The organism is Chryseobacterium sp. PMSZPI, from assembly GCF_002835665.1.
Taxonomy (GTDB): Bacteria; Bacteroidota; Bacteroidia; order Flavobacteriales; family Weeksellaceae; genus Chryseobacterium.
The window spans coordinates 1-48,959 of sequence record NZ_PIZV01000044.1; the positions used below are offsets into that span (position 1 = coordinate 1).

General features: G+C 34.3%; 35 protein-coding genes and 1 tRNA gene. 29 read left to right on the top strand and 7 right to left on the bottom strand.

What is annotated here, in order from left to right; translation table 11 throughout:
- Nucleotides 1-339: 339 nt before the first annotated feature.
- Both CW752_RS08940 and ccoN read right to left on the bottom strand, forming a co-directional pair.
- The gene (locus CW752_RS08940; RefSeq protein ID WP_101239382.1) at nucleotides 340-1,227 is read right to left on the bottom strand and encodes a cbb3-type cytochrome c oxidase N-terminal domain-containing protein; all 888 of its coding nucleotides are present in this window, start codon (nucleotides 1,225-1,227) and stop codon (nucleotides 340-342) included.
- A gap of 22 nt (nucleotides 1,228-1,249) precedes the next feature.
- Nucleotides 1,250-3,529, bottom strand: coding sequence for a cytochrome-c oxidase, cbb3-type subunit I (gene ccoN / locus CW752_RS08945; RefSeq protein ID WP_101239383.1), 2,280 nt, complete (start codon nucleotides 3,527-3,529; stop codon nucleotides 1,250-1,252).
- Nucleotides 3,530-3,714: 185 nt separating this feature from the next.
- Here ccoN and CW752_RS08950 point away from each other — a divergent pair, with 185 nt between their 5' ends.
- The 12 genes from CW752_RS08950 (at nucleotide 3,715) to CW752_RS09005 (ending at nucleotide 17,222) form a co-directional block, all read left to right on the top strand.
- Complete coding sequence (locus CW752_RS08950; RefSeq protein WP_101239384.1) at nucleotides 3,715-4,011, top strand: helix-turn-helix domain-containing protein; 297 nt, start codon at nucleotides 3,715-3,717, stop codon at nucleotides 4,009-4,011.
- Between the two features lie 279 nt (nucleotides 4,012-4,290).
- Entirely contained in the window at nucleotides 4,291-7,251 is a 2,961-nt protein-coding gene (locus CW752_RS08955; RefSeq protein WP_101239385.1) for a sensor histidine kinase, read from the top strand.
- Nucleotides 7,248-7,862 (top strand): response regulator transcription factor, encoded by a 615-nt coding sequence (locus tag CW752_RS08960; protein WP_101239386.1) that lies wholly within the window; start codon nucleotides 7,248-7,250, stop codon nucleotides 7,860-7,862. Before CW752_RS08955 ends, CW752_RS08960 begins: the two co-directional genes overlap by 4 nt.
- Nucleotides 7,863-8,050: 188 nt before the next feature.
- Entirely contained in the window at nucleotides 8,051-8,986 is a 936-nt protein-coding gene (locus CW752_RS08965; protein WP_101239387.1) for a hypothetical protein, read from the top strand.
- A 74-nt stretch (nucleotides 8,987-9,060) separates the two neighbouring features.
- On the top strand, nucleotides 9,061-9,885 hold the full coding sequence (locus CW752_RS08970; protein ID WP_101239388.1) for a hypothetical protein: 825 nt from the start codon (nucleotides 9,061-9,063) through the stop codon (nucleotides 9,883-9,885).
- Nucleotides 9,886-10,206: 321 nt separating this feature from the next.
- Entirely contained in the window at nucleotides 10,207-11,625 is a 1,419-nt protein-coding gene (locus CW752_RS08975; RefSeq protein WP_101239389.1) for an amino acid permease, read from the top strand.
- Nucleotides 11,626-11,707: 82 nt separating this feature from the next.
- Entirely contained in the window at nucleotides 11,708-12,670 is a 963-nt protein-coding gene (locus tag CW752_RS08980) for a DUF2268 domain-containing putative Zn-dependent protease (protein WP_101239390.1), read from the top strand.
- Nucleotides 12,671-12,821: 151 nt separating this feature from the next.
- The gene (locus CW752_RS08985; RefSeq protein WP_101239391.1) at nucleotides 12,822-13,610 is read left to right on the top strand and encodes a GyrI-like domain-containing protein; all 789 of its coding nucleotides are present in this window, start codon (nucleotides 12,822-12,824) and stop codon (nucleotides 13,608-13,610) included.
- 102 nt (nucleotides 13,611-13,712) lie between these two features.
- On the top strand, nucleotides 13,713-14,324 hold the full coding sequence (locus CW752_RS08990; RefSeq protein WP_133121678.1) for a hypothetical protein: 612 nt from the start codon (nucleotides 13,713-13,715) through the stop codon (nucleotides 14,322-14,324).
- 5 nt (nucleotides 14,325-14,329) lie between these two features.
- Nucleotides 14,330-15,424, top strand: coding sequence for an agmatine/peptidylarginine deiminase (locus CW752_RS08995; protein WP_101239393.1), 1,095 nt, complete (start codon nucleotides 14,330-14,332; stop codon nucleotides 15,422-15,424).
- A gap of 308 nt (nucleotides 15,425-15,732) precedes the next feature.
- Nucleotides 15,733-16,365 carry an HdeD family acid-resistance protein gene (locus CW752_RS09000; RefSeq protein ID WP_101239394.1) on the top strand — a complete coding sequence of 211 codons (633 nt, stop codon included), beginning with the start codon at nucleotides 15,733-15,735 and terminating at the stop codon, nucleotides 16,363-16,365.
- A gap of 407 nt (nucleotides 16,366-16,772) precedes the next feature.
- Nucleotides 16,773-17,222 carry a steryl acetyl hydrolase gene (locus tag CW752_RS09005; protein ID WP_101239412.1) on the top strand — a complete coding sequence of 150 codons (450 nt, stop codon included), beginning with the start codon at nucleotides 16,773-16,775 and terminating at the stop codon, nucleotides 17,220-17,222.
- 5 nt (nucleotides 17,223-17,227) lie between these two features.
- Here CW752_RS09005 and CW752_RS09010 read toward each other — a convergent pair whose 3' ends face one another.
- Nucleotides 17,228-18,649: a tetratricopeptide repeat protein gene (locus tag CW752_RS09010; RefSeq protein WP_101239395.1), complete on the bottom strand. Its 1,422-nt coding sequence runs from the start codon at nucleotides 18,647-18,649 to the stop codon at nucleotides 17,228-17,230.
- Nucleotides 18,650-19,262: 613 nt separating this feature from the next.
- Here CW752_RS09010 and CW752_RS09015 point away from each other — a divergent pair.
- The 8 genes from CW752_RS09015 to CW752_RS09050 all read left to right on the top strand — a co-directional run bounded on the left by CW752_RS09015 (nucleotide 19,263) and on the right by CW752_RS09050 (nucleotide 33,372).
- On the top strand, nucleotides 19,263-21,209 hold the full coding sequence (locus tag CW752_RS09015; protein ID WP_101239396.1) for a hypothetical protein: 1,947 nt from the start codon (nucleotides 19,263-19,265) through the stop codon (nucleotides 21,207-21,209).
- 207 nt (nucleotides 21,210-21,416) lie between these two features.
- Complete coding sequence (locus CW752_RS09020; protein WP_101239397.1) at nucleotides 21,417-21,971, top strand: hypothetical protein; 555 nt, start codon at nucleotides 21,417-21,419, stop codon at nucleotides 21,969-21,971.
- Between the two features lie 249 nt (nucleotides 21,972-22,220).
- Nucleotides 22,221-23,363 (top strand): hypothetical protein, encoded by a 1,143-nt coding sequence (locus CW752_RS09025; protein ID WP_101239398.1) that lies wholly within the window; start codon nucleotides 22,221-22,223, stop codon nucleotides 23,361-23,363.
- Between the two features lie 206 nt (nucleotides 23,364-23,569).
- Nucleotides 23,570-24,505, top strand: coding sequence for a hypothetical protein (locus CW752_RS09030; protein ID WP_228401688.1), 936 nt, complete (start codon nucleotides 23,570-23,572; stop codon nucleotides 24,503-24,505).
- A gap of 239 nt (nucleotides 24,506-24,744) precedes the next feature.
- Nucleotides 24,745-25,572 (top strand): cell wall anchor protein, encoded by an 828-nt coding sequence (locus CW752_RS09035; RefSeq protein ID WP_101239399.1) that lies wholly within the window; start codon nucleotides 24,745-24,747, stop codon nucleotides 25,570-25,572.
- Between the two features lie 4 nt (nucleotides 25,573-25,576).
- Nucleotides 25,577-26,062 carry a hypothetical protein gene (locus CW752_RS09040; protein WP_101239400.1) on the top strand — a complete coding sequence of 162 codons (486 nt, stop codon included), beginning with the start codon at nucleotides 25,577-25,579 and terminating at the stop codon, nucleotides 26,060-26,062.
- A gap of 129 nt (nucleotides 26,063-26,191) precedes the next feature.
- The gene (locus tag CW752_RS09045) at nucleotides 26,192-32,932 is read left to right on the top strand and encodes an RHS repeat-associated core domain-containing protein (protein ID WP_101239401.1); all 6,741 of its coding nucleotides are present in this window, start codon (nucleotides 26,192-26,194) and stop codon (nucleotides 32,930-32,932) included.
- Between the two features lie 239 nt (nucleotides 32,933-33,171).
- Nucleotides 33,172-33,372 carry a hypothetical protein gene (locus CW752_RS09050; protein ID WP_101239402.1) on the top strand — a complete coding sequence of 67 codons (201 nt, stop codon included), beginning with the start codon at nucleotides 33,172-33,174 and terminating at the stop codon, nucleotides 33,370-33,372.
- Between the two features lie 518 nt (nucleotides 33,373-33,890).
- On the opposite strand, the gene CW752_RS09055 is transcribed toward CW752_RS09050, so the two are convergent.
- Nucleotides 33,891-33,961: transfer RNA gene (locus CW752_RS09055), tRNA-Gln, on the bottom strand.
- A 100-nt stretch (nucleotides 33,962-34,061) separates the two neighbouring features.
- Here CW752_RS09055 and CW752_RS09060 point away from each other — a divergent pair.
- The 6 genes from CW752_RS09060 (at nucleotide 34,062) to CW752_RS09085 (ending at nucleotide 38,791) form a co-directional block, all read left to right on the top strand.
- Complete coding sequence (locus CW752_RS09060; protein WP_101239403.1) at nucleotides 34,062-35,090, top strand: AMP-binding protein; 1,029 nt, start codon at nucleotides 34,062-34,064, stop codon at nucleotides 35,088-35,090.
- A 37-nt stretch (nucleotides 35,091-35,127) separates the two neighbouring features.
- A complete protein-coding gene (gene arfB, locus CW752_RS09065) occupies nucleotides 35,128-35,520 on the top strand; it encodes an alternative ribosome rescue aminoacyl-tRNA hydrolase ArfB (RefSeq protein WP_101239404.1) in 393 nt (130 codons plus the stop codon).
- A 45-nt stretch (nucleotides 35,521-35,565) separates the two neighbouring features.
- Nucleotides 35,566-36,210 carry a hypothetical protein gene (locus CW752_RS09070; protein ID WP_101239405.1) on the top strand — a complete coding sequence of 215 codons (645 nt, stop codon included), beginning with the start codon at nucleotides 35,566-35,568 and terminating at the stop codon, nucleotides 36,208-36,210.
- A gap of 295 nt (nucleotides 36,211-36,505) precedes the next feature.
- Nucleotides 36,506-36,886 carry a GreA/GreB family elongation factor gene (locus tag CW752_RS09075; protein WP_101239406.1) on the top strand — a complete coding sequence of 127 codons (381 nt, stop codon included), beginning with the start codon at nucleotides 36,506-36,508 and terminating at the stop codon, nucleotides 36,884-36,886.
- 276 nt (nucleotides 36,887-37,162) lie between these two features.
- The gene (locus tag CW752_RS09080; protein ID WP_050022155.1) at nucleotides 37,163-38,137 is read left to right on the top strand and encodes a deoxyhypusine synthase family protein; all 975 of its coding nucleotides are present in this window, start codon (nucleotides 37,163-37,165) and stop codon (nucleotides 38,135-38,137) included.
- Between the two features lie 357 nt (nucleotides 38,138-38,494).
- Entirely contained in the window at nucleotides 38,495-38,791 is a 297-nt protein-coding gene (locus CW752_RS09085) for an MGMT family protein (RefSeq protein WP_101239407.1), read from the top strand.
- A gap of 70 nt (nucleotides 38,792-38,861) precedes the next feature.
- Here CW752_RS09085 and CW752_RS09090 read toward each other — a convergent pair whose 3' ends face one another.
- Entirely contained in the window at nucleotides 38,862-39,260 is a 399-nt protein-coding gene (locus tag CW752_RS09090; RefSeq protein ID WP_317044728.1) for a helix-turn-helix transcriptional regulator, read from the bottom strand.
- A gap of 356 nt (nucleotides 39,261-39,616) precedes the next feature.
- The gene (gene htpG, locus CW752_RS09095; protein ID WP_101239408.1) at nucleotides 39,617-41,509 is read right to left on the bottom strand and encodes a molecular chaperone HtpG; all 1,893 of its coding nucleotides are present in this window, start codon (nucleotides 41,507-41,509) and stop codon (nucleotides 39,617-39,619) included.
- Nucleotides 41,510-41,661: 152 nt separating this feature from the next.
- On the opposite strand from htpG, the gene CW752_RS09100 reads away from it, so the two are divergent.
- The gene (locus tag CW752_RS09100; protein WP_101239409.1) at nucleotides 41,662-44,559 is read left to right on the top strand and encodes an alpha/beta hydrolase family protein; all 2,898 of its coding nucleotides are present in this window, start codon (nucleotides 41,662-41,664) and stop codon (nucleotides 44,557-44,559) included.
- A 94-nt stretch (nucleotides 44,560-44,653) separates the two neighbouring features.
- Entirely contained in the window at nucleotides 44,654-46,159 is a 1,506-nt protein-coding gene (locus CW752_RS09105) for a hypothetical protein (protein ID WP_133121679.1), read from the top strand.
- Between the two features lie 610 nt (nucleotides 46,160-46,769).
- Here the strand turns inward: CW752_RS09105 and recA are convergent.
- The gene (recA, locus tag CW752_RS09110; RefSeq protein ID WP_066697225.1) at nucleotides 46,770-47,771 is read right to left on the bottom strand and encodes a recombinase RecA; all 1,002 of its coding nucleotides are present in this window, start codon (nucleotides 47,769-47,771) and stop codon (nucleotides 46,770-46,772) included.
- 328 nt (nucleotides 47,772-48,099) lie between these two features.
- Here recA and CW752_RS09115 point away from each other — a divergent pair.
- The coding region (locus CW752_RS09115; protein ID WP_101239411.1) for a hypothetical protein at nucleotides 48,100-48,959 on the top strand (860 nt) is incomplete at its 3' end.

Consider the following 48,959-nt stretch of genomic DNA (forward strand, 5'->3'; position numbering starts at 1 on the left):
GTTTAGGCTATATTGATTATTTTTAACCACTTAAGTTTTTTAGAGCCAAACTTTATGTATAATAAGTACATCTTTTGTGAAAATCTTTGATTTTCATCTTATGTAAACTTTTCTGTGGAATCATTTTAAACTTACTTAAGTGAACTCAAGTGTTTTAAAATGAACGTTTTTGTGACTTTTGTGGTTTTGTAGAGCTTAAACAATTTATTTTTTTTAAAATGCCCCCTTTATATCATTTTTAGTGTTGAAAAGGTTAGTTAGCAAAAATGAAAATTCAAATGTTAGTGTAGTTGTAAAGGGGGCATGGCATGGGTTTATATCATTAAGGTAATAAATTTTTTAGTTGTTTCCGTTCTCCCATTTTACTTCTTCCCCTTGTGGAGCAGCACCGCCTTGGGCTACTGTAATAGGAGAAGATTCCTGGTTGATATGATAAATATAAGCAGCGATTTTTTCTGCATCTCTTCCTGTGATGGTTCCTTCTTTGATGAAAGGTCTCATGGTAGGATTGTTTGGAGAACCGTTTTCAAGCATCCAGAATACATTTTTAAATAAACTTTTTTCTTTGATGTTGATCCAGTGGGTATCAGTAAGATTAGGCCCAATACCTCCTTTTCCTCCGTCTCCATGGCAGGTTACACAATTGGTTTTGAATAATTCCTGACCTTCTGCGATATTATCTGCACTGTATTTTGCGGTTTCGAGATTGATTTGAGGAGCACTTTTTTCATATTCTTCAATGGAAGCCAACATGGTTTTTGCCTCTTTGGTATATTCTACATCCGGATGGGCATAATCTGTGAATGAAAAAGCAGTTAAATACACAACACAGAAAATACATCCGAACCAAAACAGGCCAATCCACCATTTTGGAAGAGAGTTGTCAAGCTCCGTGATCCCATCAAAACCATGGTCAATAAGAATATCTTTTTCTTCTGTCACAGACTGTTTTTTGAAAGCGGAGTTCCAAAGTTTCTGATAATAAGGAATACTCTTTTCTACCAGATATTTTTTCTTTTCTTCTTCGGACAATTTGCTGAAACTTTCATTTTCAATCAAATCTCCGATAGAGTTCATGATCATCAGAAGAATAATTGCGATCAGGATCAACGCCCAGAAAAAAGGAGAAGTAAAATAACCTGAATCACTGGCAAACATTTCAAAGGCCATGATCGTTAAGCCGATCGTTACTGCGATATATATTGAAATTGGGGTTCTCGTTTTCATTGTAATACAATTTTATGATTACTTAGTCTACACTTGCTGTTTGGACCTGAGTGGTTTTGATGTCTGTACCTAGTCTTTGCAGGTAAGCAATCATCGCTACAATTTCTCTTTGTTCAAGAGGAACATAAGCCGATCCTTTTGCAGTTTTTTCTTTTGTCATCTGATCTTTTACATCATTAGCTTCTGAATAAATTCTTTGTACAATGGCTTTCGATTGATTATCCGCCCATTGGTTGGCAGAATCGATCTGTGCTTTTGTGTAGGGTACATCGAAAGAATTTTTCATCAACTTCATTTTGTCCACCATCTGACTGCGGTCTAGTTTATTGGTAATTAACCAAGGGAAACGTGGCATGATAGAACCTGCAGAAGTAATTCTTGGGTTATACATATGTTTGAAGTGCCATGAATCCGGGTTTCTACCTCCTTCTCTATGTAGATCCGGTCCGGTTCTTTTAGATCCCCATAAAAATGGTCTGTCATAAATAAACTCTCCGGCTTTCGAATACTGTCCGTTTTTTCCTTCAAACCTTACGACTTCATCACGGAAAGGTCTGATCATTTGTGAGTGGCAGGCATTACATCCTTCACGAATATATAAATCTCTTCCTTCCAGTTCTAATGGAGTATATGGTTTTACAGCGGTAATGGTTGGAACACTTTGTTTCAGGGATAATGTAGGGACAATTTCCACCAGGCCACCAATGGCTACTGTAATAAAAGCTAATATAGAGAGTAGGGTTGGCGTTCTTTCCAGCCAAAGGTGTACTCCTTCCCCTTGTTTTCTTGCACTACCAATGTTGGCCAATGCAGGTGCTTCTGCAGGAACTTTTTTCTGGAATGATCCGGCTTTGATGGTTTTAATCACATTAATCACCATTAAAATAGCTCCTGAGAGATAAAGGATACCTCCTAAGAATCTCATTTTGAAATAAGGAATAATCGCTGTAACGGTGTCTAGCCAGTTTTTCCATAACAATGTTCCATCAGGGTTGAATTGTTTCCACATCAATCCTTGTGTAAATCCTGAAATATACATCGGAACAGCATAGAAGATGATTCCTAAGGTACCTAACCAGAAGTGCCAGTTGGCCATTTTTTTAGACCAAAGTTTCGTTCTCCACATGATCGGAACCAGGTAATAGATGACTCCGAATGCCATGAAACCATTCCATCCAAGAGCGCCTAAGTGTACGTGTCCAATTACCCAGTCGGTATAATGTCCAATTTTATTTAAAGATTTCGTAGCTAATAAAGGGCCTTCGAAAGTAGCCATACCATAGCATGTAACGGCAACTACAAAGAATTTAAGAATAGGATTTTCTCTTACTTTATCCCAAGCTCCTCTCAAAGTAAGAAGACCGTTTAGCATACCTCCCCAAGATGGAGCAATAAGCATGATGGAGAATCCTGTTCCTACCGCCTGAGCCCAAGCAGGCAATGCTGTATATTGCAGGTGGTGAGGACCGGCCCAAAGATATACGAAGATCAACGACCAGAAATGGATGATAGATAATTTGTATGAAAATACCGGACGTTGCGCCGCTTTAGGCATAAAGTAATACATAAGGCCTAATACAGGGGTCGTCAATACGAACGCTACTGCATTGTGTCCGTACCACCATTGTACCAATGCGTCTTTTACACCTGCATATACAGAATAAGATTTCCAGCTTGTGAAAGATAAAGGAACTTCAAGATTGTTGAAGATGTGAAGCATCGCTACCGCAATCCATGTGGCCATATAGAACCAAATGGCAACATATAAATGTCGTACTCTTCTTTTGGCAATAGTTCCGAACATATTGATTCCGAATACAATCCATGAGAATGCAATTAAGATATCAATAGGCCATTCGTGCTCCGCATATTCTTTAGAAGTATTGATACCCATTAAGAAAGTAATCACTACGCTAATGATCATCAGCTGCCAAGACCAGAAATGAATCCAGGATAAAGTATCACTGTACATTCTCGTTTTTAATAATCTTTGCATACTGTAATAAGCACCGCAGAAAAAGGAATTACAGACAAAAGCAAAAATTACGGCACTCGTGTGAAGCATTCTGATCCTTCCGAAACCCATCGCTCCCTGAGTGTTGATTAATCCCTGGATATTACCCGATGCTAAACTCTTAATAGTCGTATCATCCGTACCGAATAAAAATTCAGGTAATTCAGGATAAAAAAGCATCAATGCGGCAGTAAGCCCCAGCAGAAATCCGACAAGTCCGAATACGATAGTAGCATAGAGGAATGCCCTGACAATATTATTGTCATAATTAAATTTTTGCGTCTCCATAAATTCCAATAGTGTTTACCGAAGTGATATTTTCTCTAAGAAACAAGCTTATTTTTGGCCTTTTTCTTAATTGAAAATAAATATCATGTAACGTGTATAATGTTTTGCCAAAGGTATTTATTAACTTTGTTGGAGGCTAATAGATAATCTTCTAAAGTATACCGAAAACTACTAAAACAAAAACGATGAAAGTATGTGGGCAAAATATCAGAAAAATCCGTAGGAGTAAAGATCTTACGCAGGAATATATGGCTTTCGAAATGGGAATCTCCCAAAAAGCATATTCCGATATTGAGAACTCTAAGGTAAAAATCAACCTGGAGATACTGACTAAAATCTCAGATATTTTGGAAATAAAACCCTCGGATATCTGTAGTATTTCGCATAAATGCGGAACAGATGACGGATATGAAGATAAATATCAGGGACTTTTGGATTATATGAAAAAGAACAAAATTGCTATTCCCAAAGAATACCTCTAGCTATTTTAAATTCTATTAATAAACATAAAAATGACCTCCTCATGAGACTGAGAGAGGTCATTATTTTTTGTTAGTCTGTGAAACTTGTGTTTCTAGTAATAAGCCTGATAACAAGGCGATGAAAGGGAACAAGTTTTGGTATACCCAAATTTATTATAATAGATAAATGATTCATAAATAATTATGTAGAAATAAATTCACGTGCTTGTGGATAAATATTTACAAGAATTTTAATTTTCTATAATATATTTGTTATAAATATAATGTCGGTCCAACTGAATGAAGCTTCTGTCCTTTATTTTACTGTTGTGCTTTTTATCCAGCTACGGACAAAGCTATACTACCCAATGGTATAACATGGATAATGGGCTGCCTCAAAATAGTATCAAAGATATTGTAAAAGACCAGTATGGGTTCATATGGTTGTCTATGGAGGGACGCATTTTGCGTTATGATGGAAGCAATTTTGTACAATACAAAGATTTTAAACTTAAAAATCTGAGTTTTGGTGATTTTTATGGAAACATAAAAAAAGACAGTATATCGGTTTTCAATAATTCTGAAAAAAGTACCCTTCTGATTTCTCAAAGACAGCCTCATGTCATCCCTTCGAATATATTGAATTCCGGGAGTCTGGGAAATCATAAAGTTTATAAACAGCTTGTTAAAAATAATATCACTGTCAGATATGTTCCTTTTATAGATTCTTATTTTATTAAAACAGATACAGGAGCTTATTATTTTGAAAATAACCGTATTATTTATGCTGATCAAAAGACGAAGAAAAATATAAAAATAGATCTGGAGTTTTCACATAACAGACTCAAACGACTATTTGTTCATGGTGAATATGTTTTCATTGCAGATACGGAAAACAGAAAAATTCTTCAATTGTATCATGGAAAATATTCTTATGTGAATGCTCCGGCCATGTATAACGATTCGGAAACAAAAATGTATTGGCAACAGATCACAGGACAAGTTTTCATGATCAATCATGATAAAATCTACAAGAGTGAATTTTCGGGAGGAAAACTTAAGCTTACTTATCTGTTGGAGTATAAAGATATTGACAAGGAAATATCCGGAGCAATGTTTTATGATGAGGTTTCCAGGAAATTATACATCGGAAGTTCCATTAACGGACTTAAAATTCTGAGTTTGTCTGATTTTTCTGTTTCAAGAAAGAATTTACCTTACCAGGATGAAGTATGCTATGCTGCGATACCGTATGGTAACAATTCTATTTTGACTCAGGAAGGGATCAGATACTATCGTGATAAGTCGGAGAGATTATATAAAGCTCCGCAATCTTATGATAAGCGATATATTTTTCAGGATGATTCCGGAAATCTCATATACAGGGAAAACAATTCTATTCATATCAGGTATAAAAATACAGGATTTACAAAATATGATTCAGTGTTATTTAAAAGAAAAGAGATTGACGGATTGTATAAAAGTGGTGGTATGTATATGGCATCTGTTTTAGATGAAAATCGATTTTATCTCTATATATTCGACCATGATAATTTTAATAAAGTTGAGAGAATTATTCCCTGTGAAGATAATATAGACACTGTACTTCGATATAACAATGATCTTCTTTATTTGGGGGGAAGTAATGGGATTGATGTTTTTTCACTGACACAGAATAGGATCATAAAACAGATTGGAAAGAATCTTCCTGTAAAACAAATAATAAAAACTAAGGATGGAAACATTTGGTTAACGACTTATAACAGGGGGATTTATTGGTTAAAAGATAAAAAGGTAATTAAAGTACCTACCGATAGAAGCGATTTTTTAGCCAATGCTCACTATATATTAGAAGATAAGAATGCCAATTTATGGATATCATCCGATAATGGACTGTTTAAGATCAATAAAAATAAACTTTTACAATATATGGAAACACCCAAAGGGGCTGTGACCTATTATCGATACACCAAAGAATCCGGGTTTTTGAATAATGAATTCAATGGAAGTGCAGCGCCTTGTGCCCATATGTTAGAGAATGGTGAATTTGTATTTCCTTCTATGGAAGGTTTTGTATTCTTTTCCCCTCAAGACGTTAAAACCTATTTTCCGGAAACCCATGATGTATTTGTAGAAAGAGCAAAAGTAAAAGGGAAAATGATCACAATAAAAGATAGTCTTTACCTAGAGTGTGGGTATAAGAATGCTGAACTTTATATAGATATTCCTTACTATTCTGATCTTGAAAATATTTATCTGCAAGCAAAACTTGTGGTAGATGAAGATAGCCAATGGATTAATATTAAAAATGATAAAACCTTTAGATTGGGTAATCTGGACCCTGGTAAATATAATGTATTAATCAGGTTTTTATCTAAAGACGGAACGTTTGTTTATAAAAATTTTCCCATAGAAATAGAAGCTTATTTTTATCAAACATTGATCTTTAAAATTCTGGCTATTGGAATTGTTATTTTAATTCTCATCTTTATTATCCGAAGCAGAACGAACTTTTTAAGATCAAAAAATAAAGTATTAAAAAATACGCTTGTTCGGAAAGATAAACAGTTACAGGAAACCAATAATAAACTTAAAAACGAATCCGACTATCAAAAAAAACTAATGGAAAGCATCAGCCATGATATCACAACGCCTGTTAAATTCATAGCTCTTCTTTCGCAAGAACTTACACAATCTGAAGATCTTAAAACTCAGAAAAAGTATTTTGATAGTATTTATAAAACTTCTGAACAACTCTATAAATTTACCTTGAGCCTCAAAGAATATACGGAACTATACAAACAAGTAGATACTGTAGAGGAATATTTGATTTATGATTTGATTGAAAATAAAAAATTACTATTTGAAGAGATTGCAGCCCGGAAAAATACCTTTATTTACAATTTTTGTGATCATGATCTGAAAGTAAAAGTGAATAAAAATATCCTGCTGGCTGTTTTTCATAACATCATAGATAATGCAGTGAAAAATACATCAGATGGCGAAATTATCATTACATCTGTCTCTGCTCAGTCTCATATAGAAATAAGTATTACGGATACCGGTAGTGGTATGTCTGAAGAGCAGATAGCTTATTATTCCGGGCTCTTTAAGAAAAAAGAAAATGAACATTTAATTTTCAAAAACTATGGACTCGGATTGCACATGGTAGTCCAGCTGATGATGAAAATCAATTCTGAAATGGCTTTTCACAGGAATACACCCAAAGGAACCATCATTAAAATCCTTATTAAAATATGATAAAAAAAATATTAATTGCAGATGATCATCATGTAGTAAGAATCGGGACAGCTATGATTCTGGAGAAAAATTTTGATGATTTTGAAATCGATTTTGCAGAAACGTATGATGAAGTAAAACAAAAGGTGACCACTGAAAAGTTTGATCTGATTATTCTTGATATTGAACTTCCCGGAAGTATTCTCAAATCTATGGTTAGAGAAATTAAAAAAATCAGTGAAGATATATTGATCCTCATTTTCACTTCCCATAAAGAAAGTGTTGCCATGCAATATATTCAGGAGGGTGCTAATGGTTTTTTGAATAAGCTCAGTGACTCGGAAACATTTGTGAAAACGGTTGAGAATATTTTTAAAGATGGTTATTATTATACCCCTGAAGTTCTGAATGAAATGGTGAAGGCGATGAAAAAGAAAAATCCAACAGAAACTTTATCAGAAAGGGAGCTACAGGTTTTCAATCTTTTGGCCAAAGGCAACGGAAATCTTGAAATTGCGAATGTATTGGACATTCAGGAATCAACAGTTGGAACCTATAAAAGAAGAATCTATCAAAAATTAAAGATAACCAATCTTGTCGAGTTGTTGGAAATTTACAACAAAATACATTAACGCTACTGCTTGTTGATGTCATAATACTGCTACAGAAATGTGGAAAAATGCGTACAAGGTCCATTATCAAAATATTTTTTTTTCGCTGTAAGTTGGTACTGCGAAAATTACAATCGGATAATTAGATTTATTAGTTGGTATATAGATGGTTACGAACTTCTTTAGATTCTAGAAATACATTTTTGATTATGAGAAAAAGTTTATTTTTCATGGCCTTATGGGCAGGTTTATGTAGTATAAATGCCCAGGTTGGTAATGTGGGTATTAATACACCGAATGCTACCAGTACTTTAACGATTAACGGTTCATTTGCAGCAACATATAAGACGGTGTCCACAAGCGGAACTGTTGGGGCTAATGATTATTATATCGCATATAATGGAACCGGTACCGGCACCTTAACTTTACCGGCAGCGATCAATGGAACAGGTAATTTTGCCGGACGTACCTATCACTTTAAAAACACAGGAACGGGAGATCTTTACATTGCTACTGCTAATGCTTCTGAAACTATTGATAACCAGAATGGTGCAGGAGTAACGCAATTTTATATTCCGTCCGGCTACTATGCATATCTGGTAAGCAAAGGGACAATTACAGGAACAACGTGGGAGTTGGTACTGTTCTCAAGTTCTAACAGTATGCCGTCCGTGAATCAGGCTTATCTTTTTTCTACAGCACAGCAAAATGCATTCAAACAGAATTGTACGGCTACAACTGGCCCTTCATGGGATAAAACAGAAATTAAATACAATCAGGGCATGCAAATTAATACTGGAAATGTATTGGATTTATCATCGGGAAGATTTAAGGCTCCTACAGATGGGTTTTATATGATTTATGGTTCTGCACAATTTGATAATTCTGAAGTTTCAGGGCAACCCAGCTTTGATTGGTGTGTATTGTATCTTGTAAAGAATTTTGTAACTACTCCCAATAATCAGTTAGTACAGAATTTTCATGTAGATCCGGGAATGTTTGCGGCAGGTATTGTTTCTGCTGTTGTTCATTTAAATAAAGATGAAACTGTAAGTATGGCTGCAGCTGCAAAATTAAAGAATAACCCAGGAACCCAATATCAGGTGACAGCTACTTCAATTTACGGATATAAAATAGCAAATTAACCAATCATTCTTAATAAAAATAAGCCTTGACAAACTGTTAAGGCTTTTATCATATTTAATTAATTCTTTACAATATGAAAAAACTAACTATTGCATTATTGTTGGGTGCTACCCATGTGGCCTTTGCTCAAGTCGGTGTAAATACACCCAATCCTCAAGCTATGTTTCATCTGGACGGAAAAAAGAATAATGAAACATCAGGACCTGTAAGCCCGGCCAATCAGACGGATGATGTGGTGATGACGGCTAACGGCTATGTTGGAATAGGAAACAATAATCCTGTAACAAGCTTGGACATTAAGACAACCGGAACATCAGCCTCACCGGTATCGGGAATCAAAATAGCGGACGGTGCACAAAATGCCAATTATGTTCTGACTTCTGACGCTAACGGAAACGGGCAGTGGAAACCTGTAAGATTAACGGTTGTAAGGGGAGTAAATGGAGCCGGAATTGATATTCCGTTCAATTTTACCAATACTTTCAGATACACCGGTTCTTATATTGACTTGCCACCTGGTAAATGGTTGGTGACAGTTCAGCAGCTTATTTTACCAGTGGGGGGAGTGCTTACGAGTGATCAATGGATGTGGCTGAGAACAAGCTTTTCGGATGATCCCAATGTTGTGATAGGAGGTTTGGCAACTTATTCAACAGACCTTACCGAAAGCCCTACTTTAGTAAGTGGATTGATACAAGGTCCTACAACAACAGGGCTTACCAGATTTTCCATTATACAAGGGAGTTTAGTTATTAATAACTCTTCCGGTGCTCTGAAAAGATATAAATACATTGCAGGAAATAATTCTGTTGGAGGAACACAGACAGGGGCTACCTCTTTTCAAGGATTTGGAGGGGACTGGAGTGAAAATATCATTTATGCAGTCCCAACGAATTAAATAATCTAAGTTCAGTGTAAAAAAATTAAGGGTAAAGGAAGCTGAGATAAGGAGGTTGGAGGTTCCTTTCAGTTATAATCACTGACAGTCAATGATAAAATTAATTTACTTTAAAGCAGACGAATGGTTATTCTTTATGGCTTTTATAACTTCCATCTTCCATCTTCAAATCCGAAACTATTATCCCAAACCCGATGCTAAATACTTTTATTGATTTAAATAAAAAGGAGCTATGCTCATTTAAGAATTGTCAATTTACCCCATGGAATGAGAATTTCTGTGAAAAGTTTTTATATATTTAGCGACTGAATAATTCATTCTATGAACAACGAAAATAAAACAGGACAAAACGAAACTTTAGTTAGAGGATTAACAAATCGCCATATACAATTAATCGCCCTTGGAGGTGCCATAGGAACCGGGTTATTTCTGGGAATAGGACCAGCGGCTGTGTTAGCAGGGCCATCGGTTATTTTGGGATATGCCTTAGCAGGTATCATTGCCTTTTTTATTATGCGTCAGCTTGGTGAAATGGTTGTTCAGGAACCAGTATCTGGAAGTTTTAGTTACTTTGCTTATAAATATTGGGGGAATTTTCCGGGGTTTGCTTCCGGATGGAACTATTGGATTCTCTATATTCTGGTAAGTATGGCAGAATTGACAGCCATTGGCCATTATATCCACTTCTGGTGGCCGGAAATACCGCTTTGGGTTTCCAGTTTATTCTTCTTTGTAGTCATTAACGCATTGAATTTGGCTTCCGTTAAAGTATATGGTGAAACCGAATTCTGGTTTTCCATCATTAAAGTGGTGGCTATTATTGCTATGATTGTTTTTGGTATTTATTTGCTGATAAGTGGAACAGGAGGAGAAAAAGCTACGATTAGCAACTTATGGAATGATGGTGGATTTTTTCCAAAAGGACTATTCAACAAGACAGAAAACGGGTATTCCGGATTATTTTCTGCAATGGCTCTCATTATGTTCTCTTTTGGAGGGTTGGAACTCATTGGAATTACAGCAGCAGAAGCAAAAAACCCTGAAAAAACAATTCCGCAGGCTACCAATCAGGTAATCTACAGAATTTTAATTTTTTATGTAGGGGCTCTGGTTATCTTATTTTCATTAAGCCCTTGGAGAGATATTACAGAAGGATCAAGCCCGTTCGTAATGGTTTTCCAAAACTTAAATGGCCTTGAATTCAGCTTATTTGGAAAAACAATTCAGTTTAATTCATTAATTGCAAATGTTCTTAATCTAATTGTTCTCACAGCGGCTTTATCCGTATACAACAGTAGCGTTTACAGTAATAGCCGTATGCTTTTCGGATTGGCTCAGCAGGGAAATGCACCAAAGTTTTTAAAGAAATTGAATAAAAATTCTGTGCCTACCAATGCAATCATGATTTCTTCATGCTTTGCGGGAATCTGTATTATCATTAATAAATTAGTTCCGGAAAAAGCTTTTGAATATTTAATGGCTTTGGTAGTATCCACGTTGATCATCAACTGGTTGATGATATGTTACACTCATTTAAAATTTAAAAAATCGATTGACAAGGCAGGAATTCGATCCAAATTCCCTTCTATATTTTATCCTGTATCCAATTATATTTGTATTGGCTTTTTAGTATTAATTTTAGGACTAATGAGTATTACAGGAATGGAAATTCAGGTGATTTTAATTCCGGTTTGGATAGGATTTTTATTTCTGATGTATAAAATGTATAAACCGAATTAATAGGTTTTAAATACAATAAAGGATATGGCTTTTGGAAACTTCTGGGGAATACAAAACCATATTTTTATTTAAAAAATACCCTATGGGGAAGTACTTATTTTGTTTACTGTTCACATATTTGTTGACAGGTTCAATATCAGCTCAGAAATCTGATTTTAATATTTATATTGAAACTTCTGATATCAGAAACTTTTGGGAGGCCTATGATGAGGTTCAAAGGATCAGTAATTCTGATGAAAAGATTTCAGTATTCCAAAAATTATATGTTGATAAAGCCACAGTCGGCTTAAAAGACTTCATCAATTCAAGAAACTTCACTTCTGAACAATGGATTGAATCTTTTACGTCAAAACCAAAATTTTGGAAATCCATTAGAAGTAAAACAGAGAAAATTCAAAAAGATTTTAAAAATATAGATGGGATTTATCAAAATTTCAGACGATTATATGCTGGGTTTTCTCCTCCTAAGATTTATTTCACGATGGGAAACCTTAAAGGAGGTGGGACTGTTATTAACGGAAACCTTATCATAGGATCTGAACTGGCTGCTTCCGACAAAACAGTGGATTATTCTGAGCTTTCAAAAAACTATCAGGACAGGATGAAGATTAATTCCGGAATTATCTTTCTTACTGTCCACGAACTGGTTCATACCCAACAAAACTTAAAGGAAGCAAATACAAATTTATTAGGTCTGTGTCTGAAAGAAGGATCTGCTGATTTTATAGCAGAATTATTAATCGGGAAGAAAGTTGAGGCCCCTTATATCAAATACGGAATGCAGCACCAGAATTCTTTGTGGAACGACTTTAAAAAAGAAATGGATGGTAATGATTTTCAAAACTGGTTGTCTAATACTGCAACGATTAAAGACAGGCCGGCAGATTTGGGATATTTTATAGGATATATCATTACTAAAAGGTTTTATGAAAGATCAAAGGATAAGAAATCTGCAGTCAGTACCATCATGAAATTGGATTTTAGTAAGGCCGCTGAGACAGAAGATTTTTTAGAAAGATCAGGATATAGAACCGATATAAAGTAAAATATTATAACATTTTGATTTTTCTTACCTTAGTAATGAGCTATTTTTCTGATAAGGTTAAAATATAATCTGTTTGAAACTTCTATGGTGGTTGTGTTTGTATGAATAGTTTCGTTTAGATCAAAACAGCTTCAGAACGAAAATTTAGGATATGCAGGTTAATTTTAGTGAGATACAGAAGATCATCAACTATATTGAAATCAATTTCGATAGAGAAGTCACTGCTCATGAGATAGAATCCATGTCTCATTATTCTTACCGTAATTTTCAACGCATTTTTTTTAAGCTTTTTAATGAAACAATCTCAGGTTTTCAAAAGCGCTTGCGCCTTGAGAATGCCTACAAAAAATTGATATATACAGAGGATACGCTCTCTGAAATAGCCTGGCAAGTCGGCTACTTTAATATTCAATCCTTTTCAAAAGCGTTTAAAAAACAATACTCAGTTTCTCCGACAGAAGCAAGAAAGCAGAAGCATGATATTTTCAAAAAGTTTATAGAACATCATGATTCGGATCTGAAAATTGAGATCAAATACAAAGATGCGGTATCGGTTTATTGTAAATTTATTAAAGCTAAAGATTATAATAATCAGAAAATTGATGCATTGTGGAAAGAGATCGAGCCGGATGCGGAAATATTTGATGCCGCTTACGGAATTATTCGAGATCAACCTTTAATTACCAATCATTTACATTGTAGATATGGTGCGGCAGTGAAATCCGATGAAGTGATAGAAGGGTTTCAAAAAATCGAAATATTGGGTGGAAAATATGCAAGATTTACACACTATGGTCCCTATGATATTATTCTGGAAACTTATCGCTCATTTTATCGTTTTTGGCTTTCTGAGAAGCAGTTTTTATTGAATAATTCTGACGTTATTGAAGAATATGAAGAACCGGAAATTACTCATATTTATTTTCCATTGTATGAATAGAATGTCCTTTTAGGACAAGATTTGGATTTTTGGAGCGCTAATTTTGCAACAGTAAATCATCACAATGATGGAATTTACCTTGTAAAATTAAGAAAACGGATAATGAAAAATGTATTTCTCCTCACTTTATTACTTCCCTTTTGGGGCAAGACTCAAATTTCTGTACAGGCTTATGGTGGAAATAAAGAAACTGAAATTTTAGGCATCTATAACAAAGATTTTAGTAACAAATGGAATTATTTTGCTTCAGGAACAATCGCCTATGAGTACGATTCGAAAAAAGTAAACCCTGAAATTTATCAAAACCTTAATTATGGAATTGGAAAAAATTGGGGTGTTTCAGCCGGAGTACATATTTCCAATAAAGATGTCATGCCGTCTGTAGGATTGGCTTATGGAAAAGAAAATGATGCTTTGGGTATTAGTATTTTCCCAGCATTTACCTATTCTACCGATGCCAAAGAATTTGGATTAGGTTTATATACATTATTGGAGTACACTCCAAAAATTAATGAAAGACTAAATTTTTACAGCATGTTGATTGTGGAATCCGACTTCAGCTTTAAAAAACATCAATCCAGCAGTCAGGTGATTCGTTTAGGATTGGAAAATAAAAAGAAAATGCAGTTTGGTATAGGAAGCACTATTTCTCAGACCGGAAGCAATTTTGAAACCGATGTTAATTTCGGAGTATTTATTGGAAAGAAATTTTAAAATATATGAACAAATTATTCACACTCACTTTCATATTGAGTTTTATAGCAAGTATGGCACAGACCTATCATTTTCCTGAAGAATCTTCACGTCATGAAGGAACCTGGCTGCAATGGCCGCATCATTATCAACATGGACTAACGTATCGTAAAAGGGTAGAACAAACCTGGATCGATATGACAAAAGCTTTACAAACAGGAGAGAAAGTTCACATTATAGCCTATAATACAGAGGAAAAGAATAGAATTATTAGTCTTTTGGAGGAAAATAAAGTTTCATTAAAAAATATCGATTTCAGGATTTATCCTACAGATGATGTTTGGATCAGAGATAACGGACCTATTTTCGTAAAAGATAATAGAGGAAAAGTTCTCATTGAAGATTGGGGATTTAATGGTTGGGGAGAAAAATTTGACTTTGAAAACTGTGATGAGATTCCGCAACGCATTGGAAAAGATTTGGGATTACAAGTGATTGACCTTAATGAAGAAATGGTAAATGAAGGTGGTTCCGTAGAAACTGACGGAAGCGGAGTATTAATGGCTTGTAAGAGTTCGGTAATAAGCCAGAAAAAAGGAGCCACAAGAAACAAAGGAATTACGGAGCAGGAAGCAGAAGAAATGTTTAAAACGTACTATGGCGTTTCAAAAGTAATCTGGCTGGACGGTGTCACGGGATTAGATGTTACCGATATGCATATAGACGGTTTTATGAAGTTCGTTAATCATAATACCATGATTACGATGAAAGAAGATGATCTTCTTGACCTTGGACTTTCCGGAAAAGACGTGAATACCCTTTATAAGGCTTCCAATGTCAATGGAAAAGAATATAAAAAGGTATATGTGCCGGCTACCAAAAACAAAGTAAAGACAGCTTACGGAAAACAATTGGACGAAAAGGGTTCTTATATTAATTATTATGTTGCCAATACAGTGGTATTAGTACCTAATTACGGGGATCCGAATGATACATTGGCCAATAAGATGATTCAAGAGCTGTATCCAGACAGAAAAGTTATTGGGATAGATGTAAGAAATTTATATGAAAATGGGGGAATGGTACATTGTGTTACCCAACAACAGCCCGCAGAAAAATAATTGACATAGAAGCATATAACTGTTTTATAATCTGATGGAATAAATTGATTTTGAATTGATTGATTCCATCAGATTTTTTATGAATAAAATTTTGCAATTATTAATATCAAGAAAAATTGAAAAGGAAAATGATAAGAATGTCTTATTTTTAGAATAATTATTCACAAAATCACAGAATTAGATCATTTATTTTTTGTATATTAGTAAGAGGTTATATTTCCAATTTAGGTGATAATTGTCATCTGTTGGGCTTTTACGGACATGCCGAACACCGATTACAAAGTAGGCACAACTTAAAAAACATACCTATGGCCAATTTATTTCAAACTCTTACAAACACTGTGAAGCATTGGTATATTCCTTTAATCTTTGGAATTTTGTTTCTGATCTGTGGTTTTTATGTTTTCAGTGTACCACTGGCGGCGTATGTGACACTATCCATTTTTTTTAGTGTATCCTTCTTATTTTCAGGAATTACGGAAATATTCTTTTCTATACAAAACAGTAAATCTTTACAGGGTTGGGGATGGTTTTTGGTAAGCGGATTACTGACTACGGCAATAGGGATTTATCTGATTGCTTACCCGCAAATTTCAATATCTATTCTTCCGTTTGTGGTTGGTTTTACGTTATTGTTCCGCTCTTTTCAATTATTAGGTTTTGCTTTTGATCTTAAAAGTATGAAAATAATGAGTTGGGGAAATGTAGCGCTTGCCAGCGTTGGAGGAATTATATTTTCTTTACTGTTGATATTTAATCCGGTGTTTACAGGTATTTCTTTGGTTACCTTAACGGGCGTTTCTTTTATATTTATGGGAATTGCTTCCATTATGCTGGCTTTAGATCTAAGAAAAGTTAAAAAAATCCCTGGAAAAGTAAGTCAGGAGCTAAGAGATAAAATCAGGTCCATACAAGAGGAGATTGATGATTTAAAAAAATAATGAATATAATTTTACAAAATATAAAGACCTTTTGTGAGGTCTTTTTTTGTGGGCTTGTAAAACAATTAAGTTGAAATATGGACCAGGTGCAAAAGCTGGGGATTAGCACAAAATCTATATGCTTTATCGAACAAACAGATCATTTTTAATCGCAAAGAAAGATGATTCAAATGCTTTATTTTAGGAAGCTAAGAAGTATGACTTTGTCGCTGAAGAAGATTAGTGGTTACGCATTCGCTTAGAAAGAATCAATGAAATTGATTCCATTCTTTGCTCCCTTGAAAATATGAAATAATATGCTAAAATTTTTGTGTGAAATTAAATTCCATACATACAAACAATATTATCCCCCAGCTTTTGAGACTGATCCAGAAATATTTGTATTTTTAATAAAACTCTTAATCCATATGAATAAAGCAATATTGGTGATCTGTATCACTTCCTCTGTCCTGGCATTTTCACAGAGTACAAAAGGCAAAACGGAAAATAAAATTTCCAATAGATATGAATCGAAGCAACCCCAAGATTTTTCCGTACCACCACCTCCGGTTAATCCATTTCCTGCTCAGTTTCCGGAAGGAAATAGAGGATTTGTAAAAAAAGTAGAGCAAAATCTTAATAACGAAGCGCTTGTGTCTTTACCTAAAAATTTAGCTACCGAAATTATAGTGAAAATAGATGACGAAGGAAATGTGATCAATATTTCGACCTATGGCAAGAATGAGATATTCAATAATGAAGTAAAACTTGCTGCTGTAAAATCAACAAATAAGGTAAAATGGACAGCTGGTAAAAACAGCCGTGGAGAAAAAGTTGTTGATATTGTACGAATTCCTTTTCATCATAAACACGAATAAGATCCTTATAAGTCTAAGATCCATTTCTGAAGATCAGTCTCTTTAGAAAGCGACAATTTTTTCTTAAGTCGGTATCTTTTGGTTTCAATCCCCCTTAAGCTGATGTTTTCATATTGGCAAATCTCTTTGTTAGTAAGATTGAGCCTAAGATATGCACTGAATTTGATATCATGTTCTGTAAGATCGGGAGTGTGAGTTACCAGTTTTTCATAAAACTCCGGGTATACTTCCTTGAAGCGGGTTAAAAATAAAGGACTTCTGCTTTCCATCAATTGGATAATCTCTTCAAAAGAATCATTCACTTTCAGTTTAAGTACATCCGTCTCAATGGTTTTTTTCTCAATGAGTTTATCTTTTCTAAGTCCTTTTTTGATATAAATTTTTCGGATAAAGTAGAATATAGCTAAGAAGCCAATTACAATGAGAAAAACGATCAGATAAAAAAGCTTTCTTTCCTGTCCTTTTTCTTCATGTTTCAATTCAATGAGTGTATTGACGGCAAGGTTTACGGCATCTTTCTCATTCTTGTTAAGGCTGTCATTAAGCTGGGTATATTGCCTCAGGTAGTCATTTGATTTTTCTATTTCATTAAGTGATTTGTAAACACTGGAAAGAGTATCATAAACAGTAAGTAATGCAGGTTGGTTTTTCGTAGATTTAAAAATGTCAATAGTTTTTAAATAATATTCTAACGCCTTTTTTTTATCCCCTTTAACGTTATGAAGATCCCCATAGCTGAATAATGCAATCGCTTTTTCAGTGTTCCTTGCAGTATTAAAGTTGAGAACAGCTTTATTCATATAGTATTCTGCGGAATCCAAATGTTTTTTTTTCGCAATAAAGCCATCAGCTATTCTGGTATAAGTGAGGGTGCCGGGTTTAACAACTAACATTTTCCTTTCTATATCCTGTAAAGAATCCTGATTTTTCATCCTTACAAAATTGGCTCGTTTCCATGAATAATTATAGAATAGAATAGCCTTTTTCTGTTGGTCATTTGTCAGTTTTTTGATATAATATTCTGCTTTGTTGAATGCAGCATTAGATTGCTCCAACAATCCCAATTGAGTATAGTTTTTACCATATTCATTATATAAATTTCCTGTCAAAAGAGGAGAATTGACCTTCTTAAGTTCCTTTTTGGCTTTATCAAGGTATTCTAAGCTTTCTTTATATCTGCTGAAATTGCATAATATTCCACCAATATTGGTGTATACCATAATGATTCCCTGGATATCTCCCTTTTGTTCATATTCGGAGAGAGCTTTAGTATTGAATTTTAAAGCACCTTCAAAATCTCCTCTGCTTTTATATTCCCATGTAGTTTTTATGGGTTCAGGCTGAAAAGAATAATCCTGAGCTTTAAAAAATATAGTAAGAAAAATAAGATTAAGAGAAATTATCTTAGTTCTAAAGTTTGAGAACATATTTTAGGAATTATCTTATAAAAATTATTTTTTTATCAATTTGATTTATTAAAGATAAAAAAATAATATCTACTAAAGAAATAAAATTATTTTTTTAAAGAAAAAAAAATAATCGACTTCAAAGTTACATCATTTTAATGCCAATGTATTGAAGGTTAATTCATTATGTGGTGACGTATTTTTGAAGTAATGATTTTATCACATAATGTTGATAGATTTATCCTATGATTTTTTTCATTCTTCAATGTTTTGAAGGTTTGTGTTTAGAGGCAGGGATTTTAATAATCCCTGTTTTAACTTTAGAGCTTTTGTATTACCTGGTATTGGTAATTAACGATTGTTTTTCTTCCATTTTCTTGTAAATAATGAGAATAATTCACTTTTTGCTCTTACTTCAATGGTACTACTTTTGTTTTGTATTTATTTGATTTTCAGTATTTTAATTATTGAAGTGTCTTTGATGTGAGAATTTTTTTATCTGGAGGCTGTAAGTTTGCAGTATACAATTCGAACGCCTAGAAAATTTTAAACCGGTTACATTTTCGACGCACGATTCTAAATACACACACACACGAAAAAAATTTAAACATTCACCTTTTTAAAACGTAAACAAATGAAAAAAATTATCATGTTATCTGGAGTGCTTTTCTCAGGTTTAGCCTTCTCCCAGATAGGAGTAAATACTCCTAATCCTCAAGGTACTTTTCATGTAGATGGAGCAAAAGATAATGCTTCAACAGGAGTTCCAACTATAGCACAACAAGCTAATGATTTTGTAGTGCTTAATAATGGAAATGTAGGTGTAGGAACAGTAGCTCCGACAAACAAACTTGATATCCGCTCCACAACGAATGGCGCATTAAAAATTGTAGATGGTACGCAGGGTGCTAATAAGATATTAACTTCTGATGAGAATGGAGTTGCAACCTGGAAAGATTTTCCTGCACCCGTTGCGCCAGCAGATACAAATATTTATAATTCAAACGGAACTCTTACCGGCGATCGTATCGTTACGCAAGCAACAAGAAGATTAGCTTTTGAAGGTAATAGCACTAATGCATTTGCAATTAACAGAACCGGAGCAAACCCTGCTCCCGTACTTTCTGTGGACACTCAAAATGTAAGAATCGGTATTGGTACAAACAATCCAACAAATTTACTTGATATTCGTTCCACAACGAATGGTGCATTAAAAATTGTAGATGGTACACAGGGGAATGCCAGAGTTTTAACCTCCGATGCCGCCGGAGTGGCAACCTGGAAAGATCTTCCTGCGTCCGTAGATACTAGTATTTATAATACCAACGGTACTCTTACCGGAGCGCGTACAGTAGCCCAGGGAACTAATTCTTTAGCTTTTACCAGTACAGCGACTACGGGAACAAACCATTTTTCGGTAGATGGAAGTACTTTTTCAGTTGATGCCGTTAATAATAGGGTTGGTTTAGGAACGACAGCACCTACCAATGTTCTTGATATCCGTTCCACAACGAATGGCGCATTAAAAATTGCAGATGGTACACAGGGGAACGCCAGAGTTTTAACCTCCGATGCCAACGGAGTGGCAACGTGGAAAGATCTTCCTGCGTCCGTAGATACTAGTATTTATAATACCAACGGTACTCTTACCGGAGCGCGTACAGTAGCCCAGGGAACTAATTCCTTAGCTTTTACCAGTACAGCGACTACGGGAACAAACCATTTTTCAGTAGATGGAAGCACTTTCTCTGTAGATGCTGTAACCAATAGAGTCGGTATCGGAACAACCACTCCAAAAAATATGTTGGATTTAGGTTCAGGGAATGGAAAAAAACTGGCTTTATGGAACAGTGCAGCAGGAGATGACTTTTATGGATTGGGAAATGCGGCCAATGTATTACAGCTTTTTGCGGGAGCTACTGAAGCAGGGAACCCATTAATGACATTGAATAAAAATGGGAGGGTAGGTATTGGAACGACAGCCCCTACCAATGTCTTGGATGTTCGTTCCACAACCAATGGAGCTGTAAAAATTGTAGATGGTACGCAGGGAGCTAATAAGATATTAACTTCTGATGCAAATGGGGTAGCAACATGGCAAAGAGCAGCGTCAAATGTTACCGTAGGAACATTGGGAAGCGGGTATGATGTTCCTTTTACTAAATTTTCCGATTTTAGATATACTGGCTCAACAATTACTTTGCCTCCTGGAAAATGGATGGTTACTATTTCATTATTGGTATATCCAGGTGGAAATTTGACAGTAGATGATTGGATATTTGTAAGAAGTACTTTTTCAGATGCAAATTTGACAACAATTGGCCAGACAGGTGTTCAATCGAATGATGTAGTAAGACCTACATTAATGAGTTTTCAATTGGCAGGTCCATACAAAGGAGGGCAAAATAAATATAATGTAGCTACAGGATCTGTTCAAATTAATAATACATCCGGGGCAGATAAAACCTACAGATACGTTGTTGGAGCTACTGAAGTTAGCGGTACTGTAACAGGGGCTAAAATTTCCCAAGTAGGGGGATCATGGTCAGAAAATGCGATTTATGCTATTGCAGTAAATTAATAAGTAAAGAAAAATTATATAAAAATTGATATGATATTTTTTTAAGTAAATGGTTATAAAGAGTGATTAATGTGACAAATACTTTTTCCAAATTATTTTTGGGAAAAGTATTTTTATTTGTCTTGCTGGTTCTTCCTTAAGGGGTATGATCGGTATTGCATTGATAACATATGAGCAGTATACAATCAGGTTCAAAAAAATCTTATGATGAAAAGAAAAACAACATTGTCAGATATTATAATTGGGGCTATCACTGTTACCAATATCGTGTTTTTAATCCCCTTTGTGATCACGATTTTTTTAAACAGTAATGCGACTCTGCTCTGCATTTCAATTTTTTTAATCCTCCTTGAAATTGAATTGTTTTTACTTTTCTTCATTCCGAATTGGAAATTACTACTTCTGTTGAAGAAGAATATAATTGTAGATAAGCCCATTAGGTTCTCTCATTTTTTATTTTTTATTCCTTTTTTCTTTATAGGAGCATGTATTTCAATATGGTCTGTATCGAAATTTTATCGGGAAATACAGGTAATATTCAATGATTATAGGATGGGAGTTTTTAGATCTTTTCTTAAAGGTAAGTTTCCGGGTTGGATTACTTATAGTACAGATTCTGATCCTATCGGATTTACAGCTGAGATTATTTACAGGTGTTTCTTTGCCGGTTTATGGGGCTTTTTATTAGAGCTTGGAATACTTATTATAACGGTATCATTTATTTTTATTATAAGGCCGCGCTTGGGAAAAACGTATAAATAGTTTTTTGTACCACAAGATATTTTTGAACTCCGGCTAGGGGAAGAAGAATGGTAGTATTAGGATTGGTTGTTTATTTTTGAAAATTTTTTAGATAAATATATGTTTTATGTTAATTTAATATTGTATTTATTGATTTTTTATAAATTTGATTAAAATATTTATTGGATATGATTAAATTATTAAATATTTAAGACTTGGTTGTTCCATTGAACAAAATACTCAAATTACACAATTTTAAATTTTAAAAAAATGAAAAAAAACTTAGTAATTCTGGCAATGATGCTCTTTTCTGTTATTGCTTTTTCTCAGGTTGGAATCAATACAACAAATCCTCAGGCAATCTTTCATATAGACGGTGCAAAAGATAATCCGGTAACGGGTACTCCAAATGACGCGCAGATGGCTAACGATTTTATAGTGGCTTCCACAGGTTGGGTTGGAATCGGTAATCTTACTCCATCAGCTAATCTCCATATTTTAAATCGAGGAAATGCAACAAGTATTGGGAGTGGTGAAGCTACCAATACCGGGCTTTTAATAGAAAATCCTGTAACTAACAGTGCTCTATTATCAATTTTACGCACAACCGGAACAACCGGAGTAAAACAATTGGTAATGGGTATAAATCCAAATTTCAATGGGAATAATGGTGTATTTGCTATGACGCGAACTCCTGGAGGAACTGATTTTGCAATGGATTTAACTTCAGGAAATGTAGGAATTGCTACAGGAAGTCCTGCTAATAGCCTTTCTGTAAATGGTAACACCTCAATTGGTAATGGTTATGCAGGTACAGTAGCCCCAACTAATGGTGCAATTATACAAGGAAATGTAGGGATTGCAACAAATGCCCCAACAAATACATTAGATGTTGCAGGGAGTACAAGAGTAAGAACCATGGATGTAGCGGCAGGAGCTACCATTATTACACCGGTATATTCAGATACCAATGGTGTTTTGAATAAGGCAGTGAGCAATACATATGGAACTGTAATTAATAATACCGTTACTGTAGCACCAGGAGGTCTAGGTATTTTGGTAACAGGAATTTCTAATACTGGTACATATAAGGCTGCAGTTTCAGTCGTGAATAGTTGTGGACGTATTGCTGTTGCGGAGTATTATGTAACCAGTAATGCCTTTAATAATGCTTTTGCTATTAAAGGGGTGGATGGACTTTTAAACACGGATACAACCTCCAAAGGTCCCACATTTACAGAGGTTAACAGAAGTACCACCTCAGTGGTCTGGTCAGGTATACCCAATTGTTCAGGAGCGACAGGTGGGGCATTTAATTATACTCTTACAATGCCCTCAGCAGATATAATCAATGTTACCAATAACGGAGATGCAACTTTGGATTACAGAATAATTCTGACAAGAATTTTTTAATTTTTTAGGATATAAAGAGACTATTATAAACAAAAAGACTGTTTCATCCGGGAGACAGTCTTTTTGTATGTAATTCCTAACAAAGCTTATCTATTTTCTGATTGATAATGATCCGTTATTAATCAGAAAATCTAATTTAACAATAAAACACCTTTTGGTGACGATTTGAAAAATGTTAAATTTGTGACCGGAAAAAATTAAATCATATGAAAATAAAATTATTGTCGATAGCCTTGTTGGTTACTTCTTTTGCATCTGCACAATTGTATACACCGGGAGGTGCTATTCAGAGCTCTTCAAATAATAGTATTGGTATTGGAACCAATGCTCCTGAAGGGAGTCTTGATATTAGAGCAAATGAAAGTATTCCTATTATTAGAGGTAATGGAGGATATATTCCAACCGGATTGAGATTTATTGATGATTCATATACCCAAGCTGGCCAGGTAAAGGAATGGAGTATTTGGAAAGGGAATACTTGGGCCAAAGGATTGGGGTTCACGAGGTATGATGCTGTCAATCGATGTGCAGGAGGTATTTGTGATGTTTCTTTATTCTTAGCAGATAATGGTAATGTTGGGATAAATACGAGTTCACCTCAGGAAAAATTTGAAGTTAATGGGAATGGCAAATTTAGTGATATTATTAGCTCAGGAAGTAACTCCTGGATTTTTCATACTCCTGATGATAGTAGAAAGTCTTTACATATTGCACCAAGAAATACAGGTAATACTGATTGGGATTGGCTTAAATCATTTGTAATTAATGGAGAAAACGGAAATGCGGTATTATATGGAAAGTTTGAAACAAGAGAAGTAAAAATAACTTCAACCCCTACAGCAGATTTCGTATTTGATGAAAACTATGATCTTCCAAAATTAGAAGATATTGAAAAGCATGTCAAAGAGAAAAAGCACCTTCCGGAAATAGCCTCTGCAAAACTAATGGAAAAAGAAGGCGTAAATGTTGGTGAGTTTCAGATCAAGCTTTTACAGAAAATAGAAGAATTGACTCTTTATTCAATTGAACAAAATAAGCAAATCAAACAGCTTAAGGAAGAAAATAAAACTTTTAAATTACAATCCGAAGAAATTAAAGAATTAAAAGAACAGGTACAAAAACTTCTTTCTACAAAAAGGTAAATGTTATAAAAACATTTTTGTTGTCGGGTAGCTAGTGGGGTGACTACTAGTATAAATTTAAAAATCGTCTCATTTCGGACGATTTTTTTAGTGTCCGTACTATCAAAAAATAATTGTTTTTAACACGACGAGTTTTGTCGTGTTGTGTCAATAAATTTGTAATATAAATTTAAGACACTAAATGGTGTTAAATTAAAAAAAACATTAATTTTGCATCAATAATTTAATTATATAAAACCATGAAACGTACATTGCTATTTGCCTTTACATTGGCAGCAACCAGCATTTTCGCACAAAGCTGGAACACAACGGGAAATGCCGGAACTACCCCCGCTACCAACTTTATCGGAACCACCGATAATAATCCAATTGTTTTTAAACAAAATAATCAACAGACTTTTAAGCTCGACGGGCAAAGTATCAATATTGGAAGCGGAGCTCCTGGAGCCGGAAATTTACAATTAGCTGTTGCTCCTTGTAGTCATTGCTATTCAGGATGGGCCCAGCCTAATGATGGAATTATGAGATTATTGGGAGGTCATAATTTGAATATCCATATGGATAATGATAATGCTATAGATCCTAATGCTGATGTTACTACTCCTAATTCGCCGGGAATTTCAAGAATCCGTTTTTCTGATGCTGTTCACAAAAGCTTATTGGTCCTTTTTAATACAGAAAAAGTAACGATAGGGACAGATCAGTATGACAATGATTCTAATTTTATTCTGTATGTTAAAAAAGGAATCAAAGCACAACAAGTAAAAGTGGAAAACCCTGCAGCTAACGGATGGGCAGACTATGTGTTCAAAAAAGACTATAAGCTTCGTTCTTTGGAAGAAGTAGAGAAACATATTGCAGACAAAGGGCATTTGCCAAACATTCCATCTGCGCAGGAAGTGGAAAAAGAAGGAATCAATTTAGGGGAAATGGATGCTAAGCTTTTGGAAAAAATAGAAGAATTAACTCTATATTCTATTGAGCAAAACAAACAATTAAAATCTCAATCTGAAGAAATTAAAGAATTAAAAGCTCAAGTACAGCAGCTTCTTTCTACAAAAAAATAATACCATGAAAAGAAAACTACTTTCCGTATGTTCTCTGTTGATTGGTTTCCTGGGGTATTCACAAACTGAAGTCTATTTCAAATATGATGAAGCAGGAAATCAGCGATACAGAGGAACGAATGCCGCCGGAAAAAAAGATCCGGTACTGATTCCGAAAGAAATTAAATTACAAGAGGAAACCAAAGTTTTGGCAGTTGCTCAACAAGTTCCTGTCATTGATGAAAAAGCATTTTGGAAACAGATTAGACTTTACCCTGTTCCCGTAAATGATTACTTAACTATTGATTGGACAGAAGAAGTAGACGGATTAATAGAATCTGTTTCACTCTATCAACATAGTACGGTTCACTGGAAATTCCAGCAGGAAAATGCTCCGGACTTAGGGCGTAAGATAAAAATTAACATGACCGGGTATGACTGGGGTGTTTACATTCTTCGCTTTACATTGAAAGATGGAAGAGTCTTTGGAAGAAATGTGACAAAAAGATAAGATATAAGACAAGAAATTTAAAGATTGAAGCATTGAAAGATTTAAAAATTATTCTTTCAATTTATTCAACGTGATTTCGATCTTATCAATTATCATTCATCAATTATCATTTACAAATAACTAATAACAATGAAACATATTTCATCATTGATGTTATCCTTGTGTTCAGTATGGGGCTTTTCACAGACCATACTCTACCAAGCAGAATCTACCTCACGGACGGTTCAGGATCCGCAGGCGGTGGTCATGGCACAGGGATTTCATGCCAAATCGGATGTGTCGAATCCGTTTCTGGCAAAAATAGGTCCTTCCACGGATAATCCGGGAGGAGGACCTACAGACTCCAATTCAGGAGCTAATAATCCAAGCGGGACATCTTCACCCGCGGGCCAAAGCTTTCATGATACCAAAGGAAATATAGATGTAAGTGCAGGAGGTCAATTACAATATACTCTTCCTATAGCACTCCCACCTGGAGTAAAGAGTGTAGCTCCACAGATTAACTTAGTGTATACCAGTAACTCCGGAAGTGGAATTGCAGGATATGGATGGAATCTTTCAGGTATTTCAGCAATTTCAAGAATTTCCAAGAATATTGAAAGAGATGGGATTACTCAGGGAATCCAACTTGATTATTCGGATATTTATAGTTTTAACGGTCAAAAGTTAATTTTAAAATCCGGAGAATATGGTAAAGACGGAGCAGAATATGTCACTGAAAAGTACTCTAATATAAAAATTAAGTCTTTAGGGACAGGGCCAGCGTCTAACCCTGCGCAATTTGAGGTTACATTTGAAGATGGTTCGCAGGCATGGTATGGGGCATACAAATCAGGCTTTAGAGATAATCCGGACGTAACAACACCTCTGGAATATAACATTGTAAAATGGAAGGATGTACAAGGAAATGTTATCCGTTATAATTACAGAAAGCAAAATAATGTAGCGGTATTAACCTCTATAACATGGGGAGGGAATGAAACGCTTAATAAAGCTGATTTCAATGAAATCCTATTTACTTATGCTGCAAGAGACTTGACAGAGCAGTCTTACGTAGCTGGTATGGCTTTTACACAAAGTAATTTACTTAAAGAAATAAAAGTAAATTCAAATGGCAGCCAGTTTAAAAGATATGCTATTAATTATGTGAAAAACGGAACAAACTATCAATTCATTGATAAAATTACAGAATATAATTCAGCGGATGAAGCAGCAAATCCTGTTACTTTTACCAATGAATCTGATCCGTCTGCAACCAATATCTTTAATCAAAATTCCAGATATGATGATATTTATGGAGGTGACATTATTACAGGAGACTTCAATGGTGATGGAAAACTGGATTTCTTAAAAGGAAATACAATAATGCTAGGTAGGCTTGATGGTTCGGGGAATTTTGTTAATATTAGCTATACAGGAAAAGTTATAGCACGAGGAAATTATCCAAAAAGTAATGGAGTATTACCTGCAAACGATGTATTCTTCACGTACGAATGGATTTTTGGACCAACTTATAAATTAAATTTAAGAGCATATAGTTTTAATGGCTCAGGGGTTGATGAGATCATGTTAAAAGAATTTGATTTTTCTCAATTCGGGCTATCGGATTTAACAGGTTATCATGGAACCCAGTATGGGCCAATAGGATATAATCTTAGCGATTTAAAGTTTCTTGAAGGGGATTTCAACGGTGATGGGATCTCAGAATTTATTATTACTACATTAAAAGATGTATATGAAGAAATATGGGGACAAGATTGGAATGGATACCCTGAACTACAAGGAACTGCAAATCTTGGAAGTGAAGTTTTTGAATTCTATTTAGACCCATTAGCGGGAATATTGAAAAAAAGAGATAATCCACTAACTGATTATACATCTAATAGTGGCCAATATACTTTTATTTCATCAGCCTACTATAAACCTATCCCATTAGGAGATTTTGATGGTGATGGAAAAACAGATTTATTTGGACTTAGGAATGGAACTAAAATTTATTCTCTAAATCCCATAACAAAAGAATTTGATTTGAAAGCAGAATCTTCTGCACAAATTTCTGTTAAAGGGGTTGCATTATTAGGAGATTTTAATGGTGATGGAAAAACAGATGTTATGTCTCCAGTAGCAGAAGATTCTTCAGACTGGAAAATGTTTATTTCTACAGGGAAAGGTATTAGAGAATACTATTATTCTAATCTATCTTTATATAAGCCTAAACACCAAGGTGCTCCAAGAAAAAATAGAAGTACAGTAAGAACTTATTCTATATCAGATATTAATAAAGACGGAAAGAGTGATTTCCTGATTTTTGAATCTCAGGTTTGGTTCAGAGATGGTGTATTTGATTGGAATAACCCTGATTCAAGCTACGGTTTCAATTATTTGAGAAATGACGGAATAGATGCTGATGGTAAGCCAATATTTACAAATGCTTATAATATTTCTCCGGTTGAATTAAACTGGGATGGAGAAAATATTAATTATTCAATGTATGGCGAGCATTATATTCCTATCGTAGGATCTTCTCGTATAGCACAGCTGAATACTGAATTTGCCATTATCCACAAAACAAAATTGATTACCTGGAATTTAGGATCTAAAATAGATAAGGTTTCCAGAATTAATTCCATTACGCAAGGTGGCTTAAAAACAAGTATTGAATATTCTAATTTATCAGATCCGACAGTATATAAGTCTTCTTATACTGTAACTCCGGTTACTTACCCTTATATTAACATTTCTGAAAATACAAATTATAGTGTAGTTTCCAGACTTACTCAGGGAGAAAGAAAACAGGATTTCAGATATCGTGATTTAGTTGGACATTTGAATGGTAAAGGGATGATAGGCTTTAAACAATCCGCCAGATCCACATTCTTTGCCACCGGATTTGAAAGCACTAAAGTATGGAATGGATCAGAAATTGATCTATTCAATGAAGGAGCTCCTTATAAAGATTGGTCTATCAGAACATCAGATGAATCAAAAGTATTCCCTTCTGATATTTCATTAACCAATACTCAGTTATTATCCTTTAAACAGTATGAATATAATGTAACCAAAATTTTAAATGGAGCAGTGGTAACAACGGTTGCAGATGCTGACAAGCCTAAAGTCGTTACTTCCATTAATCCATCTGTTACAACTACCAAAGATTTCTTAAAGGATATTAAAATAGTTCATAAGGTAGAAAGTTATAATTCTGATTATTTGCCTACAAAATCCACAACGACGGTTAATAATGGATTGGCTGTTTCTACATCAGAATTAGAATATTATCCTTCCAACCTTACTCCTGGACCTGGATATGGTATAGGGAAACCAAAAATCAAGACAGAAACTACAAAGGCATATGGTGATACTAAAGTTGGAAAAGAAGAATATACTTATGAAAATAATCTTCTGAAATCAACAAAAACATGGGATAGAGATAATGTTGGATACATACAGGAAGTATACAATTATGATGGCTTTGGAAATATCATCAAAAAAACGATCAATAATAGTGTTGATGCCCAAACCAAAACAACATTAACGGATTACGATGATAAAGGAAGATTTATTGTTAAAAAAACAGATGATTTAGGATTAAGTAATAGTACTACCTATAATAATTGGGGCCAGGCTTTATCTCAAACAGATCCATTTGGAAATACCTCATTAAATACTTATGATGGTTGGGGTAAATTATTGAAATCTAAGACCAATCTTGGAGGAACTACAACTTACCAATATGAAAAAGACAACGCATTTAATACCATTGTAACACAATATGATCCGGATGGTAATGTGTCTAAAAAATATACAAACCTTTTAGGTCAGGTATATAAATCTTCTACCAAAGCATTAGGACAAGGAAAATTTATTGCTAAGGATACTAAATATGATGTTCTGGGAAGAAAGATTAGTGAAAGTGAAGCTTATAATGAAGGAGGTAGTGCAGGGCAGTGGAACACTATAGCTTATGATGATTCTGTATTTCCGGCTAAAGTTACAATAACAGCATTCACAGGAAAGAAACAGGAAACTTCTGTTACAGGAACTACCACAACAGAGAGAGAGCTTAATGGATATCAAAGAGTAACATCCAAAACGGCTGATGCTTTAGGAAATATTGTGTCATCTACAGATAAAGGAGGAATTGTTCAATTTTCTTATAATGCAGCAGGAGAACAGACTCAAGCTAAGTATGGGACAAATATTGTTACAATCAAGTATGATGCTTGGGGAAGAAAATCTGAATTCAATGATCCTTCGAACGGAATCTATAAATATGAATATGATGGATTTGGACAACCTAAGAAAATTGTCAGTCCTAAAGGTACCAAAGAATATACCTATAATAATCTTGGGCAGTTAATTTCTCAAAAAGAACTTTCTACAACAGATGGAGGACAAGCTACCAACAAACTGATTTCTTTTACTTATGATGATAAAGGGAGAGTTATTTCAAAATCCGGAACATCAAACGGAAAAGCTTATAGTTCAAATGCAGCTTATGATCCTCAGGGAAGATTAATTTCTACATCTGAAAGCAGTAATGAAAGATATTTTATTCAGAAAGGAATTGCATATAATGACAAAGGGAAGGTAATTTCTTACGAAAAGCAACTGTATTCTTCAGGTACTCTGACTAAAGTACAAGTAGAAAATGTATACAGTGCTTGGAATGGAGAATTATATCAAATTAAAGATAAAAATTCAGGAAAAGTTCTTTGGGAGCTTAAAGAAACCAATGAAAGAGGGCAAGTACTTAAAGCACAATTAGGAGCTGCTGAAATTAGAAATACCTATGAAAATGACGGAACTTTAAGTCAGGTAGCACATTATTCAGCGGTTAAACCAGGTATTTTGCAGCTTGCGTATAATTTTAATGCTATTAAAAATGAATTAGAAGCAAGAACAACTGCAGGAGATTTTAACATCACAGAATCATTTGATTACGATGATAATAACCGATTGATTAACTGGACGAATCCTGTAACCAATGTAAAACCTCAGACAAACCGAAATGTTTATGATGATAAGGGAAGGATTTTAGAAAATGATCAGGTAGGAAAAATCAAATTTGATAACGCAGCTAAAGTCTATCAGCCAACGGGAATGACGCTTAATGCTGCAGGAACTCAAAATTATAACAATGATTTAATTCAAAGTATTGTTTATAATGAAAATAACGACCCTGTATTCATTGATGGAATGAAGGGAGATGTTGCCTTCCAGTATGGATTGACAAACATGAGACAAAGAGTTACGTATGGTGGGAATTTTAATGCTAATGGAGATGGTAAATTCACTAAATTTTATAGTGAAGACGGAAGCTTTGAAGTGCAGAAAGATAACACAACCGGTAAAGAAAAACATGTTCTTTATATCGGTGGATCTCCTTACGAGAGCAGTATTATCTATGTAAAGAATTATGAAGAAACTTCAGGTTCTTATAAATTCTTACACAAAGATTATCTGGGAAGTATTTTAGCAATCAGTGATGAAGCAGGAAACAAGCTGGAGCAGAGACATTATGATGCCTGGGGTAATTTAACTCATCTTCAGATTGGAAATGGTCCGGTTATCACAGATAAAAATACTATTGATAATACTTCTTTATTAATAGACAGAGGATATACAAGCCATGAACATTTTGCAGAAGTAGGAATCATCCACATGAATGGAAGATTATATGATCCGTTATTGAGAAGATTCTTAAATGCTGATGAAAATATTCAGGATCCATATAATACACAGAATTATAATAAGTATGGATATGTATTGAATAATCCTTTGATGTTCAATGATCCTACAGGTGAGATTATGGGATGGGATGATGTCCTTATTGCCATAGGAGTTGCTATTTTTACCTCTTTCGCTACGGATTACTATTTAAATAGACCTGTTAATATTGGAAGTATGTTCCAATCTGTTGCAATGTCCTTAATGTCGATGGGGATCAGTAACGGTATCGGAGACGTCTTCAAAGTAGGAGGTGAAGTAGCGAAGGCACTTGGAAAAGGAGGAACCATGATTGCAAGAGCAGGAGCACATGCCTTGGCACAGGGAGCACTTTCTTATGTGCAAGGTGGAAAGTTCTTAAGTGGTATGCTTAGTGGAGCATTTGCAAGCTTAAGTTTAGACCTTTTAGGTTGGGCAAAAAATGGAGCAGGAGAATTTAGTGTTATTAAAAGTGATGGTTTTGCCATGTTGACAGGTGCTGTTTCAGGAGGTGTTGGTTCTGCACTTACTGGTGGTAACTTTTGGGCAGGAGCAGCACAGGGATTGGTGGTGACAGTATTTAATCATCTTGCCATGCATGACCCGCCTGCTGGATTTAATGATAATTATTTTGCTGATGGAACAGGAGAGTATTTCAAAATTGGTGAGTATCTTTACCAACATAGAGTTGATGGAAAAATTGTAGATACCAAATATATCTCCGGAATTATCCTGAAAACGAAATTCATGGTGGCAAGAGAATGGTTCTCGGCGATCAGTAAAACAGGAAATATGATTACAACAATAGGACTTGCACTTACGGGAACAGTTATTGGTGCGGAAATTGGAGTTCCTTTATTGGCAATTGGAAATGGTATTAGACTAGCAGGTGATATTGCATATACAGCAACGTATCTTCTGGAGGGAAGGTATCAAAAGTTCTTTGCACAAGGGACCGAAGTTGCAGCATCCTATCTTGCCTCTAGATTAACTGGAAATGCATTAAGTACAGCTAGTGCAGGGCAAAAGGTGCTTTCCACAGATGCGGCTCAGGCTGTTGCTGGAGAAATCAACGGGAGAATGGTAACAGATGTTGCAGCACCAGTAATCAAGAATGAAGTAAAAGGTGAAACAAAATATAAAATAAGAACAGTATACTAAGATGGGATTTATATCTTTAATAATAGGAATAGGGATGATATATTTTATGCTGAAATTTAAAAGCAATCGGATTACGGCAGGTGACTCTATGTATCAAAATGTTAATAAAATAGGTATTTGGGCATTCGCTATTCTATTTATTATAGGCGGAATTATGATGATTATTAGAGATATTATTCTTTTTTTTAATAATGGATAAGCATTTTTCTAATGCTAGTAAGAAAGAATAATTAATTGAAATGGCATTGATAACATTATTGATGGGTTTAGTTCTTATCTATTTTAAATTAAGCCCTCAGGAAAATGTCTTTAATGTAAAAAGAAACGACGATTCTATGTATGATAAAATGCTTTACTACAGAGGATGGATTGTTGCTATTTTATTAATTGTGATTTCTTTGGCGGCACTTTTGAAAAATGCTATAGATTTCATTAAATAACAGTATTTATAATTACTAGATAGCCATTGTAACTTGTTACAATGGCTATCTTATTTTATGGATCAATCTCAAAAGTTGTGGAGAATTTGAATTTTATATTTAAATACAAAGAAAAACGACGATAAAAAATGGGTGGGCTTGAATGGATAATGTTTCATTGACTTAGGAAGCAGGAGCGTTAAAAAAATTGAGATTGAATCCGTTAAAAAATTTCCACTGTTTGAGCATGGCTGGAATTTTGAGTCGAAAAAGAAGGATTTGATTCCATGCGAGTTTGGAAATTTTAGGAGTCAATATCAATTTTTAGCGTATGATTCCAGTCTTGAATTTTTGTATACTTTTGTCTTAAAACAAAAGTATAAATAAGAAAACCATACTTTTCAATTCACATTCATGCATTTCTATGTTGCCCACAACTTTTGGGATTGATCCTATTTTATTCGTGAAACTAAATTGAATTCAACAATTCAGTTAGGATAAAAAAACTAAAAAAACCACCCTTTAAAAAGGATGGCTTGTAGACCCACAGGGATTCGAACCCCAGATGACTGAACCAAAATCAGTAGTGTTACCGCTACACCATGGGTCTCTGTTTGTTTTAGTGGTGCAAATTTACAGCTTTTTTCTATACTTACAAGAACTTTTTGATTTTTTTTTTAAATTTACTGTAGAATTTATTTACGGAAAACATGCTGATAGACTTCAATAATCTCAATATTAATCAATTATCCTTCAATACGGAATTTGAAAAAAAAGTAGAAACCTTTTTAAAAGAATGGATGTCTGATGGTACTATGGTCAACGTGCAGACTTCAGGTTCTACCGGAGTTCCTAAAATTTTTAAAATTGAAAAAAAGAAAATGATCAACTCCGCAGTAATGACCTGTAATTTTTTAGGATTAAAAGAAGGAGATACAGCATTACTATGCCTTCCGGTAGAATATATTTCCGGGAAAATGATGGTCGTACGATCTATGGAGAGAAAATTACGATTAATCATTTCAGAACCCTCATTAAGACCCGTTGGCCAATTAGATGAGGAAATAGATTTTTGCGCCATGACACCACTTCAGGTGGAAAATTCGTTAGATAAACTACATCTGATCAAAAATCTGATTATTGGAGGAGCATCCGTTTCCGAAAGTTTAAAAAATAAAATACTTCAGCAGGGACTTCGTCCTTCAAATCGGATTTTTGAAACCTACGGAATGTCTGAAACTCTTTCTCATATTGCATTGAAACAATTGTTGCCGGAACCTGAAGATTATTTTACAGCTTTTGAAAACGTATCTGTTTCTTTGGATGATAGAGGATGTTTGACGATTTTTGCCCCTAATGTAAATGCGGAAATATTACAAACTAATGATTTAGTTGAAATTAAAAATAAAAATCAGTTTCGGTTTTTAGGGCGAATAGATAATGTAATTAATTCTGGGGGAGCGAAAATTTTTCCTGAAGCTCTCGAAGCTTTAGTCAAAAAAGAAATTTCAAATGAAGTTGTATTTGTAGGAATAAAAGACGAAAGTTTGGGCCAAAAATTGATGTTGGTCATAGAAGGACCCGAATCAGAGTCTCTCAGAAATAGTATTGCAGAACTCTCATTTGAAAAGAGCTTTCATAGGCCAAAAGAAATTATTTTCATCAATGAAATTCCAAGAACTCCCAACGGGAAAGTTAACAGAATAGAGCTTCATAAAATTATTGATGAAAATAAATAGCTTCAATCTTGGTTCTTGAATCTTAAAATTAAAAACAATGAAAAACTTTTCAAAAGAACTCAGCTTTAAAACCTCCCGAAGTAGTGGAGCTGGAGGACAAAATGTTAATAAAGTTGAGACTGCTGTCACCGTACTTTGGAATGTTGAGGCATCTGAATTTTTCAATGAAGATGAAAAAATATTGATTCAACATAAATTGAAGAATAGAATTAATGCTGATGGTTTTTTATTTCTGACGGTTTCAGAAAGTAGAACCCAGCTAATGAATAAAAATAAAGCCATTGAGAAGATAACAGAGTTTGTCAATAAAGCCCTGATTGTTCCTAAAAAACGAACAGCCACAAAACCTTCAAAAGCTCAGAAACAGAAAAGATTGGATAATAAGAAAAAGCTTTCTGATAAAAAAGAAAATAGAAGATTTAAATTGTAGCTACCTATTTCATAGAAAATCCTATTTTTGCCGAAAATTTTCAAAATGATAAAAAAACTAATACTATTAGGAGCTATTTCGACATCTTTACTTTCTTTCGCTCAACAAAAATTTTCTTTTATTCCGTCTGTAGGGTATGGATGGAGAGTGGCTGAGACTCCTTCAGGACTTTCAAGAGAAGAAAAAAATTATGTCAAAGGATTAAAAAGCGGACTTCATATTGATCTTTCTGCTTATTATCACATAAAAAATCTTGGAATTGGGGTGAAATTTTCTAATTACAGTGCATCAAGTAACGGAATATTATCGGCGCGTGATTCTCAAGGATATAATGTTTATGTTCCTGTGAGTACTCAAGACAATATTACCTTTTTTGGCCCTTCCATTATGTATTCTAATTATAATGAGCCTACCAACCATAAATTGTTTTTTGATGTAGCACTAGGAGTTATTTCCTATACTACCAAAACGGGAAATGTAAAAGGAACAGGTTCTAATATTGGATTGGATGCCGGTTTTGGCTATCAATATGCACTTTCTAAAAATATTTTTATAGGACCCAAATTAAGCATGACCGCGGGTACACTAAGTAAAATGACATTTAATGGAACCACTGTTAATTTTGGAGATAAAGAAAAAGAAGGATTAACCAGAGTTTCTTTGAGCGGAGTCGCTACATTCCATTTTTAAGTTCTATATTTGTTAGAGTTAAAAATAACAATATAATGACAGCAACAATCTTTTTATCGGCACAGCGCAGAGGAACAGGGTTGTTGCTGTCTTTACTTTATTTACACACAGATTCTTTTCTGAAAAGTTCTAAGGACTTTATTAATTAGGCCCTGTCAGGATCCAAGACAGGGGAATATTCCGGATTTCTATTTATCATTTTTGCGGTTTTCTAGAGAAGAAGGCTGTTGTACACCTGCTTCTACATTGGATCATCGGAAAATATTCGCATTCTAATTTTTTAAAAATCAAAAAAATGTCAGATCATATTATTGTAACGACCGGGATTTACGATGCTATTAAAGATACCCTAAGAAGAAAAAAAGTAAGTATTGAAGAAGAAAAAAGACTTACAGAAGAATTGAGAAAAGCTAAACAGGTTCTAAGAAGAGATTTGCCTGCTGATGTAGTAACAGTGGATAGAAAAGTGACTTTAAAAGATCATACATTGGATTTTGAACACGAATATATTTTTGTACCATCAGCCAAAGAGAAACTTAAGAAAAATAAACACTCCATACTTTCCAATATTGCGCTTGCCGTAGTAGGATATAAAGTAGGAGATACTATCAATTGGCCTTTTAAAGATGGGGAAAGAAAAATTGAAATTTTAAAAGTAGAAGCCTGGGAAGGATAAATTGTTATTGAGTATTTTAAAGTTGAATAAATTGTAGCGTAGCCCACTTGGGACTGCGCTTTTTTGATATCCTGCTGATCAGAGCGAAGCAGTAAAAAATAGAGGGGAATCTGCTAAGAACCTTTAATTCGCTCATGAATATACCAGGGTATAAAATCTTATCATTTTGTTTCATCTTATTTAACAAATGATAAAAAATAACCCCTCTGTAAGACTTTCTTCAAGTGCATTAGTTGCATTCCATTTTTAAGTTTTATCTTTGCAAAAATTAAAAAAATGAACAAACCAATTTCTGAATTTATAGAGAAATATTACCTGCATTTCAATGCGGCAGCGTTGGTAGATGCTTCAAAAGGATATGTAGCACACCTTAAAGATGGTGGGAAAATGATGATCACTTTAGCAGGAGCAATGTCTACTGCTGAGTTAGGTAAAATTCTTGCAGAAATGATCCGTCAGGGTAAAGTAGACTTTATTTCTTGTACTGGTGCTAACCTTGAAGAAGACCTGATGAACCTTGTGGCTCACTCTCACTATGAAAGAGTTCCACATTACAGAGACCTTACTCCGCAAGAAGAATGGGATCTGTTGGAAAGAGGATTGAACAGAGTTACAGATACTTGTATTCCTGAAGAAGAAGCATTCAGAAGATTACAAAAACATATCGTTGAAATCTGGAAAGATGCTGAAGCAAAAGGAGAAAGATATTTTCCACACGAATATATGTACAAAATGATCCTTTCAGGAGTATTGGAGCAATATTATGAAATTCCCAGAGAAAATTCTTGGATGATTGCAGCTGCAGAAGCAAACCTGCCAATCGTAGTTCCGGGATGGGAAGATTCTACAATGGGTAACATTTTCGCTTCTTACTGTATCAAAGGAGAACTTAAGCCTTCTACAATGAAATCAGGTATCGAGTACATGACTTACCTTGCAGATTGGTATACTAAAAATTCAGGAGGTAAAGGAGTAGGATTCTTCCAAATTGGAGGAGGTATTGCAGGAGATTTCCCTATCTGTGTAGTTCCAATGCTGTATCAGGATATGGAAATGCATGATATTCCTTTCTGGTCTTATTTCTGCCAGATTTCTGATTCTACAACATCTTACGGTTCTTATTCAGGGGCAGTTCCAAATGAGAAAATTACTTGGGGTAAATTGGATATTACTACACCGAAGTTTATCGTTGAAAGTGATGCGACAATCTGTGCACCATTGATGTTCTCTTATATCTTGGAAAATTCTTAAGAATAAATTTCTCTCAAGAGATTAAAAATATCAGCGCTTCAAATTAATTTTGGAGCGTTTTTTTATTTAAACATTTTTGATTCTTGGTTTTTATTAAATTTTCTCGCAGATTCTGCAGATTGAGCAGATCCTTACGATAATCTGCATTATCGACTAAATGTGCGAGCCAATAAATTTTAGCTTAATGACGATCTGTGCAAATCTGTTTTATCCGTGGGAAAATAAAATCAATCTAAAGAATTAATAAAAGTAAAGTATAGAATCACTAGGCTTTAAAAGAATTTTTTTATTCATTGCGTTGAGCAATCAGAAAAATTATTTTTTCATATCTTTATTTTTTAACGAAATATTGAAAGTATGGATGAAATTTTCAAACAACAGGTATATGAAGTGACAAGGCTGATTCCTAAAGGAAGAGTATCAACATATGGAGCAATTGCAAAAGCTGTAGGGTATCCGAATCATTCCCGTCATGTAGGAAAAGCAATGGGAGGATGTCCAAAAAATGTTCCTGCCCATCGGGTGATTTCAAGTTCAGGAGTATTATCGGTTCCTGAATTTCAACCTAAATTAGAGGCGGAAGGTATTATTGTGGAAAACCTGAGAATAAAGAATTTTAAAAAACTTTTCTGGAACCCGTTAGATGAATTGTAACTTAAAAAAATGTCACTCCATATAAATATGAGTGACACAGATTTTTTACAGTGATAAACCGTATTGTATTCTAATCTTTCGGAGTATTTTTAAGCTCCTCTTTAAGTCTTTCGTTTTCTTCTTTTAATAATGCAATATACCCTTGAAGGTTCTCAATGATAGAACCAGGGATATTATTATAATTATTCAGATTGTTAATGGAACCTGCAGAAGTTCCTGAACTGTCATTATATACAGGATGATCATTATTAACAACAATTGTTGCATCATCATCTTCATAAATATCTTCAACTGGTACTTCTAACAAACGAGCAATTTTGTCCCATTCGTCTCGTATAATTTTTACATCGCCACTTTCTTTTCTACTATAGTTAGATACATCTGTAGCGATGTAATCAGCTACCTGCTGTTGCGTATAGCCTTTTAGCTTTCTAATAACACGTAACTTTTCTTTTTGCATATCCGACATTTTATACAAAAATGGAAAAAAACCGCAATGTATACAATAAAAAACAGAAAAAATATGTTGTTGAAGCTTAACTATTGAATTAGCGCTAACCACAAAAGTCACAAAAGCTTTATGATTAAACACTTTAGTTCACTTAAGTATATTAAAAATTATACTCTATAAAAGTTCACATCAGAAGAAAATCGAAGATTTTCAAAAACTTAAGAGCTCTTCTCAATAAAATAATATTTACTTCATAAAACTTAAGTGTTTAAAATCTTTTGTTACTTTTGTGGTTAAAAAATTATCTCTCCTAGATTAGACAGTTTTTTTAGACACAAAAAAAGACTGCTTCATTGGAAACAGTCTTCAGAAATTTATTTTTCAAGTTGCTTATAACTTCTCTGGATGAAGTCAGTAAGATCTTTTCCTTTCAGTAAGTTTTGAGAAAGTTTGGCCAGATCTAATGCATATTTAATAAGGTTTTCTTTCTCTTCAGCATTTTCTGTTTTTAAAATCTGATTAGAAAGTTCACTGTTGGAGTTGACAACAAGGTTGTACATTTCCGGGAAGCCTCCCATTCCAAACATACCACCTCCGCCTGTTGCCTGCATGTCTTTCATTCTTCTCATAAACTCAGGCTGAGTAATCGTGAACGGTGCATCACTGCTATCTAAATCTTCAAGTTGTACCGTAAACTTAGAATCCTGAATAGCCTCTTCTACATTCTTTTTCAAAGATTCTTTTTCAGACTCATTTAACTTTGAAATAACCGGCTCATCTTTTTTGATCAGGTTATTGATGTGATCAGCATCTACTCTTACAAATGAAATATTTTCCTTTGATGTTTCCAATTTCTGAATAACATGCGGTGTGATAGGAGAGTCTAATAGAAGAACTTCATATCCTTTATCTTTTGCTGATTGAATGTAACTGTGTTGCTCATCAGCATTAGTAGCATACAGAATAACCAGTTTATTGTCTTTATCAGTTTGTAAAGGCTTTATTTTTTCTGTTAACTCGTCCCAAAGGAAATATTTTCCATCTGTGGTAGGATATAATGTGAATTTATCTGCTTTTTCAGCAAATTTTTCTTCTGTAACAATACCATACTCGATAACAACCTTGATGTCATTCCATTTTTTCTCATAATCTTCACGATTCTCGTTGATGAGAGAAGACATTTTGTCGGCAACCTTTTTAGTGATATATGAAGAGATTTTCTTTACAGCACCGTCTGCCTGAAGGTAAGAACGGGAAACATTCAACGGAATATCCGGAGAATCAATTACCCCTCTAAGAAGCATTAGGAAATCAGGAACAATACCTTTTACTTCATCAGTTACGAATACCTGGTTTTGATAGAGTTGGATTTTATCCTTATCAATATTTAAGTTGTTGCTTAATTTTGGAAAGAATAAAACTCCGGTAAGATTGAACGGATAATCAACATTCAGGTGAATATGGAATAAAGGCTCCTCAAACTGCATTGGGTACAACTCGTGATAGAACTTCATATAATCCTCATTCGTAAGGTCACTTGGCGCGATGGTCCATGCCGGAGTAGGATTGTTGATAATATTATCCACTTCTTCCGTTTCAGCAACGGCATCTTCCGGAGATCCTTCCGGTAATGGTAATGTATGTGTTTTTGTTCCAAACTTGATTGGAACAGGCATGAATTTGTTATATTTTAAAAGTAATTCACGAATTTTTCCTTCTTCTAAAAACTCTACAGAATCTTCTGTGATATGAAGAATAATTTCCGTTCCTCTATCCGTTTTATCGGTTGTTTCTTCTAAAGTAAATTCTGGACTTCCATCACAGATCCATCTTACAGCCGGTTCATCTTTATAAGATTTTGTGAGAATCTCCACTTTTTCAGCAACCATAAATGCAGAGTAGAATCCAAGACCAAAGTGTCCGATAATTCCTGAATCCTTTGCCGAATCTTTATATTTTTCCAAAAATTCTTCAGCACCGGAAAAAGCGACCTGGTTGATATATTTTTCAACTTCTTCACCGGTCATACCGATACCCTGATCGATGATATGTAATGTTTTTTGATCTTTATCGATTTTAACTTCGAGTTTCGGATTTCCATATTCAACTTTTGCCTCGCCGATACTTGTTAAATGTTTTAATTTTAAAGTAGCATCAGTGGCATTGGAAATAAGCTCTCTTAAGAATATTTCGTGGTCACTGTAAAGAAATTTTTTAATAAGCGGGAAAATGTTTTCCACAGATACATTAATATTTCCTTTAGTCATAATATTTTAGATTTTTATTTCTCAAATCTTTCTCAAAAAAAATACCATGGAAAAGAAAGTGACAGAATGACATTTTTTCAATAGACGGAAACCCGGAATGATGTGGATTTGTCAAAGAAATATCATACTTTTAATCCTTAAAATTTTTAAAAATGAAGATGAAATGTACTGTTTTTATTCTGTTCATGATGGCCTGTTGCCTGTATGGACAGAAAAAGCCATTGGACCATTCTGTGTATGACAGTTGGCAAAATATTGGCTCGAGAAAAATCTCAAATGACGGAAAATGGATCGCCTATTCTGTAGATCCTCAGGAAGGAAATTCTAATCTTTTTTTGTATTCCGTTAAAAACAAAACCTCAAAGAAATTTGAAAGAGGGACAAAACCGGATTTCACCAATGATTCCAGGTTTGCTGTTTTTCAGATCCGTCCTTTGTATAAAGATATCAAAGCGGTAAAAGATAAAAAACTTAAAAAAAATAAATTAACAAAAGACAGCCTTGCCATCGTTGATGTTTTGAGTGGCCAAACGGAGAAAATTCCTGATGTAAAAACATTTAAAATTCCTGAAAAAACAGGTTCTTACGTTGCATATCTTCTTGAAAATACAAAAGATAAATCTTCGGATGAGGCTTCTGACAAAGAAGATGGAGATGACAAAGAAGGTGACAAAAATGTAAAACCATTACAATTGGTAGTGCGAAATCTTTTGGATGGAAAAAGTACAACATATGATAATGTAATTCGCTATGAGTTCAGTAAGAATGGAAAGCAGCTCGTTTTTGTAACTAAAAAACCGGAAGAAAAAGCCAATAAAGAAAAAAAAGAAGGAAAGGATTCAACAGATGAAAAATTGGCCGATAAAAAAGATAACGACAAGTCAAAGCCAAAGAAATATGCATTTCAAACAGTGCAGGTAGTTGATCTGCAAAAAGGAACTGTTAATAAAATTTCTGAAATGGAGGGAGATTTTTCACAGTTGTCTTTTGACGAAGAAGGAAATCAATTAGCCTATGTGGGAACTTCTTCTGCACAGAATGATCTGGTGAAATTGTACAATTTGTATTATTTTAATTTTAAAGGAAATAAAAAAGAGCTGATAACGAATGAGAATGCCCAAATGAAAAAAGACTGGGTAGTTTCTGAAAATCGCTTGCCACTGTTCAGTAAAAATGGTAAGCAGTTATATTTCGGAGTGGCACCAAGACCTGTTGCAAAAGATACGGCGATGATTGCCAATGATCATGCAGTGGTAGATATTTGGAATTATAGAGATGATTATCTGCAAACTGTGCAGCTCAAGGAATTGAAAAATGATTTGAAAAAATCTTATGCCGCAGTAATGCAGACGGAAAAACCGAGTTTCTTTAGAAATATTGATGGTGAGGATTTGGATACTTTAAGAGTAATAAACGAAGGAAATGCTGAATTTGCTCTTGGAGTTACAAGTTTGAATAACCGTATTTCTTCACAATGGGAAGGTTCCACAAAGAAAACGTATTTTCTTATCGATAATAAGACAGGAGACAGAACAGAGGTAATTAAAAATTTAGATGGCTCAGTGGCTGTATCTCCTCTTGGGAAGTTTGTAGTGATTTTTGACAGAGAAAAAGGAAAATGGTTGAGTTATAACGTAAAGACAAAGCAAACCCTTCCACTCAGTACAGGACTACCGGTTTCTTTCGTTGATGAAGAGTTTGATATGCCGGATTTTCCGAGTTCTTATGGTATAGCTTCCTGGACAGATAATGATGAATCAGTGATTATCAGAGACCGTTTTGATCTTTGGGAATTTTTCCTGAATGGTTCAAAAAAGCCAAGGAATATCACCCATGGATTTGGACGTAAAAATAAAATAACATTTGATACCTACGATTTAGATAAAGATATTAAAAGCTTAAATCGAAAGTCCACCATTTATTTGTCAGCATTTGATAATACTTCCAAGGCGAACGGAGTTTTTAAAACATCTATTCAGTCGAATACCGATCCTGTAAAAATTCAAATGGAAGATGTATGGGGATATCGCAGTTTGCAAAAAGCTAAAAATGCAGAAGAATATATCGTAGTAAAAGAATCATATATTGATTCTCCGAATATTTTTGCAACCTCCAATTTCTCCGAGCAACAAAAGTTGAGTAATACCAATCCACAACAAAGTCTTTATAATTGGGGAACTAATGAATTGGTGAACTGGACAACCTCAAAAGGAAATAGATCTACAGGAGTTTTATTCAAACCGGAAGATTTTAATCCGAACAAAAAATATCCTATGATTGTCTATTTCTATGAAAAACTTTCAGATAATCTAAATCGTTACGTAGCACCGTCTCCAACACCTTCAAGATTAAATATTTCTTATTTTGTAAGCAACGGATATCTGGTTTTCACACCTGATATTTCGTACATAGATGGTTTTCCGGGAGAATCTGCAATGGAATACATCAATTCCGGAGTTGAAAAGTTAAAACAGAATTCTTGGGTAGATGGTACTAAAATAGGAATTCAGGGACAAAGCTGGGGTGGTTACCAGGTAGCTTATCTTATTGCTCATACCAATATGTATGCAGCTGCCTGGACCGGTGCGCCTGTTGTAAATATGACTTCTGCATACGGAGGGATCCGTTGGGGATCAGGAATGAACAGACAGTTTCAATATGAAAAATCGCAAAGTAGATTAGGGAAAAATCTATGGGAAGCTCCGGATCTTTATATTAAAAACTCACCACTCTTTACAATTGATCAAGTAAAAACTCCGGTGGTCATTATGAGTAACGATCAAGATGGTGCAGTGCCTTGGTATCAGGGAATTGAAATGTTTACCGCATTACGACGTCTCGGAAAACCCGTATGGCTTCTGAATTATAACGGTGACGATCATAACCTTATAAAACGCCAAAACAGAAAGGATATCCAGATTCGTGAACAGCAGTTTTTTGATTATTATCTTAAAGGTGCTAAAGCTCCGGTCTGGATGACAAAAGGGATTCCGGCAACCCAAAAAGGAAAAGATTGGGGATTTGAGTTAACAGATGATAAACCTGATTAATAAAAATCGGCAGAGCTTACACTCTGCCGATTTTTATTTTAAAATTTCTTGAAAAATACCATGAAGGATAGACTGACACAATGGCATTTTTTTTATGATGAGCCTATTCATCGCTTTTATTATATTTACCGCCAATTATAATAACAAAATGGGAATCTTTGATTTTTTTAAGAAAAAAAGTAGCGGACAGGAGAATAGTAGTATCCCGGTTCAAGAATATGAAAAACCAAATGTAGAGGTAGAAGAACTCGAAATAGAAGAAATAACAGAAGAAGTTATAGATACAATTCCGGAAGTTTCTTTACCGACTGCTGAAGAGAAAAAAGTAAATGAGCAGTTTGAAAAAATCAAAACTTATAAAGACTATATCGTATATTCTATTGCACTTCAGTTAAGAGGAGATTATACACCTTTGGCGGCCTTTGAAAAAGAAAACGGAGAAGTAGAAGGATTTGCCTATATGGTGACTGAGGATGCGTATGCACTTTCTCCACAACAAGCGGTAGGGCAGATGGAAGAGAAGTTTGAGAATGAACTTCAGGATGGTAAAATAAAATCTTATGTAATTTTGTACCACTCTCAATTCAATGATAATGGTAATCACAACCCGGCAACAAAAGAAGAGGAATTCAAGGCGATTTCACTTTCTTATCATTTTAAGGGAGATGATAAAGGAAAGATAGGATTACCTTATATTTTTGAAAACGGAAATGAAAATATTACCTACAAAGGTTTTGTAGAATTTTCTCATGAAGAAAATAATGAAATTATGAATACTCAATTGGTTGATGGTAAAGATTATTTCCCAAATACAGAAGCAATCAAAGCTCCTGAAGCAACTAATGAAGCCGGAATTATCATTAGAAAATCCAATGTACATAATCTTGTTAATGCATGGAGTGGCGTTTTTGGTCATGAAAATTTTCAGACTAAAGATCATGCTAACTATCTGACGAATCTACTGATGCAGGCTGCGGTTCCTGATCCGGCAGGAGAAGGTAAAAATAAAACAGATTTTGAAGAGGTAAGATTTAAAACCATTTTTACAGAAGAGCTCAGCACAATCATTCCGGAAGTAAAAACCAATTACACATTAGATTTTGAAACAAGGTCTGTCAGAGAATGGGAAAATGCATTGAATTTGCATGCAATTGTGGCCGGACCGGCTAGAAATACTTTCGGGGTTTGGTTTTTTGCAACCGATTATGCAGAAAACAGAAACATATATTTGACACAGCCTCATTTGAAAGTGAATGTTAGTGGAATTGTTTTCATCCTTGATGTTCATACGAACACCACTTTACCCGATGGAACTCAAATGAGTGAGGACTTTACAACATATGCACCAAGTCAGGATCTTCCTAATTATGCATGTTTTGATTTTATAGCAACTCTTGTTGATTTTAAAGAAACAGAATTGCTTGAAGATGGAAGCATTAAAGGATATATGCTAAAATTGAAACTGATCACGAATGAAGAAATGGAAGACTTCTTTACAGTTGATGCTTTTGTAAATAAAGAAAATATGAGATTTGAAACCTTAACAAAAGGAATGAAACTTACCGGAGCTTTACAGTTGCAGGGTAAAATCGCTGGATAATATAAAACATATGAAAGTAAAACGAGACTGCTCCAAAAGGGCAGTCTCGCTCATTTTTTAGTAAATTTCTTTTCTATGAATGCTGTTTAACAGCTCCGCAATATGTTCATAGAATTTAATATATTGTTGAAGGGGGGAGCTCCGTAGGAGCGACCTGTTAATTAACCTTGAAATCTTACTGTATAAAGATAATCCGGAACAAGAGCAAAAGTTGTGGAGCTTAGAATATTTAGATCCGTTTAATTTTTAAATTTCACGCAAAGGATTTCTATTATCCGGTGTTGTATTTTAGGAAGCAAAGAGCTGAATCAATTGTATTGATTCTTTCTAAGCGTACGCATATCTACATCGCTTCATCAGCGACTTTTGTTGCTTTCTTAGCTCTCTTATCAATAATGAATTGAATCTTGTCTTTGCGTTGAAATTAAATTTCAATATAAAGCTTAAAGGCGTGAAAGATAGAACATTTTTCCTCTTTAGATTAACCAAACTTTTTGCTTAGTCCATAACTTTTGGGACTGATCCGATAATCCTTGTACTGAAAAAACCGCAGATCTATAAAAGCAAAAAGGCAATCCGAAGACTGCCTTTCCATTATTTTTTTGAAAAATTATTTATTTTTCAATTCTTCTTTGATTTTGTTTTCCAACTCCTCAGCAAGATCAGGATTATCTCTTAGAACATCTTTTACTGCATCACGTCCCTGACCAAGTTTAGTCTCTTCATAGCTGAACCAAGAACCGCTCTTCTTTACGATTCCCATATCAACCGCTGTATCAAGAATTTCTCCTACTTTAGAAACACCTTCACCATACATGATATCGAATTCAGCTTGTTTAAAAGGAGGGGCTACTTTATTTTTCACAATCTTCACTTTCACACGGCTTCCGATGGCTTCGTCACCCTGCTTGATTGGTGCACTTGCTTTTCTGATATCAATTCTTACAGAAGCATAGAATTTAAGAGCATTACCTCCGGTAGTAGTTTCAGGGTTACCGAACATTACACCAATTTTTTCTCTTAACTGGTTGATGAAAATTACGGTACATTTCGTTCTTGAAATAGTAGCCGTTAATTTTCTTAATGCCTGAGACATCAATCTTGCATGAAGACCCATTTTTGAATCTCCCATTTCACCTTCAATCTCTGCTTTTGGAGTAAGAGCTGCTACAGAGTCAATCACTACAATATCAATAGCTCCTGAACGAATCAGATTATCGGCAATTTCTAATGCCTGCTCACCATTATCCGGTTGAGAAATGATAAGGTTTTCTAAATCGATTCCTAATTTTGCAGCATAAGTTCTGTCGAAAGCGTGCTCTGCATCAATAAATGCAGCAATACCACCTGCTTTTTGAGCCTCAGCAATTGCATGAAGCGTTAACGTTGTTTTACCTGAAGATTCAGGACCATATATTTCAATGATTCTTCCTTTTGGATATCCTCCTATACCTAATGCGATATCTAATCCTAAAGAACCGGAAGGAATTACTTCTACTGTATTGTCTATAGATTCATCACCTAAAGTCATTACTGTTCCCTTTCCGTATGTTTTATCTAGCTTGTCAAGCACTAGTGCAAGTGCTTTTTTCTTATCATCAATGTTACTCATCTCTATTAAAATAATTTCTCAAAAATACATAATTTTAACATCAAAAACTAATATTATTTATCCCCGAAACCTGTTTTTAGAGTTAAAAAATGATAAAATTTTATGAGTGATATCATTCATAACGAGATAGATGTAAAATGTGGTATTGACGAATATTGAAAAAATAAATTTAAGTGATGAAAGTTGTAGTTGGAAGCTGGAAGTTAGTATTGAATGAACGGTTTCTAGTATTTATAATTTCACACTTATTGAGGTACAACCATCGTTTTATTCCTATCCAATTTAAAAAAATGCTTATCTTAAAACATTGTTTTTTTAAGATCGTAGTATGGACAGAAAATTAAAACTATTCCTGATTAAATCTTTTGCTATATTAGCCATTATACATTTGGCTTACTTTATTTACGGATATGTAAAGTTTATAGGTCTTCAGAAAATTAATATGTATACAGAATTTTATAGATTCAAATTTTACGATGATGTTTCCATTTCCCACTTTTTCGTATCCGGTCTCTTTTTGTTTTTCTTTGTTATTTTTCTCCTTAGAAATCATTCCCAAAAAAGAGATGAACCGTTAAAAATTTTAAAAATTGGTATTATACTTCTGTTAGTTTCCTTTTTGTCTCTGACCTTTTTCATCAGTTATAGCTTTGGATTCAATGCAAAACTAAGAACAGAACTGCCCGAAAAAAATCTTAATAAAGACAAGACTTTGCTGAATGTCTTACAACCTTTTTTATATAACTACACTTCTTACAGTTCGGAGAAACTGTTTAATCCTGAAAATATTTTATATCCCAAACCTTACCCGGTGATTGAACAAATAGATACATTATATTATGACCCAAATAATAAAGAAAACTATTCAACAGAATCCACCTATTACAGTATTGATACACTAAGAATGCTGAGTGCCGATCATAAAAAACTAAATAATAAGGCGGAATCGGCACTTGACCTGCTTGGACTTGATGCCAAAGAACTGAAAAAAAGGATTATTTCTAAAAAAGAAATAGGGGATAGTACCGAAATTATATTTAAAGGAACAGAAGTACATCCTCAATATGATGAGAAGATGTGTATTTTTCTTGAAAATAAATTTTTGTTTTTTCCATTACATAAAATCCCTGAACAGGAACAGCAGTATCAAAATGCTGTTAAAAGATACAATTTACTTTACAAATATAG

What these genes read in the sequence shown, in the direction of transcription:
- CW752_RS08960 (WP_101239386.1), top strand. Translation starts at nt 7,248, where the DNA reads ATGATAAAAAAAATATTAATTGCAGATGATCATCATGTAGTAAGAATC.
- CW752_RS08965 (WP_101239387.1), top strand. Translation starts at nt 8,051, where the DNA reads ATGAGAAAAAGTTTATTTTTCATGGCCTTATGGGCAGGTTTATGTAGT.
- CW752_RS09035 (WP_101239399.1), top strand. Translation starts at nt 24,745, where the DNA reads ATGAAACGTACATTGCTATTTGCCTTTACATTGGCAGCAACCAGCATT.
- CW752_RS08995 (WP_101239393.1), top strand. Translation starts at nt 14,330, where the DNA reads ATGAACAAATTATTCACACTCACTTTCATATTGAGTTTTATAGCAAGT.
- CW752_RS09070 (WP_101239405.1), top strand. Translation starts at nt 35,566, where the DNA reads ATGATAAAAAAACTAATACTATTAGGAGCTATTTCGACATCTTTACTT.
- CW752_RS08940 (WP_101239382.1), bottom strand. Translation starts at nt 1,227, where the DNA reads ATGAAAACGAGAACCCCAATTTCAATATATATCGCAGTAACGATCGGC.
- CW752_RS08980 (WP_101239390.1), top strand. Translation starts at nt 11,708, where the DNA reads ATGGGGAAGTACTTATTTTGTTTACTGTTCACATATTTGTTGACAGGT.
- CW752_RS09100 (WP_101239409.1), top strand. Translation starts at nt 41,662, where the DNA reads ATGAAGATGAAATGTACTGTTTTTATTCTGTTCATGATGGCCTGTTGC.
- arfB (WP_101239404.1), top strand. Translation starts at nt 35,128, where the DNA reads ATGAAAAACTTTTCAAAAGAACTCAGCTTTAAAACCTCCCGAAGTAGT.
- htpG (WP_101239408.1), bottom strand. Translation starts at nt 41,509, where the DNA reads ATGACTAAAGGAAATATTAATGTATCTGTGGAAAACATTTTCCCGCTT.
- CW752_RS09045 (WP_101239401.1), top strand. Translation starts at nt 26,192, where the DNA reads ATGAAACATATTTCATCATTGATGTTATCCTTGTGTTCAGTATGGGGC.
- CW752_RS08975 (WP_101239389.1), top strand. Translation starts at nt 10,207, where the DNA reads ATGAACAACGAAAATAAAACAGGACAAAACGAAACTTTAGTTAGAGGA.
- CW752_RS09090 (WP_317044728.1), bottom strand. Translation starts at nt 39,260, where the DNA reads ATGTCGGATATGCAAAAAGAAAAGTTACGTGTTATTAGAAAGCTAAAA.
- recA (WP_066697225.1), bottom strand. Translation starts at nt 47,771, where the DNA reads ATGAGTAACATTGATGATAAGAAAAAAGCACTTGCACTAGTGCTTGAC.
- CW752_RS08950 (WP_101239384.1), top strand. Translation starts at nt 3,715, where the DNA reads ATGAAAGTATGTGGGCAAAATATCAGAAAAATCCGTAGGAGTAAAGAT.
- CW752_RS09000 (WP_101239394.1), top strand. Translation starts at nt 15,733, where the DNA reads ATGGCCAATTTATTTCAAACTCTTACAAACACTGTGAAGCATTGGTAT.
- CW752_RS08955 (WP_101239385.1), top strand. Translation starts at nt 4,291, where the DNA reads ATGAAGCTTCTGTCCTTTATTTTACTGTTGTGCTTTTTATCCAGCTAC.
- CW752_RS09050 (WP_101239402.1), top strand. Translation starts at nt 33,172, where the DNA reads ATGGCATTGATAACATTATTGATGGGTTTAGTTCTTATCTATTTTAAA.
- CW752_RS09025 (WP_101239398.1), top strand. Translation starts at nt 22,221, where the DNA reads ATGAAAAAAAACTTAGTAATTCTGGCAATGATGCTCTTTTCTGTTATT.
- CW752_RS09040 (WP_101239400.1), top strand. Translation starts at nt 25,577, where the DNA reads ATGAAAAGAAAACTACTTTCCGTATGTTCTCTGTTGATTGGTTTCCTG.
- CW752_RS09020 (WP_101239397.1), top strand. Translation starts at nt 21,417, where the DNA reads ATGAAAAGAAAAACAACATTGTCAGATATTATAATTGGGGCTATCACT.
- CW752_RS09085 (WP_101239407.1), top strand. Translation starts at nt 38,495, where the DNA reads ATGGATGAAATTTTCAAACAACAGGTATATGAAGTGACAAGGCTGATT.
- CW752_RS09075 (WP_101239406.1), top strand. Translation starts at nt 36,506, where the DNA reads ATGTCAGATCATATTATTGTAACGACCGGGATTTACGATGCTATTAAA.
- CW752_RS09010 (WP_101239395.1), bottom strand. Translation starts at nt 18,649, where the DNA reads ATGTTCTCAAACTTTAGAACTAAGATAATTTCTCTTAATCTTATTTTT.
- CW752_RS09030 (WP_228401688.1), top strand. Translation starts at nt 23,570, where the DNA reads ATGAAAATAAAATTATTGTCGATAGCCTTGTTGGTTACTTCTTTTGCA.
- CW752_RS08985 (WP_101239391.1), top strand. Translation starts at nt 12,822, where the DNA reads ATGCAGGTTAATTTTAGTGAGATACAGAAGATCATCAACTATATTGAA.
- CW752_RS08990 (WP_133121678.1), top strand. Translation starts at nt 13,713, where the DNA reads ATGAAAAATGTATTTCTCCTCACTTTATTACTTCCCTTTTGGGGCAAG.
- CW752_RS08970 (WP_101239388.1), top strand. Translation starts at nt 9,061, where the DNA reads ATGAAAAAACTAACTATTGCATTATTGTTGGGTGCTACCCATGTGGCC.
- CW752_RS09060 (WP_101239403.1), top strand. Translation starts at nt 34,062, where the DNA reads ATGCTGATAGACTTCAATAATCTCAATATTAATCAATTATCCTTCAAT.
- CW752_RS09015 (WP_101239396.1), top strand. Translation starts at nt 19,263, where the DNA reads ATGAAAAAAATTATCATGTTATCTGGAGTGCTTTTCTCAGGTTTAGCC.
- CW752_RS09080 (WP_050022155.1), top strand. Translation starts at nt 37,163, where the DNA reads ATGAACAAACCAATTTCTGAATTTATAGAGAAATATTACCTGCATTTC.
- ccoN (WP_101239383.1), bottom strand. Translation starts at nt 3,529, where the DNA reads ATGGAGACGCAAAAATTTAATTATGACAATAATATTGTCAGGGCATTC.
- CW752_RS09105 (WP_133121679.1), top strand. Translation starts at nt 44,654, where the DNA reads ATGATGAGCCTATTCATCGCTTTTATTATATTTACCGCCAATTATAAT.
- CW752_RS09005 (WP_101239412.1), top strand. Translation starts at nt 16,773, where the DNA reads ATGAATAAAGCAATATTGGTGATCTGTATCACTTCCTCTGTCCTGGCA.